Source organism: Streptomyces sp. NPDC050703 (assembly GCF_040654435.1).
In the GTDB taxonomy this organism is placed as follows: Bacteria; Actinomycetota; Actinomycetes; order Streptomycetales; family Streptomycetaceae; genus Streptomyces.
The window spans coordinates 56,627-102,965 of sequence record NZ_JBFAHX010000029.1 but is presented as its reverse complement, the minus strand read 5'-3'; the positions used below and the strand labels follow the sequence as shown (position 1 = coordinate 102,965).

Annotated in this window: 47 protein-coding genes and 2 pseudogenes (1 of these 49 only partly in view); 28 read left to right on the top strand and 21 right to left on the bottom strand. The window is 71.9% G+C overall.

The window, feature by feature from the left end; all coding sequences use genetic code 11:
• Window positions 1–155 precede the first annotated feature (155 nt).
• Both AB0I16_RS24975 and AB0I16_RS24970 read right to left on the bottom strand, forming a co-directional pair.
• Window positions 156–848, bottom strand: coding sequence for an ABC transporter ATP-binding protein (locus AB0I16_RS24975; RefSeq protein ID WP_363251765.1), 693 nt, complete (start codon window positions 846–848; stop codon window positions 156–158).
• Complete coding sequence (locus tag AB0I16_RS24970; RefSeq protein WP_363251764.1) at window positions 845–1,930, bottom strand: FtsX-like permease family protein; 1,086 nt, start codon at window positions 1,928–1,930, stop codon at window positions 845–847. Before AB0I16_RS24970 ends, AB0I16_RS24975 begins: the two co-directional genes overlap by 4 nt.
• A 162-nt stretch (window positions 1,931–2,092) precedes the next feature.
• Between AB0I16_RS24970 and AB0I16_RS24965 the strand changes: the two genes are divergently transcribed.
• Both AB0I16_RS24965 and AB0I16_RS24960 read left to right on the top strand, forming a co-directional pair.
• Window positions 2,093–3,337, top strand: a complete 1,245-nt coding sequence (locus AB0I16_RS24965) for a sensor histidine kinase (RefSeq protein WP_363251762.1) — start codon at window positions 2,093–2,095, stop codon at window positions 3,335–3,337.
• On the top strand, window positions 3,334–4,002 hold the full coding sequence (locus tag AB0I16_RS24960; RefSeq protein WP_363251760.1) for a response regulator transcription factor: 669 nt from the start codon (window positions 3,334–3,336) through the stop codon (window positions 4,000–4,002). Before AB0I16_RS24965 ends, AB0I16_RS24960 begins: the two co-directional genes overlap by 4 nt.
• Before the next feature lie 53 nt (window positions 4,003–4,055).
• Here AB0I16_RS24960 and AB0I16_RS24955 read toward each other — a convergent pair whose 3' ends face one another.
• Window positions 4,056–4,577 carry a universal stress protein gene (locus tag AB0I16_RS24955; RefSeq protein WP_363251758.1) on the bottom strand — a complete coding sequence of 174 codons (522 nt, stop codon included), beginning with the start codon at window positions 4,575–4,577 and terminating at the stop codon, window positions 4,056–4,058.
• A gap of 111 nt (window positions 4,578–4,688) precedes the next feature.
• Here AB0I16_RS24955 and AB0I16_RS24950 point away from each other — a divergent pair, with 111 nt between their 5' ends.
• On the top strand, window positions 4,689–6,158 hold the full coding sequence (locus AB0I16_RS24950; RefSeq protein WP_363251756.1) for a PLP-dependent aminotransferase family protein: 1,470 nt from the start codon (window positions 4,689–4,691) through the stop codon (window positions 6,156–6,158).
• Window positions 6,159–6,359: 201 nt separating this feature from the next.
• On the opposite strand, the gene AB0I16_RS24945 is transcribed toward AB0I16_RS24950, so the two are convergent.
• Entirely contained in the window at window positions 6,360–6,644 is a 285-nt protein-coding gene (locus tag AB0I16_RS24945) for a DUF5955 family protein (RefSeq protein ID WP_363251755.1), read from the bottom strand.
• A 242-nt stretch (window positions 6,645–6,886) separates the two neighbouring features.
• Between AB0I16_RS24945 and AB0I16_RS24940 the strand changes: the two genes are divergently transcribed.
• Together AB0I16_RS24940 and aceB are read left to right on the top strand one after the other, a co-directional pair.
• Entirely contained in the window at window positions 6,887–7,528 is a 642-nt protein-coding gene (locus AB0I16_RS24940; protein ID WP_363251754.1) for a nucleotidyltransferase family protein, read from the top strand.
• 226 nt (window positions 7,529–7,754) lie between these two features.
• Window positions 7,755–9,374, top strand: coding sequence for a malate synthase A (gene aceB / locus AB0I16_RS24935; protein ID WP_363251753.1), 1,620 nt, complete (start codon window positions 7,755–7,757; stop codon window positions 9,372–9,374).
• A gap of 83 nt (window positions 9,375–9,457) precedes the next feature.
• Here aceB and AB0I16_RS24930 read toward each other — a convergent pair whose 3' ends face one another.
• From AB0I16_RS24930 to AB0I16_RS24920, 3 genes are all read right to left on the bottom strand, one after another.
• Window positions 9,458–10,363 carry a HipA family kinase gene (locus tag AB0I16_RS24930; protein ID WP_363251752.1) on the bottom strand — a complete coding sequence of 302 codons (906 nt, stop codon included), beginning with the start codon at window positions 10,361–10,363 and terminating at the stop codon, window positions 9,458–9,460.
• A 163-nt stretch (window positions 10,364–10,526) separates the two neighbouring features.
• Complete coding sequence (locus tag AB0I16_RS24925) at window positions 10,527–11,363, bottom strand: alpha/beta fold hydrolase (protein ID WP_363251751.1); 837 nt, start codon at window positions 11,361–11,363, stop codon at window positions 10,527–10,529.
• A 106-nt stretch (window positions 11,364–11,469) separates the two neighbouring features.
• Window positions 11,470–12,126: a winged helix-turn-helix transcriptional regulator gene (locus AB0I16_RS24920; RefSeq protein ID WP_363251750.1), complete on the bottom strand. Its 657-nt coding sequence runs from the start codon at window positions 12,124–12,126 to the stop codon at window positions 11,470–11,472.
• Between the two features lie 84 nt (window positions 12,127–12,210).
• On the opposite strand from AB0I16_RS24920, the gene AB0I16_RS24915 reads away from it, so the two are divergent.
• From AB0I16_RS24915 to AB0I16_RS24865, 11 genes are all read left to right on the top strand, one after another.
• The gene (locus AB0I16_RS24915) at window positions 12,211–13,422 is read left to right on the top strand and encodes a pyridoxal phosphate-dependent aminotransferase (protein WP_363251749.1); all 1,212 of its coding nucleotides are present in this window, start codon (window positions 12,211–12,213) and stop codon (window positions 13,420–13,422) included.
• 30 nt (window positions 13,423–13,452) lie between these two features.
• Window positions 13,453–13,623: a hypothetical protein gene (locus AB0I16_RS24910; protein WP_363251748.1), complete on the top strand. Its 171-nt coding sequence runs from the start codon at window positions 13,453–13,455 to the stop codon at window positions 13,621–13,623.
• Window positions 13,605–13,988 carry a hypothetical protein gene (locus AB0I16_RS24905; RefSeq protein ID WP_363251747.1) on the top strand — a complete coding sequence of 128 codons (384 nt, stop codon included), beginning with the start codon at window positions 13,605–13,607 and terminating at the stop codon, window positions 13,986–13,988. The genes AB0I16_RS24910 and AB0I16_RS24905 overlap by 19 nt, the downstream gene beginning before the upstream one ends.
• A gap of 32 nt (window positions 13,989–14,020) precedes the next feature.
• The gene (locus AB0I16_RS24900) at window positions 14,021–15,253 is read left to right on the top strand and encodes an FAD-dependent monooxygenase (RefSeq protein WP_363251746.1); all 1,233 of its coding nucleotides are present in this window, start codon (window positions 14,021–14,023) and stop codon (window positions 15,251–15,253) included.
• Window positions 15,254–15,333: 80 nt separating this feature from the next.
• Window positions 15,334–16,635, top strand: coding sequence for a VWA domain-containing protein (locus AB0I16_RS24895; protein ID WP_363251745.1), 1,302 nt, complete (start codon window positions 15,334–15,336; stop codon window positions 16,633–16,635).
• Window positions 16,635–17,417 (top strand): hypothetical protein, encoded by a 783-nt coding sequence (locus AB0I16_RS24890; protein ID WP_363251744.1) that lies wholly within the window; start codon window positions 16,635–16,637, stop codon window positions 17,415–17,417. The genes AB0I16_RS24895 and AB0I16_RS24890 overlap by 1 nt, the downstream gene beginning before the upstream one ends.
• A 111-nt stretch (window positions 17,418–17,528) precedes the next feature.
• Window positions 17,529–18,122 carry a histidine phosphatase family protein gene (locus AB0I16_RS24885; protein WP_363251743.1) on the top strand — a complete coding sequence of 198 codons (594 nt, stop codon included), beginning with the start codon at window positions 17,529–17,531 and terminating at the stop codon, window positions 18,120–18,122.
• Window positions 18,123–18,247: 125 nt separating this feature from the next.
• Window positions 18,248–18,883, top strand: coding sequence for a hypothetical protein (locus AB0I16_RS24880; protein WP_363251742.1), 636 nt, complete (start codon window positions 18,248–18,250; stop codon window positions 18,881–18,883).
• Between the two features lie 10 nt (window positions 18,884–18,893).
• Window positions 18,894–19,316, top strand: coding sequence for a thioesterase family protein (locus tag AB0I16_RS24875; RefSeq protein ID WP_363251741.1), 423 nt, complete (start codon window positions 18,894–18,896; stop codon window positions 19,314–19,316).
• Between the two features lie 227 nt (window positions 19,317–19,543).
• Complete coding sequence (locus AB0I16_RS24870; protein WP_363251740.1) at window positions 19,544–20,374, top strand: endonuclease; 831 nt, start codon at window positions 19,544–19,546, stop codon at window positions 20,372–20,374.
• Window positions 20,375–20,607: 233 nt separating this feature from the next.
• The gene (locus AB0I16_RS24865; protein WP_363251739.1) at window positions 20,608–21,420 is read left to right on the top strand and encodes an SAM-dependent methyltransferase; all 813 of its coding nucleotides are present in this window, start codon (window positions 20,608–20,610) and stop codon (window positions 21,418–21,420) included.
• Between the two features lie 77 nt (window positions 21,421–21,497).
• Here AB0I16_RS24865 and AB0I16_RS24860 read toward each other — a convergent pair whose 3' ends face one another.
• Complete coding sequence (locus tag AB0I16_RS24860) at window positions 21,498–21,938, bottom strand: ATP-binding protein (protein ID WP_363251738.1); 441 nt, start codon at window positions 21,936–21,938, stop codon at window positions 21,498–21,500.
• Window positions 21,939–22,096: 158 nt separating this feature from the next.
• Between AB0I16_RS24860 and AB0I16_RS24855 the strand changes: the two genes are divergently transcribed.
• Genes AB0I16_RS24855 through AB0I16_RS24845 form a run of 3 tightly spaced genes read left to right on the top strand, consistent with a single transcriptional unit; the run spans window position 22,097 to window position 23,432 of the window.
• Entirely contained in the window at window positions 22,097–22,927 is an 831-nt protein-coding gene (locus tag AB0I16_RS24855; RefSeq protein WP_363251737.1) for a helix-turn-helix transcriptional regulator, read from the top strand.
• Window positions 22,927–23,190, top strand: coding sequence for a DUF397 domain-containing protein (locus tag AB0I16_RS24850; protein ID WP_363251736.1), 264 nt, complete (start codon window positions 22,927–22,929; stop codon window positions 23,188–23,190). Before AB0I16_RS24855 ends, AB0I16_RS24850 begins: the two co-directional genes overlap by 1 nt.
• Window positions 23,187–23,432, top strand: coding sequence for a DUF397 domain-containing protein (locus tag AB0I16_RS24845; protein ID WP_363251735.1), 246 nt, complete (start codon window positions 23,187–23,189; stop codon window positions 23,430–23,432). The genes AB0I16_RS24850 and AB0I16_RS24845 overlap by 4 nt, the downstream gene beginning before the upstream one ends.
• Here AB0I16_RS24845 and AB0I16_RS24840 read toward each other — a convergent pair.
• Window positions 23,383–24,741, bottom strand: coding sequence for an MATE family efflux transporter (locus AB0I16_RS24840; protein WP_363251733.1), 1,359 nt, complete (start codon window positions 24,739–24,741; stop codon window positions 23,383–23,385). The genes AB0I16_RS24845 and AB0I16_RS24840 overlap by 50 nt on opposite strands.
• A gap of 156 nt (window positions 24,742–24,897) precedes the next feature.
• Here AB0I16_RS24840 and AB0I16_RS24835 point away from each other — a divergent pair, with 156 nt between their 5' ends.
• A complete protein-coding gene (locus tag AB0I16_RS24835; protein ID WP_363251732.1) occupies window positions 24,898–25,422 on the top strand; it encodes a PadR family transcriptional regulator in 525 nt (174 codons plus the stop codon).
• Between the two features lie 25 nt (window positions 25,423–25,447).
• On the opposite strand, the gene proP is transcribed toward AB0I16_RS24835, so the two are convergent.
• The gene (gene proP / locus AB0I16_RS24830) at window positions 25,448–26,920 is read right to left on the bottom strand and encodes a glycine betaine/L-proline transporter ProP (protein WP_363251731.1); all 1,473 of its coding nucleotides are present in this window, start codon (window positions 26,918–26,920) and stop codon (window positions 25,448–25,450) included.
• Between the two features lie 234 nt (window positions 26,921–27,154).
• On the opposite strand from proP, the gene AB0I16_RS24825 reads away from it, so the two are divergent.
• Together AB0I16_RS24825 and AB0I16_RS24820 are read left to right on the top strand one after the other, a co-directional pair.
• Window positions 27,155–28,006: a chitosanase gene (locus AB0I16_RS24825; protein ID WP_363251730.1), complete on the top strand. Its 852-nt coding sequence runs from the start codon at window positions 27,155–27,157 to the stop codon at window positions 28,004–28,006.
• Between the two features lie 35 nt (window positions 28,007–28,041).
• Window positions 28,042–28,443 carry a DUF4440 domain-containing protein gene (locus tag AB0I16_RS24820; RefSeq protein ID WP_363251729.1) on the top strand — a complete coding sequence of 134 codons (402 nt, stop codon included), beginning with the start codon at window positions 28,042–28,044 and terminating at the stop codon, window positions 28,441–28,443.
• Window positions 28,444–28,548: 105 nt separating this feature from the next.
• Here the strand turns inward: AB0I16_RS24820 and AB0I16_RS24815 are convergent, their stop codons facing one another.
• The 8 genes from AB0I16_RS24815 to AB0I16_RS24780 form a co-directional block, all read right to left on the bottom strand.
• A complete protein-coding gene (locus tag AB0I16_RS24815) occupies window positions 28,549–29,898 on the bottom strand; it encodes a nucleobase:cation symporter-2 family protein (RefSeq protein WP_363251771.1) in 1,350 nt (449 codons plus the stop codon).
• A 366-nt stretch (window positions 29,899–30,264) separates the two neighbouring features.
• A complete protein-coding gene (locus AB0I16_RS24810; RefSeq protein ID WP_363251728.1) occupies window positions 30,265–31,671 on the bottom strand; it encodes an 8-oxoguanine deaminase in 1,407 nt (468 codons plus the stop codon).
• A gap of 49 nt (window positions 31,672–31,720) precedes the next feature.
• Window positions 31,721–33,151 (bottom strand): nucleobase:cation symporter-2 family protein, encoded by a 1,431-nt coding sequence (locus tag AB0I16_RS24805; RefSeq protein ID WP_363251727.1) that lies wholly within the window; start codon window positions 33,149–33,151, stop codon window positions 31,721–31,723.
• A gap of 64 nt (window positions 33,152–33,215) precedes the next feature.
• Window positions 33,216–34,148, bottom strand: coding sequence for a factor-independent urate hydroxylase (pucL, locus tag AB0I16_RS24800; RefSeq protein ID WP_363251726.1), 933 nt, complete (start codon window positions 34,146–34,148; stop codon window positions 33,216–33,218).
• A gap of 5 nt (window positions 34,149–34,153) precedes the next feature.
• Complete coding sequence (gene uraH, locus AB0I16_RS24795; protein ID WP_363251725.1) at window positions 34,154–34,561, bottom strand: hydroxyisourate hydrolase; 408 nt, start codon at window positions 34,559–34,561, stop codon at window positions 34,154–34,156.
• 25 nt (window positions 34,562–34,586) lie between these two features.
• Entirely contained in the window at window positions 34,587–35,093 is a 507-nt protein-coding gene (gene uraD / locus AB0I16_RS24790; RefSeq protein ID WP_363251724.1) for a 2-oxo-4-hydroxy-4-carboxy-5-ureidoimidazoline decarboxylase, read from the bottom strand.
• Window positions 35,094–35,305: 212 nt separating this feature from the next.
• Entirely contained in the window at window positions 35,306–35,683 is a 378-nt protein-coding gene (locus tag AB0I16_RS24785) for a helix-turn-helix domain-containing protein (RefSeq protein ID WP_363251723.1), read from the bottom strand.
• A complete protein-coding gene (locus AB0I16_RS24780; protein WP_076683880.1) occupies window positions 35,680–35,958 on the bottom strand; it encodes a hypothetical protein in 279 nt (92 codons plus the stop codon). Before AB0I16_RS24780 ends, AB0I16_RS24785 begins: the two co-directional genes overlap by 4 nt.
• 125 nt (window positions 35,959–36,083) lie before the next feature.
• Between AB0I16_RS24780 and AB0I16_RS24775 the strand changes: the two genes are divergently transcribed.
• The 3 genes from AB0I16_RS24775 to AB0I16_RS24765 all read left to right on the top strand — a co-directional run bounded on the left by AB0I16_RS24775 (window position 36,084) and on the right by AB0I16_RS24765 (window position 39,549).
• A complete protein-coding gene (locus tag AB0I16_RS24775) occupies window positions 36,084–36,908 on the top strand; it encodes a TIM barrel protein (protein ID WP_363251722.1) in 825 nt (274 codons plus the stop codon).
• Window positions 36,909–36,953: 45 nt separating this feature from the next.
• The gene (locus tag AB0I16_RS24770; RefSeq protein WP_363251721.1) at window positions 36,954–37,844 is read left to right on the top strand and encodes a 2-hydroxy-3-oxopropionate reductase; all 891 of its coding nucleotides are present in this window, start codon (window positions 36,954–36,956) and stop codon (window positions 37,842–37,844) included.
• Between the two features lie 247 nt (window positions 37,845–38,091).
• The gene (locus AB0I16_RS24765; RefSeq protein WP_363251720.1) at window positions 38,092–39,549 is read left to right on the top strand and encodes a catalase; all 1,458 of its coding nucleotides are present in this window, start codon (window positions 38,092–38,094) and stop codon (window positions 39,547–39,549) included.
• A gap of 1,074 nt (window positions 39,550–40,623) precedes the next feature.
• Here AB0I16_RS24765 and gcl read toward each other — a convergent pair.
• Window positions 40,624–42,411, bottom strand: a complete 1,788-nt coding sequence (gene gcl, locus AB0I16_RS24760) for a glyoxylate carboligase (protein WP_363251770.1) — start codon at window positions 42,409–42,411, stop codon at window positions 40,624–40,626.
• A gap of 333 nt (window positions 42,412–42,744) precedes the next feature.
• On the opposite strand from gcl, the pseudogene AB0I16_RS24755 reads away from it, so the two are divergent.
• The 3 genes and pseudogenes from AB0I16_RS24755 to AB0I16_RS24745 all read left to right on the top strand — a co-directional run.
• Window positions 42,745–43,005: pseudogene (locus AB0I16_RS24755) on the top strand (hypothetical protein); the annotation flags it as partial.
• A gap of 528 nt (window positions 43,006–43,533) precedes the next feature.
• A pseudogene (locus AB0I16_RS24750) lies at window positions 43,534–43,929 on the top strand (hypothetical protein); the annotation flags it as partial.
• Between the two features lie 116 nt (window positions 43,930–44,045).
• Entirely contained in the window at window positions 44,046–44,624 is a 579-nt protein-coding gene (locus tag AB0I16_RS24745) for a GNAT family N-acetyltransferase (protein WP_363251719.1), read from the top strand.
• 33 nt (window positions 44,625–44,657) lie between these two features.
• Here the strand turns inward: AB0I16_RS24745 and AB0I16_RS24740 are convergent, their stop codons facing one another.
• Both AB0I16_RS24740 and AB0I16_RS24735 read right to left on the bottom strand, forming a co-directional pair.
• The gene (locus tag AB0I16_RS24740; RefSeq protein ID WP_363251718.1) at window positions 44,658–46,298 is read right to left on the bottom strand and encodes an AMP-binding protein; all 1,641 of its coding nucleotides are present in this window, start codon (window positions 46,296–46,298) and stop codon (window positions 44,658–44,660) included.
• Window positions 46,295–46,339: the 3' portion of an AMP-binding protein gene (locus AB0I16_RS24735; protein WP_363251717.1), read on the bottom strand. Its footprint extends 1,665 nt past the window's final position; 45 of the gene's 1,710 nt are visible here — the last part of the coding sequence; its start codon lies beyond the right edge, outside the window — the gene reads right to left on this strand; it ends in the stop codon at window positions 46,295–46,297. Before AB0I16_RS24735 ends, AB0I16_RS24740 begins: the two co-directional genes overlap by 4 nt.

Sequence of the window (46,339 nt, the reverse complement as noted above, 5' to 3'; positions counted from 1 at the left end):
GTCGGTGACTTCAGCGCCGGATGTCGGGCAGTGACGTAGAGACGCAGTGAGGCGAAGTCCGGGATGCCCCACAGGGTGCCGGGCGGGCGGGCGGGAGACACCCGCCGCGAAGCGGCGGTTCAGGCCCGCCAAACAGGCCCAGGGGCCAGAAAAAATCAGGACAGACAACCATCCACCATCCCCACCACCCGGTCCGCGACGGACAACCGCGCCCGATCATGCGTGACCAGCACCGTCGCCGTACCCCACTCCCTCGTGAGCCCCGAGAGCAGATCGAGCACCGCCCCGCCCCGCTCGTGGTCCAACGCGCTGGTCGGCTCGTCGACCAGCAGCACCGCGGGGGCGTTCATCAGCGCCCGCGCGATCCCCACCCGCTGCCGCTGTCCCCCGGACAGCTGGTGCGGGCGCCGCCCCGCCTCCGCCGCGAGGCCCACCGCGGCCAGCAGTTCCCGCGCCCGCTCGCGCACCTGCCGGGACGGCCGCCGCCCGTCGACGTGCGCCATCAGCTCCAGCTGCTCAAGCGCCGTCAGCGAGGCCAGCAGATTCGGCTGCTGGAAGACGAGGCCGAGGCTGCGGCGCCGCAGCGCGGCCTGTTCCGCCCTGCTCAGGGCCCCCGTGTCCACGCCGTCCAGCAGGACCCGCCCCCGGTCGGGCGTGACCAGCGTCGCCGCGACGGCGAGCAGGCTGGACTTCCCCGAACCCGAGGGGCCGAGGACGGCCGTCATGGTGCCGCCGGGCACGTCGAGGCTCACCCCGTCCAGCGCGGTGAGCCGCCCGCCCCCGTCGGGATAGGTGAGGGTGACGTCCTCGACGATCAGCGGGGCGACAGCGGAAGAGGTGGAATTCATCGAGCACTCCCCAGTGCGATCAGCGGATCGACGGCGGTGATCCGCCGCACGGAAAGACCGGCTCCCAGCACCCCGAGGGCGACCATGACCGCGGCCGGCCACAGCGTGGTCGACGGTTCGAGGACGAACGGGACGTCGTCGCCGCTGATGACGCCGCCCACCGCGGCGGCCAGCCCCGTCCCGAGCGCCGTACCGGCGACGAGCATCGCCACGGCCTGCCCGAGCGCGTCCCGCAGCAGGTACGGCGTCGAGGCGCCCAGCGCCTTCAGGACGGCGATGTCACCGCCCCGCTGAATCGTCCAGACGGTGAAGAAGGCGCCTATGACCAGCGCGGAGATCACGAAGAGGAAGCCCCGCATCAATTGCAGCGACCCGTTCTCGGCCTGGTAGGAGCCGATCGCGGTGAGCGCGCCGTCCAGCGACTTCGTCTCGGTTCCCGCGGCCTCGTCCCCCGCGGCCAGGTCGACGCCGTCGGCGGTACGGAGTGCCACCACGGTCGCCGTCGGTTCCTTCGACGCCCCCGCCCGGGAGAGCCTCTGCCAGTCGTCGAGGCCGAGCCACACCACGGGGGTGTGGCTGTACGAGGCGTCGGACGCGACCCGTACGACCCGCTCCTCGACCGCGCCTCCCCCGAGCCGCACCCGGTCGCCGACCTCCGCGTCGAGTTCCGCGGCGGCCTTCTCCGAGAGCACGGCCCCGCCGGACGCGACCCCGCGCGGCGCGATGCCCGAGTCGGGCTCCACGCCGAACGCGGACACCGCGGCCGACCGGTCGCCCGACGTGGCGTTGAGGGTGCTGATGCCGATGGGCCGCGCGGAGGTGACGCCGGGACGCCCGGACCACTCCTCCCAGGCCTGCCGCCCCAGGGACGAGTTGGTGAAGGAGACGGACTGGCCGTCGGGGGGCGCGGCGAACGCCAGGTGGTCGGCGGGCAGCCCGGTGATGGCCGAGGTGTTCTCCTTCGCGAGCCCGGCGGTCAGTCCTGACAGCAGCCCCACGAGCAGGGTGATCAATACGACGACGGCTCCCATCAGGGCGAACCGCCCTTTGGCGAACCGCAGGTCTCTCCATGCGACGAACATGCCTCCACCCTGCGGGCGGGGCGGGGGCCGGGGCATCGCGCCACAGCACGCTTCACCCGTATCGAAGTGCGGAACCACCGCTCAACCTTTCGGTTGACGAACGCCCGGGCGCAGTACCCGTACCGTAAAAGAAACCCCCCGACCACACGAGACGCACGCCCCATGCCGCGCACCCACACCCGCACCCACGCCCGCACCGCCGCGCACCAGCCGCCCGACCGGCTGGTCCCCGTGCCCCCCGCCATCCGCCGCTGCCTCCACGCCCTCCTCGCGGGGCTTCTCGCGCTCGCCGCGGTCAAGGCGGTGGCGGCGGGCGCCGAGCACCGTTTCGGGGTCGTCGCGGCGGCGGTGGCGATGGCCGCCGTCTACACGGCGGGCACGCTGCACCCGGCGGTGGGCCGCTCGCGGCACGCGGCCGGATGGTGGCTGACGGCGCTCGCCGCCTGCTGGCTCGTGCTGCTCGTGCTCTCACCGGACGGGCTCTGGGCCGCCTTCCCGCTGTACTTCCTCCAGCTCCACCTGCTGCCGAGGCGCCGGGCGCTGCCCGCCGTCCTCGCCACGGCGGCGGCCGCCATCGCGAGCTTCCTGGTGCACAGCGCGCGCGTCACACCCGGCAGCTTCATCGGGCCGCTGCTCGGCGCGGCCGTGGCGGTGGCGGCGGTCCTCGGGTACGAGGCGCTGTACCGGGAGAGCGAGCGCCGCCGCGAGCTGATCGACGAGCTGATGGCGGCCCGCGCCGAACTCGCCGCCGCCGAGCGCACCGCGGGCACGCTGGCCGAGCGCGAGCGCCTGGCCAGGGAGATCCACGACACGCTCGCGCAGGGGCTGTCGTCGATCCAGTTGCTGCTGCGGGCCGCCCAGCGCGCGCTGCCGGACGGCTCTCCGGCGGCCCCGCACATCGAGCGGGCGCGCGAGGCGGCGCAGGACAACCTCGCCGAGGCCCGGCGCTTCGTGCACGCCCTGTCGCCGCCCGACCTGGAGCACGGCTCGCTGGCCGGCGCCCTGGAGCGGCTGTGCGCGTCGAGCGCGGGGCCGCGCGTCCGGTTCTCCCTCAGCGGTACGCCCGCGGAGCTTCCGACGCCGTACGAGGTGGCGCTGCTGCGGGTCGCGCAGTCCGCCCTGGCGAACACGGTCCGGCACGCGGAGGCCGCCCGCGCCGAGATCACCCTGACGTTCATGGACGCGTCGGTCACGCTGGACGTGGTCGACGACGGCCGCGGCTTCGACCCGGCCGCCGACGGCCGGGCTGCCGCCGGGGAGCACGACGGCGGCTTCGGGCTGCCCGCGATGCGGGCGCGCGCGGAGTCGCTCGGCGGCACGTTCACGGTCGAGTCGGCGCCCGGTCAGGGCACCGCGGTGGCGATCTCACTGCCGGTACCGGTACCGGCGAAGGAGGAGGCGGCGTGACGCGCACACCCGGCGCGGGGGCGCCGACGGTCCGGCTGCTGCTCGCCGACGACCACCCGGTGGTCCGCGCGGGGCTGCGGGCGGTCCTCGACGCCGAGCCCGACTTCGAGATCGTCGCGGAGGCGGCGACGGCCGAGGCGGCGGTGGAGAGGGCCGCCGCGCAGGGCCCGGACGCCGTCGACGTGGTCCTGATGGACCTCCAGTTCGGCCCCGGGATGCACGGGGCCGCGGCGACGGCGGCGATCACCGCGCGCGAGGGCGCGCCCCGGGTCCTGGTCCTCACCACGTACGACACGGACGCCGACATCCTCGCGGCGGTGGAGGCGGGCGCCGCCGGTTACCTGTTGAAGGACGCGCCGCCCGAGGAGCTTGCCGCGGCGGTGCGCACGGCGGCCTCGGGCCGCTCGGCGCTCGCCCCCGCCGTCGCCGACCGTCTGATGGACCGGATGCGGGCGCCCGGGGAGGCGCTGAGCCGCCGTGAGCTGGAGGTGCTGCGCCTGGTGAAGGACGGCCTCTCCAACCAGCGGATCAGCAAGGAGCTGTTCCTGAGCCAGGCCACGGTCAAGTCCCACCTGGTGCACATCTACGCCAAGCTGGGCGTGGACTCCCGTACGGCCGCGGTGGCCGCGGCGACCTCCCGCGGCCTGATCCGCGACCGCCCCTGACCCCGCCGCCGTCCACCGCCCCCGCCCTGTCCCATCGGTCCCCCGCCGGTCGTTCACCGCCCGACCAGCGCGAAGTCCTCCGCGGTCATCCGCCGCAGCGCCCTGCGCAGGCCCCTCGGCACGGCCGGCGCGGGGACGGTGAGGACCGGGCAGACCGCGCGGGCGCCGATCCCGCGGTGGAGCCGGCTCGGGCGGCGTCTGCCGGGGCGGGTCCCGACGACCAGCAGGTCGTGCGGGTGGGCGGCGAGGCCGGGCAGCGCGCGTTCCGGACGGCCCCTGACCACCCGGCGCTCGCTCCCGACGCCCGGCGGCGCGCCGCCGAAGACCGCGTCGAAGGCGCCGTCGACGCGGGCCCGCGCCTCGGCCCGCCAGTGCCTCACCCACGCCGGGTCGGGGTGGCGCAGATACAGCATCTCTCCCTCCGGCGGCTCCCAGGCGGTCACCGCCACGAGCGTGCGACCGCTCCGCCCGGCCTCATCGGCGGCGGTCCGCAGCGCCGCGAGACTCGCGAGCGAGCCGCTCACCCCCACCACGACGCGCCCGTCCACGCTCTCCGTCCCCGCTGCCGATGCCACCGATGTCCTCCCTGGCCCCATGAGCCGGCCACATGAGCCGCTTCTTTCCCGCTGGTGCCGACTCTGTACGCTGATTGGCCTGGAGAGCAGGGCCAATCGGCAGAGGTTGGCATGGCAGAGGGGCGAGTGGTCCGCGTGGTGGACAGAAGGCTGGGCAGCCGGCAGCTCGCCGCGCTGCTGACCGGTGCCGTGGGGGAGCACCCCGGCTACCGCGCGCTCGCCCACGGCGTGCGCACCCTCGTCCTGGACGGCCGCGTCCCGCTGCACACCCGCCTGCCCGCCGAGCGCGAGCTGGCGTCGGCGCTCCTGGTGAGCCGGGCCACGGTCACGGCGGCGTACGACGTGCTGCGCGAGGGCGGCTTCGCGCGCAGCCGCCGGGGCGCGGGGACCTGGACCGAGCTGCCGGAGGGGCAGCGGCCCGCCGCCGTGGCGGCGTTCCCGGTGGGCGACGGCGTGCTCGACCTGGCGGTGGCGGCGCCCGGCGCTCCGGAGGCCGAGCTGGCGGCGGCGCTCGGCGCGGCGGCGGCGATGCTGCCCGAGCACGCGCCGACGGCGGGCTACCACCCGTACGGCATACCGGAGTTGAGGGCGGCCGTGGCCGACCGCTTCACCCGGCGGGGGCTCCCCACGCTCCCCGACCAGATTCTGATCACGACGGGCGCCCAGCACGCCCTGTCCCTGACGCTCGCGCTCCTCGGCAGGGCGGGCGACCGCGTCCTGGTCGAGAACCCCTCGTATCCGAACGCCCTGGACGCGATCCGCAACGCCGGTCTGCGTTCGGTGCCCGTGCCGGTCACGGAGGACGGCTGGGACAGCGGGCTCGTCGAGTCCTCGCTGCGGCAGGCGGCCCCCCGCCTCGCGTACCTCGTACCGGACTTCCAGAACCCGACCGGCGGCCTGATGCCGCCGGAGCAGCGCGTACGGGTCCTGGAGACGGCCCGCGCGACGGGCACCTGGCTGCTGATCGACGAGACCGTCGCGGACATCGCCCTCGACGGGCCGCCGCCCGCCCCCTTCGCCTCGTTCGCGGCGCACGGCGCCGGCGAACAGACCGTCACCATCGGGTCGTTGAGCAAGTCGCACTGGGGCGGGCTGCGGATCGGCTGGGTGCGGGCGGGTACGCGGCTGATCACGGAGCTGGCGATGGCGCGGGTGCCGAGCGACATGGCGACGCCGGTCATCGAGCAGCTCGTGGCGCTGCACCTGCTGCGCGGGATGGACCGGGTCCTCGGCGAGCGGCTGCCGATGCTGCGGGAGCGGCGGGACGCCCTGGCGGCGTCGCTGGCCAGGCACCTGCCGGAGTGGCGCTGGCGGACGCCGCCGGGCGGCCTTTCGCTCTGGGTGGACCTGGGCCGCCCGATCGCGTCGGCCCTGGCCCGTGCGGCGCGGACCCAGGGCGTACGGATCGAGGGCGGCTCCCGCTTCGGCGCCGACCCGGGCACCCACGAGCACCGCCTCCGCATCCCCTACGCGCTGCCGCCCGCCGCCCTTGAGGAGGCCGCGCGACGCCTGGCGGTGACGCTGGCGGGCGACCTGCGCGCCCCCGCCGACGACGCGCGGGGCCGCCGCTGGGTCGCGTGACCCGGCCGGGCCCCGCGGCGTCCCCCTGGGGCGTGTGGCGAAAGTGGCGTCGTCCGCCCGGCGGGCGGGTCCGGCGGCGTCCGGTGCGTGCGATCGCACGGCGGAGGGTCGCCCCGGTACTGGTGGTACCGGGGTGATCCCGACAACGCGGCGCGTGTGCGTGCCAGGCGTCGCCGGACAGCGGGACTTTCGCCACACGCCTCAGGGCGTGCCGAACATCTCCACCGCGCCCCGTACCTCCGCGAGCCCCGGCGCGAGGGCGCTGACGGAGCCGATCGCGCTCGCCACCAGGAGCAGGGAGCGGCGCAGCCGCGGGACCTCGGGGGCGCCGCCTTCGGCCATGTCCGCGAGGGCGGCCAGTTCGCCCTCGGCTATGCCGCGGTCGGTGAACTCCACGCGGTAGGACGCCAGTTCGCGGCGCAGACGCGCCACCGACGTACGCAACCCGGCCACGCGAGGGTCTTCGCCGCCCTCGTCGCCCTCCACGCCCCGGGCACCCCTGGCGCTTCCGGTCGCCGGCCTCTGCCCCGCGTTCCGCAACACAGTCGGCTCTCCCCCTCGCACTCCGTCGTGCGTCAGCTCTCGTGCGTCTTTCTCTGCCCCGTCAGGGCGTTGGTCAGGCACCCGGGAGCCGCGGATCAGTAAACCTTTACGCGGGCGCCGTACGCCACCGCCCGGCCGCCGCCCGGCCGGAACCCGCCCTGCCGCCCGGGGTGTATGCAGGAGGCATGACGACAGAACGGATGAACGAGCGGGCCGACGACGCCGGCGAGGTGGCCGGGCTGCTCCTGGCGGCGGGCGGCGGGCGGCGGCTCGGCGGGCGGCCGAAGGCACTCCTCGAACACCGGGGGCGCCCGCTGGTCGAGCACGCCGTGGGGGTGCTGCGCGCGGCCGGATGCGCACGGGTGCACGTGGTCATCGGCGCCGCTTCGGCGACGGTACGCGCGCGTGCCGCGCTCCCCGGCTGCGTACTGGTCGACAACCCGGACTGGGAGGAGGGCATGGGTTCCTCCCTGCGGGCCGGTCTCGCCTCGCTGCGGGACACCGGCGCGCGGGCGGCCCTGGTGTCGCTCGTCGACCAGCCGGGGATCGGTCCCGCGGCGACCGCGCGGGTGCGCGCCGCGTACCGCTCGCCGGCGACGCTCGCCGCGGCGGCCTACGACGGCGTGCGCGGCCACCCGGTGCTCTTCGGCGCCGCGCACTGGGCCGGGATCGGGGCGAGTGCGGTCGGCGACCGCGGGGCACGCGCCTATCTGAGGCGGAACGCCGACGCGGTGGCCCTGGTCGAGTGCGGGGACGTGGCGGAGGCGTACGACATCGACACGGCGGAGGACCTGGCCCGTCTGGAGCCCGCGACCCACGGCGAGTGACCGGTATGGCACTCAGCGACACGTTCTGTCGACGAAGAGAATCTCGACATCAACAAACCATTGAACTTCCACCATGAGGAAACTAGTATCCACTGACCAGAAGGCCCGTTACCCCGAACGGGGCCCGGAAGCCGTACCTCGGCTCTGGTGGCACCCAGTGCCGCCGTGTCTGCCCGGCGGCTCGCCCGGCACCGTCCGCGCAGCTCTCTGAAGGAAGTGACAGCTCATGTCCGCACCAGCGCCGTCGCCGCTGGCCATCGTCGACGCAGAGCCCCTGCCCCGGCAGGAAGAGGTGCTCACCGACGCGGCCCTCGCCTTTGTGGCCGAGCTGCACCGGCTGTTCACGCCCCGGCGTGACGAACTCCTCGCGCGCCGTGCCGAGCGCCGCGCCGAGATCGCCGGCACCTCCACCCTGGACTTCCTGCCGGAGACGGCCGCCATCCGCGCCGACGACTCCTGGCGGGTCGCCGAGGCCCCCGCGGCGCTCAACGACCGCCGCGTGGAGATCACGGGCCCCACCGACCGCAAGATGACCATCAACGCCCTGAACTCGGGCGCCAAGGTCTGGCTCGCCGACTTCGAGGACGCCTCCGCTCCCACCTGGGAGAACGTGGTCCTCGGCCAGCTCAACCTCACCGACGCCTACGAGCGCCGCATCGACTTCACCGACGAGCGCACCGGCAAGTCGTACGCCCTCAAGGACGCCGGCGAACTGGCCACGGTCGTCATGCGCCCGCGCGGCTGGCACCTGGACGAGCGCCACCTCCAGGTCGACGGCAAGCCGGTCCCCGGCGCGCTCGTCGACTTCGGCCTCTACTTCTTCCACAACGCCAAGCGGCTCATCGAGCTCGGCAAGGGCCCGTACTTCTACCTGCCGAAGACGGAGTCGTACCTGGAGGCCCGCCTCTGGAACGACATCTTCGTCTTCGCCCAGGACCACGTCGGCATCCCGCGGGGCACGGTCCGCGCGACCGTCCTGATCGAGACGATCACCGCCGCGTACCAGATGGAGGAGATCCTCTACGAGCTGCGCGACCACGCGTCCGGGCTCAACGCGGGCCGCTGGGACTACCTCTTCTCCATCGTCAAGAACTTCCGGGACGGCGGCGAGAAGTTCGTCCTGCCGGACCGCAACCTGGTGACGATGACCGCCCCCTTCATGCGGGCGTACACCGAACTCCTCGTCCGCACCTGCCACAAGCGCGGCGCGCACGCGATCGGCGGCATGGCGGCCTTCATCCCGTCGCGCAGGGACCCGGAGGTCAACAAGGTCGCGTTCGAGAAGGTCAAGAACGACAAGGACCGCGAGGCGAACGACGGCTTCGACGGCTCCTGGGTGGCGCACCCCGACCTCGTCCCGATCGCCATGGAGTCCTTCGACGCGGTCCTCGGCGACAGGCCGAACCAGAAGGACCGCCTGCGCGAGGACGTCTCGGTCGCGCCCGGGGACCTGATCGCCATCGACTCCCTCGACGCGAAGCCCACCTACGACGGCCTGGTCAACGCCGTCCAGGTCGGCATCCGCTACATCGAGGCATGGCTGCGCGGCCTGGGCGCCGTCGCCATCTTCAACCTCATGGAGGACGCGGCCACCGCCGAGATCTCCCGCTCCCAGATCTGGCAGTGGATCAACGCGGGCGTCGTCTTCGAGACCGGCGAGACGGCCACGGCCGACCTCGCCCGCGAGGTCGCGGCCCGGGAACTGGACGCGATCCGCCGGGAGATCGGCGACGAGGCCTTCGCGGCCGGCAAGTGGCAGCAGGCCCACGACCTCCTCCTCCAGGTCTCCCTGGACGAGGACTACGCGGACTTCCTGACCCTCCCGGCCTACGAGCAGCTCCGCTAGCCGGGAATCCGACTCGGCCCCCGGCACCGCACAGCGCCGGGGGCTTCGTCATGGCCGCGGTGACGGGCCCCCGGCCAGAACCCTCAGCCGAGGTGAACGGACCAGTCCTGCTCGGCCCCCGGCTTGCCGTGGAGATCCGGCACCCGCTTGAGCCAGGCGGGGCGCCCCTTCTCCGTCTCCGCCGCCCGCCGGGCGTCCGCCGCGGCCAGCTCGTCCCGCGAGGGGAACCCCGTCGGCAGCCACACCGCGGAGGCCCTGCCCCGCGCCAGCAGGAACTCCACGTAGGCGTCCCGCACCGCCCCCGGCGAGGCGAAGCCGGGCTCGTCGGCCAGCCAGGAGTCCGGCACGAGCCCGGTGACCTCCCGCAGCAGGGCTTCCGTGACCAGCGGCGCGAGTTCCGCGTCGGCGGCGGCCGTGTCGGGCCCGTAGCCGCCCAGCGCGTGGTGCCGGAAGTCGTACACCTTGTCCGGCGCCGAAGCCCCCCACCGGTGGTGGAAGACGAGCGCCGCCCCGTGGTCGATGAGCCACAGCTTCGGCGGCAGCACGCCGAACGTGGGCCAGACCATCAGGTTCGAGCTGTGCACGGTCCGGTCCACGTTGGCCGTGAGCGCGTCGAGCCAGACGACCTTGCCGGCCTCCAGCGGACCGACGTCGACCGCGTCGGGCGTGAAGTCGTGCGCGCCGGGGAGCAGGTCCATGCCGAGGTTCAGCCCCGCGCTGGCGTGCAGCAGGTCCTGCACCTCCTGGTGCGGCTCGTCGGCCCCGACCGCCGGGTCGAAGCGGACGAGGACCAGCTCGGGAAAGCGCAGCCCGAGCCGCCGCGCGAGCTCACCGACGATGATCTCGGCGACCAGGGCCTTGCGCCCCTGCGCGGACCCGGTGAACTTCACGACGTACGTGCCCAGGTCGTCGGCCTCGACGACGCCGGGGACGGAGCCGCCGGTCCGCAGGGCTTCGACGTAGCGGGTCGCGGTGACCGTTCTCAGCACTTTCCCAGCCCGCCCATCTCTTCAGCCACGCAATCCACGACCACCGTCGGACGAGTGCCACAACAGGTATCCGGTTCGCCCCTTGCTTCCGGCCTCCGGCCTCCGGCATGAAGTGAGCATAGTAACCGAGGGTGATCGCGGGCGAGCAGTGCCCGAGCCGAGCTCATCCCTTGATGAACTCGATGATCTGCGGGGCGATCTTCCTCGGGGCCATGACGACGGCGCCATGGTTGAGTCCGGGCAGAGTGCGGTGGTCGGCCTGCGGCAGGATCTCGGTGACGGCGAGGGCGGCGCGCTGGAACGCGGCCGGGCTCTTGCCGCCGGTCAGCACGCGGGTGGGTATGGCCACCCCTTTCCACTCCTCGGCATCGAGCGGCTTGCCTTGCTGGGTATCGCCCATGACCGCGATGTCATAGGGCAGAGTGCCGGCCAGCTTGGTGAGGTTTGCCCACATCTTCGGCATGAGCCTCATGAAGAACACGGCGATGCCGGGCATGCCCTGCACCCTGGTCATGAAGTACTTGACCGCGTCACTGTGCCGGCCTTCCGCAAGCAGCGCGGTGATCTGCTGCGCGAGGTCCTTGGGCGGCCCGTCGTCGCCTTCGGCGACCACGAACGGCGGCTCATACAGAGCCAGGCGGTCGACGTTGACTCCGGCCGCGGCCGCGCGCAGGGCGAGGACCGCTCCGGAGGACGAGCCGAACAGCGACGCCGAACCGCCGACGTGTTCGACCAACGCGGCGATGTCTTCGACCTCACGGTCGGGGGCGTAAGTACTGGCGTCACCGCTGGCACCCCGTCCGCGCCGGTCGTAGTTGATCACTGTGAAGTGCTGGGCCAGGAGAGCGGCGAGTCTGGCCGTGTCCGAGCGGTCGGCCAGTGCCGAGGCAACCAGGACGACGGCCGGCCCGCGGCCCGACTGCTCGAATGCGATCTCGGTGCCGTCCGCGGAGACGACACGGGCCTCGGCTCCGGCCGACTGCTCTCGCGCTGTTGCCATGCTTATCTCTCCGGTTCACATAGGGGTCGCACCGCTGTGGTGTGCGTTACTGCCGATGAGACCCCCGCGGCGCTGAAAACTCATCGGTGCGCGGCAGCGCGCCCCCTCACGTCTCCCGCAGCGCCTTCGCCAGGACTCCGTCCCCGGAGAGTTCGACGCGGCCGCCGCGTACGGCCTCTCCCAGCGTCAGCGTGCCCCCGCTGATTTCGACGCACGTCTCCGCGTCCAGGGCGAGGCGTACGTCGGGTGCCTCCGGTGCGGGGCCGTCGCCGAAGCCCTCACGTTCGCCTCCGACGCGTACGTGGAACTCGCCCTCCGGCAGGCGGACCTGCACCACCCCCTCGGCGCCGGCGCCCGCCAGGGCCCGCAGCAGTGGCAGGGCGAACCAGTGGGCGCGCACCGCGTCGGTGGGGCGGCGTTCCGCCAGAGCGGGGGTGCCCCAGGCGGCGAGGGTGCGCAGGACGTCCTGCAACTCCCTGCCGCGTGGGGTGAGTTCGTAGACGTACGCCGACGAGGGCGGCGGCATCCTGCGGCGCGTCACGAGGCCCTGCTGCTCCATGTCCTTCAGGCGTGAGGCGAGGACGTCCGTGCTGACGCCGGGCAGGTCGGCGTGGAGGTCGGTGTAGCGGCGGGGCCCGGCGAGCAGCTCCCTGACGATCAGGAGGGTCCAGCGGTCGCCGACGGCGTCGAGGCCGCGGGCGACCGCGCAGTACTGGTCGTAGCTTCGGCGGGGGCGGGCGGACGGCCGCGGCTGAGGTGGCATGCGGCATAGTCTAGGCAACTTGTTGGACTTTCCAAGCGGGGGCTTGGTAAAACCAAGTAACACACGTCATGGGAGGCGCACCGCATGGAGTTCCGGCAGTCGAGCAAGCTCAGCGAGGTCTGTTACGAGATCCGGGGCCCCGTCATCGAGCACGCCAACGCCCTGGAGGAGGCGGGCCACAGCGTCCTGCGCCTCAACACCGGCAACCCCGCGCTCTTCGGCTTCGAGGCGCCCGAGGAGATCGTCCAGGACATGATCCGGATGCTGCCGAGCGCCCACGGCTACACGGACTCGCGCGGCGTCCTCTCCGCCCGCCGCGCGGTCGCCCAGCGCTACCAGGCGCTCGGTCTCGACGAGGTCTCCGTCGACGACGTCTTCCTCGGCAACGGCGTCTCGGAACTGGTCACCATGGCCGTGCAGGCGCTCCTCGAAGACGGCGACGAAGTCCTCGTCCCCGCGCCCGACTTCCCGCTGTGGACGGCCGTGACGACCCTCTCCGGCGGCAAGGCCGTGCACTACGTGTGCGACGAGTCGGCGGAGTGGTACCCCGACCTCGACGACATGGCCTCGAAGATCACCGACCGCACCAGGGCCGTCGTGATCATCAACCCGAACAACCCCACCGGCGCGGTCTATCCGAAGGAGGTCCTGGAGGGCATCCTCGATCTCGCGCGGCGGCACGGCCTGATGGTCTTCGCCGACGAGATCTACGACCAGATCCTCTACGACGACGCCGTGCACCACAGCGTCGCCGCCCTCGCCCCCGACCTCGTCGTCCTCACCTTCTGCGGGCTGTCCAAGACCTACCGGGTGGCGGGGTTCCGGTCGGGCTGGCTGGTCGTCACCGGGCCCCGGCAGCACGCCAGGAACTATCTGGAGGGGCTGACGATGCTCGCCTCCATGCGGCTGTGCCCGAACGCGCCCGCGCAGTACGCCATCCAGGCCGCGCTCGGCGGCCGGCAGTCGATCCACGAACTCACCGCGCCCGGCGGCCGGCTGCGCGAGCAGCGCGACCGGGCCTGGGAGAGGCTGAACGAGATCCCGGGCGTGTCGTGCGTGAAGCCCAAGGGCGCGCTGTACGCCTTCCCGCGCCTCGATCCGAAGGTCCACAAGATCCACGACGACGAGAAGTTCGTCCTCGACCTGCTGCTCCAGGAGAAGATCCAGGTGGTCCAGGGCACCGGCTTCAACTGGGCGCGGCCCGACCACTTCCGTATCCTCACCCTGCCCTACGCCGACGACCTGGACGCGGCGATCAGCCGCATCGGTCGCTTCCTCAGCGGCTACCGCCAGTAGCCGGTTCCGCCACGGTCCACCGGGAGCGACGTGACCCCCTGCCCCACCTGCGGTACGACCTCGCGCACGCAGTTCGCCTCGCCCGGCCTCGTCGGCCCCGTCGTCCACGGGGGCCATGACCGCGCCGACGACCCGGCCTGGCGGGATTCGGGCGCCGCCACCGTCGAGGACTACGCGCGCTGGTGCGTGACGGCGCCCTGAAGCACGGCGCGTACACCGAGGAGGGCGGCGAGATCCGCGGGCTGGTCTACGCGCCCTTCGCCGAGTACGCCCGCGAGGCGCACGGAGTCGACGCCGCGGTCCACCGGCACCTCTCCGTCGCCGGGATCGGGACGCTGCTCGACGAGGGGCGCCAGGTGATCGCCTCCGTCCACTTCGAGATCCGCCGCCCGCACCGCCCCGCGCCCGGCAGGGGCGGCCACCTGGTCCTGGTCACCGGCCGCACGGCCGGGGGACTGCACTTCCACAATCCCTCGGGCATCGACGCGGCGACCAGGACCGCCACGCTCACCGCCGAGGAGTTCGAGCCGTTCTTCGCCGGACGCGGTGTCTCGTTGGGGCGCTGACAGAAGGTCATTCCGGCTGCCAGGATGGCCCGATGATGCGTGGGGGCAGGGTCGCGGTCGTCGGGGGCAGCGTCGCGGGATGCGCGGCGGCGCTGGCCGCGCACCGGGGCGGCGCCGACGAGATCACCGTGTACGAGCGGGCCGCCGGTGACCTCGCGGAGCGCGGGGTCGGCCTCGCGGTGCACGACGCGCGGTACGCGGAGCTGGAGTCGGCCGGGTTTCTGGACGCGGGCATGGCGTGGGTGCGGATGACGCGGCGGCGGTGGTACGTGCGCGACGGCGCCACGGCCGCCCCGCTGGGCCGGGAGATCGCCGAGATGCCCTTCCCCTTCCGTACGTACAACTGGGGCCCGCTCTGGCAGGAGTTGCGCGGCCGGGTCCCCGGGAGCGTCGTCTTCCGGGCGGGCACGCCCGTGGAGGCGCTGCGTTTGGGGGCCGACGGCGTCCGGGTGGAGACCGCCGCGGGCGCCGAGCGCTTCGACCTGGTCATCGGCGCGGACGGCTACCGTTCGACGGTCCGCGCGGCGGCCTTCGGCGACGTGCGGCCCGCGTATGCCGGATACCTCGCGTGGCGCGGCGCCTTCCCCGAGGACCGGCTCGCCGATCCCGCGCCGTGGCCCCGCGAGGTCTGCGCGTACGTCGTCTTCCCCGGCGGCCACCTCATCGTCTACCGTATCCCGGACGGGTCGGGCGGACGCCGTGTCAACTGGGTCCTGTACACCACGCCGCCCCCGGACCTCGACCTCGGGCTCGGCCTCGACCTCAGGCTCACCGGGCCGACGAGCCTGCCGCCCGGCGGCCTGACCGAGGCGCTCACCGCGCACCTGCGGCACGTGGCCGACGACCTGCTGCCGCCGTACTGGGGCGCGCTGCTGCACGCGACGGCGCCCGCCGAGCGGTTCCTCCAGCCGATGTACGACTTCGCGGCACCGCACTGCACGGCGGGCCGCGTCCTGCTGGTGGGCGACGCGGCGGCCGTGGCCAGGCCGCACACCGGCGCGGGCGCGGTGAAGGCGCTCCAGGACGCGACGGCTCTGGAGTCCTGCCTCGCGGCGGCGGACACCTGGGAGAAGGCCCTGGCCGCGTACGACGGCGACCGCGCCCCCTCCGGCCGCGCGATGGTGGACCTCGGGCGCGCGCTCGGCGACGCGCTCGTGCTCGCCACGCCCGACTGGCGGGCCATGGACCAGGCGGCGCTGGAGACCTGGTGGCGGCGGGCGGACGGGGCCGGGGCCTTCGGCGGCCGGCGGCTGAGGACTCCGTAGGCGCGGGGTCCCGCGGGGGCGTCGTGTACCGTTCTGACGCCGTTTTGGGGATGTGCCGCCATGATCAATAAGATCCGGCGATGATCACAAGACAACGGCCGGCGGCCCGGGCTCTCGCCCTGCTCGCCGCCCTGACCGCCGGGCTCGTGACGGCGGGCCCCGCCGTCGCCGACGACGGCGACGAACCCGCACAGCCCTCCCCCAAGGTCGAGCTGGTCCTCGACGTCAGCGGCTCCATGCGGGCCCGCGACATCGACGGCAAGTCCCGCATGGCCGCCGCGAAGCAGGCCTTCAACGAGGTGCTCGACGCCACCCCCGACGAGGTCGCGCTCGGCATCCGCACCCTCGGCGCCAACTACCGCGGCGACGACCGCAGGACGGGCTGCAAGGACACCGAGCTGCTCTACCCCGTGGAGCGGCTCGACGAGTCCGGCCGCACCGACGCGAAGACCGCGGTGGCGACGCTGGCGCCGACCGGCTGGACGCCCATCGGGCCGACGCTGCTCAAGGCCGCCGAGGACCTGACGGACGACACCGCGGAGCGCAGCCGCCGCATCGTGCTGATATCCGACGGCGAGGACACCTGCCAGCCGCTCGACCCGTGCGTCGTGGCCCGTGAGATCTCCGCCAAGGGCATCCACCTCACCATCGACACGCTCGGCCTCGTCCCCGACGCCAAGACCCGTGAGCAGCTCAGCTGCATCGCGGAGGCGACCGGCGGCACGTACACCTCGGTCCGGCACACCGACGAACTCGCCGGCCGCGTCAAGCAGCTGGTCGACCGCGCCGCCGACCCGGTGGTCACCCCGGTGGAGGCGAAGGGCACGGCCCGGTGCGCCGACGCGCCGGAGCTGAAGTCGGGCCTGTACACCGACCGCGAGAAGTTCGGCGAGCACCGCTGGTACCGCGTGGCGGTTCCCGCGGGCAAGGAGCTGCGCGCCTCCGTGAGCGTGTCGGCCGACCGCGCCGTCGACCCCGACTACGGCGTGCTGCTGCGGGCCGAGACCCCCGGCGGACGTGAGATCGTGCGCGGCCAGGAGTCGGGCGACGGCCGCACGGACGTCATCTCCACGGGCCTGCGCCATCCCACGCCGGAGGCGGAGGACGAGGACGAGGACGACAAGTACGGCGCCCCCGAGACCGTCTGCCTGCGCGTCAGCAACTCCTTCTCCGCGCCCGCCTCGGTGAAGAAGGCGCCCGGCCTCCCCGTCGAGCTGGCCGTCGACCTGGTCGACTCCTCCGACGAGGCGTCCGACGTGGCGTCCTTCGGGCTCGGCCACGGCTGGTGGCTGCTGGGCCTGCTGGTGCTCGTCGGCTTCCTCGCCGGGCTGGTCTGGGGCTGGCTCTCGCGCTGGCGTCTCGCGGTCTGGAGGACCAACTGATGCGTACGACTCGTGTACCGCGCCGGGCGACGGCGCTGGCCGGTGCGGTTCTCCTGGCCTGCGCCGGGACCGCTGCCGCCGCCGGTGACGGTGACAAGCCCGCCATCCCCTCCGAGGCGGGCACCTCCTTCCGCACCGCCACCGCGATCCGCCAGGACCAGGAAGCCACCGCGGAGGCGTCCACGGGCGACTACCTGTACTGGGCGTTCCCCGTGGACACCGGGCAGCGGGCCACCGTGCACGCCACGGTGAAGCTGCCCGAGTCCGCCGCCCGGCACGCCGCTTCCACCTGGCAGGTCGACGTGTACGACGGGCTGCGGCGCCGCCAGGCCTGCCGTCTCGGCACGCCGAAGAGGACGGCGGCGCGGGACGCCGCGTCGGTGTCCCTGTCCTGTTCGCTGCGGACGGTCAGGGCCTGGTCGGAGGAGTGGGCGAACGATCCGCTGCCGGGCACGTACTACCTGCGGCTCACGGTCACCGACCTCAAGGCCGACGACCTCGGCCTCCCGGTACGGGCCGAGGTCGAGGTCACGGCGACCGACGCGGGCGGCGCGCGGGCCGTGGACGGGTCGCTCGCGGAGCCGCTGGTGCCGGGCGCGGGCTCGGACGGGCAGCGCCCCGCAGAGGTCACTGAGCCGGAGGACGGCTGGTCGTCCGGCTGGTGGTCGTCGCGCTGGCTCTGGACCGGGGCCGGTGGCGTCCTCGCGGCCCTCGCGGGCGTCGGCGGTTACGCCCTGACCCGCGGCTCGGGCCGCCCCGCACGGGTGCCGCAGGGGCTGTGAGCCGCCGCTGAGGCGCGTCCCGGGGAGCGTCTGACCTGCGGGACGTGGCAGTCTCGGGGGTGGCGGTACCGCACGGCACCGCCACCCCCGGAAGAACAGGATTGGCGCGACATGGGCGATCTGCTCCTCGTCCGGCACGGCGAGACGGAGTGGTCCCTGTCCGGACAGCACACGAGCTGGACGGACATCCCCCTGACCGACCACGGCAGGGAGCAGGCCCGCTCGCTCGCCCCACTGATCGGCGGGTTCCGGATCGGGGCGGCGTTCACCAGCCCGCGGCAGCGCTCGCGGGAGACGGCGGAGCTCGCCGGGTTCCCCGACGCCCGCGTCGACCCCGACCTCAGCGAGTGGGAGTACGGGGCGTACGAGGGCGTCACGACCGTCGAGATCCACCGCACCCGGCCGCACTGGTACCTCTTCGACGACGGCGTCGCCCTGGGCCCGCCCGACCACCCCGGCGAGAACCCGGGCCAGGTGGGTGAGCGCGCCGACCGCATGCTGGCCAAGGTGGACGCGGCCCTCGCCAACTACGAGGGCAGTGTCGTCCTCTTCGCCCACAGCCACTTCCTGCGCGTCCTCGCGGCCCGCCGCCTCGGCCTGCCGCCGTCGGGCGGCTCGATGTTCGTCCTGGCCACGGGGACGGTGTGCCGCCTGAGCACGGAGCACGGCCGCCCCGTGGTGGCGAGCTGGAACCAGCGGCCGTAGCCGGTTCGCCGCCGTCCAGGGGCCCGTTGTCAGTGCCGCGAGGCATCATCGAAGCCAGTGGCCGGGATCAGCGGACGGGATCAGCGGACGGCAGCGACGGACTGACGGGGGAAGGGGTGCACGCGGTGAAGCCACCCACGGCCGCCCAGCGGCGGATCATCGAGGCCGCGGACCCGGGGACGGGCCGCCTTTCGGGGACAGAGGCGCAGCTCACGGCGCTGGTCAGGGCCCGCCTGGCCTTCCGTCACCCCCGGCCGCCGCGCGCGTTCTTCCTGACCCCCGCGGGCCATCGCGTACGGGACGAGGGCACCGCCCCCGCCGCGTCCCCGGAACCGCCGGAGGACGCGCCGGACTCCGGGGTCTTCGCCGCCCGCACGGGCACGGAGACGTCGGCGCCCGGCGGCGGGGGCCCGCCGCGCGCGCGGGAGGTGCGCGGCGCCTGGGAGGGCCTTGTCGAGCTGCGCCGCATGACCAACCCCGACGGCTCCCGGGACCGGCCCTGCGCCTGGGAGCGCGCGCACCTGGTCCGGGCGGCGGCCCTGGCCCTCGAAGCCGCGGGCCGCTCCCCCGCCGCCCCCGGCCGCGAGGGCTACCGGGTGACGGACACCCCGCAGCCCGAGGCCGTCGCCGTGCGCGAGCCGTCGGCGGAGGGGCTGCGGGCCTGCGCGGCGGTCCTGGAGCGGGCGGGCTGGCAGGTCAGCGAGCACGCGGGCACGCGGGTCGGAGAGCGTTATCTCCTGGCCTCACCGAGAAGAGCATGAAGGGGACACCGTGACAGAGCCGTTTTCCGTGCGTGTCGACGTCCGTGGGTACGAGACGGACACGCAGGGACACCTGAACCAGGCCGTGTATGTGCAGTACGCCGAGCACGCCCGCTGGTCGCTGCTCCGCGCGGCGGGCATCGCCCAGACGGACCTCCTCGACAAGGGCGTGGGCCCGGTCGCCCTGGAGAACACCGTCCGGTACCGCAGTGAGCTGCGCGCGGGCGACGAGACGACGGTGAGCTGTGCGTTCGTCTGGGGCGAAGGCAAGACGTTCCGGATCGAGCAGACGGTCACGAAGGCGGACGGCACCGTGGCCGCGACGTTCGCCTCGGTCGGCGGTCTGATGGACCTGAAGGAGCGGCGGCTCGTGGCGGACCCGAGGGAGTACTTCAGGGCGCTGGCGAGCGATCCCGCGCTGCTGGGGCTGTGACGCTGCTGGGGCTGTGAACGCGCGGCGGCGGTACCGGCGTTGCGTGCCCCGGCGCCCGGATGACCGTGTGCATGACATCGTCACGCAACCGCCTCACACCGTTCACACGATCGTACGCACATCCGTGCCACTCTCCCGGTGACTGACCAGTCAACTCGCGTAGACCGCGCGCCGCTCGGGCGGACGCGCGGCCCGCGAGACCGGTTCCGGGAAAGGACACCCCCCACATGCCCGTCCCGCGCGTTCGCCGCTGGAAGCCCCTGGCCCTGACCGCCGCCGCGGTGCTCGCCGGCATCACCGTGCCGACGGCCGCGACGGCCACCGCCTCCCCCGCCCCGGCCCCGGCCGCCGCACCCTCGGCCGCCGGCGCCTATGACGACACGTACTACCAGGACGCCCTCGGCAAGACGGGCCCCGAGCTGAAGTCCGCGCTGCACACGATCGTCAGCGACCAGACGAAGCTGTCGTACTCCCAGGTCTGGGACGCCCTGAAGGCCACCGACGAGGACCCGGCCAACAGCGCGAACGTCATCCTGCTCTACAGCGGCACCTCGCGGAGCAAGAGCGCGAACGGCGGCGACCAGGGCGACTGGAACCGCGAGCACGTCTGGGCCAAGTCGCACGGCGACTTCGGCACGGCGACCGGACCCGGCACCGACATCCACCACCTGCGCCCCGCGGACGTGAAGGTCAACAGCATCCGCGGCAACAAGGACTTCGACAACGGCGGCGGCGCGGTGGCCGGCGCCCCCGGCAACCTCACCGACGGCGACTCCTTCGAGCCCCGCGACGAGGCCAAGGGCGACGTGGCCCGCATGATCCTCTACATGGCCGTGCGCTACGACGGCGAGAGCGGCTTCCCCGACCTGGAGCCCAACGACAGGGTCGGCAACGGCAGCGCGCCCGCCATCGGCCGCCTCTCGGTGCTGAAGCAGTGGAACGACGAGGACCCGCCGGACGCCTTCGAGAAGAAGCGCAACCAGGTCATATTCGACAAGTACCAGCACAACAGGAACCCGTTCGTCGACCACCCGGAGTGGGTGCGGGCCATCTGGTGACCCGGGCGGCCACTTCCCGCCGCCAAGCACGCGGAGCCCGGACCGAGTTGTTCTTCCGCCCCGATGCCCGGGGCGGGAACGCGCGCTGCCCGCCGACCGTCTAGATTGATGCTTGATCGTCGAACTACCGGTACGTCGGCACCCCGGCAACCCCGGCCCTCGGCGATGCCCTCGCCCACGCATCGCGGCTGACGGCTGCCCCGCAGCGCACCGCAGGTCTCCAGGAGGCTCCCGTGTCCGACCACGACTCGCAGCTCGACTCCACCGCCGATCTCCGCGCGCGCATCGACACCAGCAAGCCGCATTCGGCGCGGTTCTGGAACTACTTCGTGGGCGGCAAGGACAACTACGAGAAGGACCGCGAACTCGGCGACCAGATCAAGGAGATCTTCCCCGGCCTGGTCGACGTGGCGCGCACCAGCCGTCAGTTCCTGGGCCGCGCGGTCCGCCACCTGGCGGGCGAGCAGGGCGTCCGGCAGTTCCTCGACATCGGCACCGGCCTGCCCACGGCGGACAACACCCACCAGGTCGCGCAGAGCGTCGCCCCCGACGCCCGCATCGTGTACGTGGACAACGACCCACTGGTCCTCGCCCACGCCCGCGCCCTGCTGACCAGCACTCCCGAGGGCGAGACGGCGTACATCGACGCCGACCTGTACGACCCGGACGCGATCCTGCGGGAGGCGGCGAAGACCCTGGACCTGTCGCAGCCCGTCGCCCTGATCATCCTCAACACGCTCGGCCACGTCGCCGACCACGGCACGGCGCGCGACCTGGTCACCCGCCTGATGGCCGCGCTGCCGTCCGGCAGCTTCCTCGTCATCAGCGACTCCACGGCCACCAGCGAGGGCATGATCGCGGCGTCGAACGAGTACAACAGGAGCGGCGCGATCCCCTACCACGTGCGCAGCGTGGAGGAGATCGCCTCCTTCTTCGACGGCCTGGAGCTCCTTGAGCCGGGCGTCGAGCAGGTCACGCGCTGGCGTGCGGAGACGGCCGAGCCGGCCCAGGTCGACGCCTACGGCGCGGTGGCCCGCAAGCCGTGACGTTCCGGCCCGCGGGCCGGAGAGACCATGTGACGGTGCCCCGCTCGGTGGACGTCACCCGGGCGTCACCCTGGAAGTCAGCGGTGCCGAGGCGGCAGCGCGAAGTCGGCCCACACCGTCTTGCCGACCTGCCGCCCTGCCACGCCCCACTCCACCGCGAGCGCCGCCACGACCAGAAGCCCCCGGCCCGACTCCTCGCCGGGCGCCGGGGACGCGGGCGCGACCCGGGGCACGCTCTCGCCCCGGGCGTCGGCGACCTCGACACGGAGCGTGTCAACACGCAGCGTCAACCCGAGCTCGAAGTCGCGGCCCGGTACGAGGCCGTGGGTCACGGCGTTCGCCGCGAGCTCGGCGACGACGGCCTCGGCGTCGACGGAGAGCGCGGAGTCGTACGCGATGCCCCAGAGGTCCAGGTGATACCTGGTCAGCCTGCGTGCGAGGCGGGCTCCACGGGGGGTGGCGCTGAGGCGTTGGGCGAAGGTCTGGAGGGGGGCGGCCGGGCGGGGTCGGATCAGCATGGCCGCAAGGTTCGCCGTCCGCCGGGTCCGCCACCAGGCACCAAACTCGTACAGTCTGTGATTGTACGAGTACGAACGGTGGACAGTACGGGTCACCGACCGTGACGATGGGCGACGTTGATCGGGCACCGAGAACCGAGCGTCAGGGGATACCCGCGATGTCGTCAAGTACGCCGGGCTGCGGGCAGCCCGAACCGGCCGACGGGCTCAGGGCCTTCGGCGCGGTCCTGAAGAACTTCCGCAAACGCGCCGCCTACACGCAGGACTCCCTCTCCCGGGAGATCGGCTACTCGGCCCACTTCATCGCCTCGGTCGAGCAGGGCAGACGCTTTCCGCCCGCGCGGTTCGTCGACGTCTGCGAGGTGGCACTGGACGCCTTCGGCACGCTGCGGCTCGCCGTGAACCAGCTCTCCCGGCAGCGGGGGCTCGCGTCCTGGTTCCAGCAGTGGGCCCAGCTGGAACAGGAGGCCGTGGCGCTCTCCACGTACGAATGCCGCCTGATCCCCGGCCTGTTGCAGACGGAGGCGTACGCGCGCACCCTCTTCGTCAACCAGCTCCCGCCGCTGGGCGACGAACAGATCGAGGCGCAACTGGAGGCCCGGGTCGAACGCCAGCAACTCCTGACGGAGCGGCCGAACACGGCGTACAGCTTCATCCTTGAGGAACATTTGTTCCTGCGCGGCATGGGCGGGCATGACGTCACCATGGAACTCATCGACCACGTCCTCGGGCTCGCGGAGCGCCGGAACATCGAGGTGCAGGTCATGCCGGTGGTGCGGAGGAGTCATGCGGGGCTGGGCGGTCCCATGCGTTTGCTGGAGACACCGGAGAACCGGTGGTTCGCCTATGCCGAGGGGCAGGAGAGCGGCCAATTTCTGTCCAACATGAAAGTAGTCAGCATGCTCCAGATGCGGTATGCCAGGATGCGCGCACAGGCTCTCACGTTCGAGGATTCGGTGAGCCTGCTGGAGCGGATGCGAGGAGCGTAATGAGCACCCCAGAACTGTCCTGGTTCAAGAGCAGCTACAGCAGCGGCTCCGGCGACGACTGCGTGGAAGTCGCCCTCAACTGGCGCAAGTCCAGCCACAGCAGCGGCGGTAGCGGCGACTGCGTAGAGATCGCCGCCTGCCCCACCACCCTCCACGTACGCGACTCCAAACACCCCGAAGGCCCGCAACTCGCCCTGGCACCCCGCGCCTGGGCCGAGTTCCTGACGTACGCCGCGCAGGAGCACCTGCGAGAAGCAACATGAGCACCCCCGCGTTGGCCTGGTTCAAGAGCAGCCACAGCGGCGGTGACGGCGACGACTGCGTGGAAGTCGCCCTCAACTGGCGCAAGTCCAGCCACAGCAGCAGCGGCGACGGCGACTGCGTGGAGATCGCCGCCTGCCCCACCACCCTCCACGTACGCGACTCCAAGCGCCCCGAAGGCCCGCGGCTCGCCCTCACCCCCGGCGCTTGGACCGAGTTCGTGGTGTACGCCGCTCGCCGCTGAGGAGCGGGGACGGGCGGGCCCGCACGCGGCTCCATACGCGGGCCAGCGCCACGCACTGCGCGGCCGTCGCCGCCGCCATGGCCGCGCAGATGCCGGGGAGCCCGTACGGCGACAACGCGTATGCCAGGGCGAGTTGCCCCGCGACGCCGCACGCCGTGATCCTGGCCAGTGCCGGGCTCGCGCCGCTGCCCTCGCAGACCCCGGCCACGCCGATGAAGCAGGCGAGCAGCAGCAGGTACGGGGCCAGGCAGCGCAGGTACAGCGTCCCGGCGTCGGCGACGGCCCCGGTGCCGGTTCCGAAGGCCCGCATGATCCACGGCGCGCTCGCCGGCAGCGCGAGGGCCGCGGTCAGGCCCAGCGCCCCGGCGACCAGCAGTGCCTGGCGGCCGACCACGCGCCGCTCCTCGCGTCCGGCGCCCAGCAGGTGGGCGGTGTGGATGGCGGCGGCCTGGCGCACGGAGTAGAACGCCATGGTCGCCACGTACATGCCCTTCGTCGCGATGCCGTACGCGGCGACCTCGTCGACGCCGATCCGGGCGACGACGCCCACGAGCGCGAGCGAACCGGCCATGCGCACGACGAAGTCGACCGACATCGGCAGCCCGACCGCCACGGTCCGCCGCGCGTCCCCGACGATCCCCCGCCACCGCGCCGGACCGTCATGCCGTCCGCCCGCCACGCCCCGCAGCACCAGGAGACCCCACGCCAACGCCACCGACCGCCCGGCCACCGTCGCGGTCGCCGCGCCCTGGACCCCCATCCCGCAGCCCACGACCAGCAACGGGTCGAGGACGAGGATCAACCCGTTGGCCAGCAGCGCGAGCCGCATCGGCGTACGCGTGTCGCCCATACCCTTCAAGATGCCGTCGACGACGTTCGTCGCGAAGAAGACCGTCATGCCGGGCAGCGCGACCGCGAAGTACGCCGTCGCGAGCGGCAGGGCATCGCCGCCACCCCCGAGCACGAGGCGGGCCAGCGGCTCGCGCGCCAGGTAGCCGCCGACCGCGACCAGCGGGGTGACCAGCGCCCACACCGCCCAGCCGCCGCGCACCGCCGCTCGCACCGCCGCCGCGTCCCCCGCCCCACGGGCCCCGGCCACGAGGACGGTCGTACCGGAACCGGCCATGAGGATGACGCCGAGCAGCACATTCTCGACGTTCGTGGCGACGGCCACCGCGGCTACGGCGGGCCCGCCGAGACCCGCCACCCAGACCATGCCGACGATCCCGGCCGCGACACCGGCCAGCAGTTCGCAGTAGACCGGCGCCGCGAGCGACACCAGCCGCCGTCGGTGCCTCCTCCCGTCCATGACTTCTCCCCCACCCGGCACGCCCCTGCCCCCACTTCCCCGCACCTCGTCCGGCGGTACCGCTGTACGCTGTACCTCGAATCGAGGTACAGCGACAAGAGATAGCATCGCCCCCGTCGGAGGCACAAGGGACGGAGACCGAAGGAGCGATCATTCGTGCTGGAGCTGTCAATCCTGGGGTTTCTCCGAGAACAACCCCTGCACGGCTATGAGTTGAAGGCCCGGCTGCACGGACTCAACGGCCACATCCGGCCGGTCAGCGATGGCGCCCTCTACCCGGCGATCACCCGACTGGTCAGGGCCGGCCTCGTCGAGCAGCGCACCGAACCCGGCAGCAGTGCCGCGCCGCGCCGGGTCCTCTCCCTCACCGAGGCCGGCCGTACGCGGCTGCTCGCGCTGCTGCGGGAGCCCAAGGACGCGGAGATCACCGATGGGCAGCGGTTCTTCACGCTGCTCGCTTTCCTGCACCACCTGCCCGAACGCGCGGAACAGGCCGCGGTCCTCCGTCGCCGTCAGGTCTTTCTCGACACCCCGGCGAGCTTCTTCTACCGGGACGGGAAGCCCGTACGGGCGGAGGAGGAACCGGACCTGTTCCGTCAGGGGATGCTGCGGATCGCCCGCGCCACCGGGCGCGAGGAGAAGGCGTGGCTGGCCGAGGCCATCGCCGCGCTCAGCGACTAGCCGGGGCTCCGGCGGCAGGGAAGCGTCACCGCTGCGACTCCACCAGCTCCCGGGCCTCCTCCGGGGTCGCCACCGACGGCGGTGAGCCCTGGAGGGGCTTGCGGGCCGTCTCCTTCATCGCGGCTACCGCGATGATGCCGACGAGGCCCGCCAGCATCGTGTAGAACGCCGGCATCAGGTCGTTGCCGGTGGCTCCGATCAGCGCCGCGACCACCAGCGGGGTCGTACCGCCGAAGAGCGAGACCGAGATGTTGAAGCCGATGGAGAGCGAGCCGTAGCGCACGTCCGTGGGGAACAGCGCGGGCAGGGACGAGGACATCGCGCCCAGGTAGCAGACCAGCGCGAGGCCGAGGATGAGCAGGCCCGCGAAGACGGCGGCCGTGCCGCCCTGCTTGATCAGGAGGAAGGCCGGCAGGGCGAGGACGAAGAAGCCGACCGAGCCCGCCATCAGGACGGGCCTGCGGCCGACGCGGTCGGAGAGGCGGCCGACGGAGTTGATGAGCGCCATCAGGATCAGCATGACGATCACGATGGACATGAGGCCACCGGTCTCGCCGAAGCCCAGCTCGGTGAGGTAGGTCGGCATGTACGAGAGCAGCATGTAGTCGGTGATGTTGAACGCCGCGACCAGGGCGATGCAGAGCAGCATCGCGCGCCACTGGCCGACGAAGGACTCCTTGAACGACTTCTTCTGGCGCTCGGCGGCCGGGCCGTCGCCCGCCTCCTCCATCTTCTGGAACGCGGGCGACTCGTCCAGCTTCAGGCGCAGGTAGAGGCCGATGAGCCCGAGCGGGGCGGCCACCAGGAACGGGACGCGCCAGCCCCACGACTGCATGGCGTCGTCGCTGAGCAGCATGGTCAGGACGGTGACGAGGACCGCGGCGACGGTGTAGCCGACCAGGGTGCCGAACTCCAGGAAGGAGCCCCAGAATCCGCGCCGCTTGTCGGGCGCGTACTCCGCGATGAACGTCGCCGCGCCGCCGTACTCACCGCCCGTCGAGAAGCCCTGCACCATGCGGCAGAGGACGAGCAGGACCGGCGCCCAGAAGCCGATCGAGGCGTAGCTGGGGATGAGGCCGATCGCGAGGGTCGCCGTCGACATCATGATCATGGTGAGCGCGAGGATCTTCTTGCGTCCCACGCGGTCGCCGAGCGGGCCGAAGAACATGCCGCCGATGGGGCGCACCAGGAACGCCGCCGCGAACGTGGCCAGGGACGAGAGGGTCTGCGCGGTGTCGTTCCCCGAGGGGAAGAACTCCTTGCCGATGATGACGGCGAGGTAGGCGTAGACGCCGAAGTCGTACCACTCCATGGCGTTGCCCAGCGCGGTCGCCTTCACCGCGCGCTGGACCTGCGCCTCCTCGGTCACCGTGATGTCCGACTGGCGCAGGCGCGGGTTCTTGCGGCGCTGGACGGCCCGGAACAGCGCCCGGTGCCGTGCCACGGCTTCCGGGGCCGGCGGTGCCGGTGTCTCTTCGGGGGCTTCTGGCGCGCTCACGTTCGGGTCACTCTCTCGTCGGCGGTTCTCGATCCGTGGCACCGCCGCTCCGGCGACGACCACTGATCAACGCCTGCCCGGCCGGCGGCTCTCAACACGGCCGAAGTGGGAACCCGGCGGGGTTGGGCCCGCGGAACCGATCCCTGCCCGACGGGTGTACGTCAGGCCGTATCTCTGGTAGGAAACCTTCCTAACAGTCCGCGGATCGACGAACTCCCTTTCCTGGAGGCCCTCGTGCAGACCCCCCACTCCCCGCACACATCCCCGCGTACGTTCACCTCGCGCCGCACCCTGCTCGCCTTCCTCGGCGCCGCCGCCGTGGCGGGCCCGCTCGTCGCCACGGGGACGGCGTCCGCCGGACAGCCGTCGGCGACGGCCGCCGGGCTCGACGACCCGGCGAAGAAGGAGATCGCCATGAAGCTCGTGTGCAGCGCGGAGAACTCCAGCCTCGACTGGAAGAAGTACTACCGCTACATCGAGGACATCGACGACGGCCGCGGCTACACCGCGGGCATCATCGGCTTCTGTTCCGGCACCGGCGACATGCTCGACCTCGTCGAGCTGTACACCCGGCGCAAGCCCGGCAACGTCCTCGCGAAGTACCTGCCCGCGCTGCGCAGGGTCGACGGCACCGACTCGCACGACGGGCTCGACCCGAACTACCCGCGCGACTGGGAGCGGGCCGCCGCGGACCCGGCCTTCCAGCAGGCGCAGAACGACGAGCGCGACCGCGTCTACTTCAACCCGGCCGTCAAGCAGGGGAAGGCGGACGGCATCGGCGTGCTCGGCCAGTTCTGCTACTACGACGCCATCGTGATGCACGGCGACGGCGGCGACTCCACCAGCTTCCGCAACATCCGCAAGCGCGCGCTGCGTTCGGCCACGCCTCCCGCCCAGGGCGGCGACGAGGTGGCGTACCTGCACGCCTTCCTCGACGCGCGCGTCTGGGCGATGAAGCAGGAGGAGGCGCACGAGGACACCACACGGGTCGACACCGCCCAGCGGGTGTTCCTGAACAAGCGCAACCTCGGCCTCAAGACGCCCCTTGAGTGGAAGGTGTACGGGGACTCGTACCGCATCGGCTGACCGGGCGGCCGTCGGCGGTGCTACCGTCTCCCGCCATGTCCCAGGCTGAGATCGACACGCTGACGGCCGAGTTCTTCGGCTCCTTCGACAACCGTGACGGCGGGACCGCCGACGTCGCCCGGCTCCGCAGGCTGATGCTGCCGGGCGGCGTCATCGCGGTGACCGCCCCGGCGTACCGCGTGTTCACCGTGGAGGAGTTCATCGGACCGCGCGAAGAGCTGCTCGCCGAGGGCGGCCGGGTGAGGGAGTTCCACGAGTGGGAGGTCTCCGCGCGGACCGACATCCACGGGGACATCGCGTCCCGCTTCGGCGAGTACGCCAAGGCGGGGATCATGGACGGCAAGCCCTTCGAGGGCGGCGGCATGAAGACCATCCAGTTCGTGCGCACCCCCGAGGGCTGGCGCATCTCGGCGTTCGCTTGGCACGACCGGCCCTGACCCCTAAAGGGCCTCGCCGGCTGCCGTGCCGCGTCGGCGTGATGCGTCCGACGCGTGGCGGCCCCTCGTTCGCCGCCGACCGCACGAGGGGCCGCCCGGTCCGGCTCAGTGCGCCCCCACCTGCCCCGGCACCCGCGTCTCCGCGATCTCCTGGCCCGGTTCCATCGGCGAGGTGACGTCGTCCGCGTCGCGGCTCTTGCCGATGTGGTTGAAGACCAGGTTCAGCAGGACGGCCGCCACGCAGCCCGTCGAGATGCCCGAGTCGAGGATGATCTTCGCGGTCTCCGGGAACGCGTGGTAGAACTCCGGCGCCGCGATCGGGATCAGGCCGACGGCCAGCGAGACGGCCACGATCAGGACGTTGTTGTCCTTCTCCAGATTGGCCTTGACCAGCGTCTGGATGCCGCTCGCCGCGACCGAGCCGAAGAGCACCACGCCCGCGCCGCCGAGCACCGGGCGCGGCACGACCGCGATCAGGGAGGCGGCCATCGGGCAGAGGCCCATGAGGACGAGGAAGCCGCCGCCGGCGGCCACGACGTACCGGCTGCGGATCTTCGTCATCGCGACCAGGCCGATGTTCTGGGCGAACGCGCTGCACATGAAGCCGTTGAAGAGCGGGCTGACGGCCGAGCCGAGGCAGTCGGCGCGCAGTCCCGCCGCGATGGTCTTCTCGTCGGCGGGCCGGTCGACGATCTCGCCGAGGGCGAGCATGTCGGCGGTGGACTCCGTCATCGAGACGACCATGACTACGCAGAGGGAGACGATCGCGGCGGCCGCGAACTGCGGGGCGCCGAAGTGGAAGGGCGTCGGGAAGCCGACGATGTCCGCCTCACCGATCGGGCTGAAGTCCGTGGCGTCGAACGGGATCGCGATGAGCGTGCCGATGACCAGGCCGAGCAGGACCGCGATCTGCTTGACGAAGCCGGTGGTGAAGCGGCGGAGCAGCAGCACGACGACGAGCGTGATGCCCGCGAGGGCGAGGTTCTTGGTCGAGCCGTAGTCGTCGGCGCCGGGGACCGGGCCCTGCGCCCACCCGAAGGCGACCGGCATCAGCGAGATGCCGATGAGGGTGATGACCGTACCCGTCACGACCGGCGGGAAGAAGCGGACCATCTTGGAGAAGAACGGGGCCGCGACGAAGCCGAGGACACCGGCGACGATCACCGCGCCGAAGATGATCGGCAGCGCGTCGTCCTTGTCCTTGGTGGAGTCGACGACGGCGAGCATGGGAGCGACGCCGGCGAACGTGACGCCGTTGACGAAGGGCAGCCGGGCGCCGATCTTCCAGATTCCGAGGGTCTGGAGGAAGGTCGCGAGTCCGGCGGTGAAGAGGCAGGCGCCGGTCAGGAAGGTGAGTTCCTTCGCGGAGAGGCCGACGGCCGCGCCGACGATCAGCGGCGGCGCGACGACGCCCGCGTACATGGCGGCCACGTGCTGGAGGCCGGTGGTGGCCATCTTCAGGGGCGGAAGCTTCTCGTCGACCGGATGCACGGCCGGGGCTATGGAGCCTTCGCCGTCGCTCTCGGACGACTTCGGGGTGGTGCCTTGCTTGGTGAACCTGGGCTGAGTGGCCACTGTGGCTCCTCCGGTTGTTTTCCAGTACCGGCTGGGCGCCGGCACTTTTCGCTTCTGGGAGGTGGGGGAGGGTGGTGCGTGGTGCAAGGACTTGCTCGGTATGCGGTGGTGGAAATGCGCCCAGGTAGTGCTGACCGCCCCGGGAACGTGAAGCGTTGGGCCACGTTCCCGGGGCGGCACTTGAGCAGCCCGCTCGGCTGCTCAAGTCCGGCCGGGGGCCGTCCCCCCCGACCGGAGTTCCAGGTGTCAGCTCCCGGCGGCGATCCGCGCCAGGCGCTGGGCCTCGTCCCGCGTGGAGCGGGCGATGGCGTCCTCGTCGGCGTGGAGCAGGCGGCCGTTCTCGACGACCGGCCTGCCGTTGACGAGGGAGAGGGTGACCGGGGCCGCCGCGCCGAAGACGACCGCGGTCACCGGGTCGGCGATCGAGGCGTGCCCGATGCCGTCGATCTTCCAGAGCACGAGGTCGGCGAGCTTGCCGGCCTCCAGGGAGCCGATCTGCCCGGCCCGGCCGAGGACCCGCGCGCCGCCGTGGGTGCCGAGGCGCAGGGCCTGGCGGGCGTCGAGCGCGGCCTCCCTGTGCGCGCCGAGGCGGTTGATCAGCAGGGCGTTGCGCAGTTCGGTGTGAAGTTCGCCGGACTCGTTGGAGGCGGTGCCGTCGACGCCGAGGCCAACCGGGACGCCCGCCCTCAGCATGTCGGGGACGCGGGCTATGCCGGCGGCCAGGCGCGCGTTGGAGGAGGGGCAGTGGGCCACTCCCGTACCGGTGCGGGCGAAGGCGGCTATGTCGGAGTCGTTCATGTGGACGCAGTGCGCCATCCACACGTCGTCGCCGAGCCAGCCGGTCGACTCGAAGTAGTCGGTCGGGCCCATGCCGAACAGCTCGTGGCAGAACCTCTCCTCCTCGACCGTCTCACTGCCGTGGGTGTGCAGCCGGACGCCGAGGCGGCGCGCCAGTTCGGCGCCCTCGCGCATGAGGGCGGTGGAGACGGAGAACGGCGAGCAGGGGGCCACCGCCACCTGCGTCATCGCGTCGAAGGAGGAGTCGTGGTGCTTCTTCACCGTCTCCTCGGTCGCGGCGAGCGCGTCCTCCAGGCTCTCCACCGCGAAGTCCGGCGGCAGTCCGCCGTCCTTCTCGCCGCGGTCCATGGAGCCGCGGGCCAGGGTGAACCGGACGCCCATCTCGGAGGCGGCACGGATGATCGACCCGGAGATGTCGCCGGAGCCCCGCGGGAAGACGTAGTGGTGGTCCGCGGCGGTGGTGACACCGCCGCGGGCCATCATGGCCAGGGAGCCCTGCGCGGCGGTGTAGGTCATCTGCTCGTCGATGCGGGCCCACGTCGGGTACAGCGCGGTCAGCCAGTCGAACAGGTTGTGGTCGGTGGCCAGGCCCCGGGTTATCCACTGGTAGAAGTGGTGGTGGGTGTTGACCAGGCCGGGGGTGACCAGGTGGCCGGTGGCGTCCACGCGGCGTACGACGTTCTCCAGGCCCTCGGGGGCCCTGCCCGCGCCGACCGACTCGATCCGCTGGTCCGCGACGACCACGTACCCCGAGGCGTACTCGGTGTCGTCGGCGTCGACGGTCGCGATGGCGGCGTTCTCGATGACGGTGCGCCGGGCGGCGCCTGCGGTTCCGTTGGGTGCCGATGCTGCCATGGTGCTTCCTTCTCTACTGATGGCGATGCGAGGTGGGCACGGCATGACCCTAGGAAGATTTGAGTGCCGCGGCCGATGAGCCGCGGGTGCCGAGATGGTGGAAGAACAGGTTGAGCGAGACGGCGACCAGGGCGCCGGCGCTGATGCCGGAGCCGAGGACGGTCTGCGCCCAGGCGGGGAACTCCGCGTAGAAGGTGGGCGCGGCGAGCGGGATGATGCCCGCTCCGAGCGACACGGCCACCAGGATGATGTTGGAGCTGTCGTCGAGACCCGCCTCGGAGAGCGTACGGATGCCGCTGACCGCGATGGAGCCGAAGAGGACGATGCCCGCGCCGCCGAGGACCGGCATGGGGACCACGTTGACGACGGCGCCGAGCACCGGGAAGGCGCCGAGGACGATGAGCGCGCCGCCGGCGACCGCGACGACGTAGCGGCTGCGGACGCGGGTCAGCGAGACGACGCCGACGTTCTGCGCGAAGGCCGAGGTCGGGAAGCCGCCGAAGACGGGTCCCACCAGGGTGGCGATGCCGTCGGTGCGCAGGCCCCGGGTGATGGTCCTGCCGTCCGTCTTGCGCTCGCAGATCTCACCGAGGGCGAGCATCCCCGCGGCGGACTCGGTCATGAGGACCAGCATCACGATGCAGAGCGAGAGGATCGCGGCGGGCTGGAAGGTGGGCGCGCCGGAGGCGAACGGCGTGGGCAGCGCGGCGAGCGGCGCGGACTGCACGGAGGTGAAGTCGGCCATGCCGAAGGGGATGGCGGCCAGTGTGCCGATGAACATGCCCGCCAGCAGGGCGACTTGCTTGAGGAAGCCGCGGCCGAAGCGCTGGAACAGCAGGATCACGACGAGCGTGAAGGCGGCGAGCGCGAGGTACCTCATGTCGCCGAAGGACGGGTCGGTGTCGTCGCCGCCCTGCGCCCACTTCACGGGCACGGGCATCAGCGTGACGCCGATGAGGGTGATCACGACCCCGGTGACCAGCGGCGGGAAGAAGCGGAGCAGCTTGCCGAAGAAGGGGCCGACGGCCAGACAGAAGAGGCCGGCGACCATCACCGCGCCGTAGATGGCGGGGAGTTGCTCGCCCTTGGCGTTGGTCTCGGCGATGGCGAGGATGGGGGCGATGCCCGCCGACGACGCGGCGTTCACGAACGGCAGGCGGTTGCCGACGAATCTTTTGACGCCGAGGGTCTGCAGGATGGTGGCGAGACCGGCGATCAGCAGTCCGGCGGCTATCAGCCGGGTCTGGGCGACGGTGTCCAGGCCACAGGCCTGGCCGATGATCAGCGGAGGGGTGACCACTCCCGCGTACATGGCGGCGATGTGCTGGAGTGCGGCGGGGACGAGCCGCGAGGGGTGGAGCTTCTCGTCCACCGGGTGACAGTCGACGGCTGACGCGTCCTTCGTCAGCTCCGTTCCCGCTGTCGTCTCCGATGGGGTGGAACACGGGCCTTCTGCCGGCCCCGTTGCAGGCTGTGCCATTGCTGTTCCCTCCGGTGTGGCGCGCCCCCGCCCGCTGTGCCGGGGCGGGGGCGCGCGTCCCGCGTCAGAGGTTGGTCATGTCGACCGGGATCTTCGGCTCGACGCCGTCCCGCAGGATGGTGGCCTCGATGAGGCCGTAGGGGCGGTCGGCGGCGTAGTAGACGGCTCCGTCCTTGGCCTCGTTGTCGAGGCCGAAGGGCGAGAGGTCCTGACGGAAGTGGTGCTTGTTGGGCGCGGAGAAGCGGATCTCGTCGATCTCGCTGCGGTTGTTGATCACCCGCGAGCCCATCTGGTACAGCGTCTGCTGGAGGGAGAGCGAGTAGGTCTCCACGAAGGCGTGCAGGATGTGCTTCTTGGCCTGCTCGTAACTCCGCTCCCAGCTCGGCATGCGCTGCTCGTCGCTGGTCCAGTTGTGCCGCCACCAGGTGGAGAGGGAGGTGGCGAGGATGCGGTCGTAGTCCTCCTTCAGGGTCGTGTACTTGTCCTTGATGAAGCCCCAGAACTCGGAGTTCGTGGAGTTCATCACGGTCAGGTCCTTCAGACCCGAGAGGACCTCGAAGTTCTGGCCGTCATAGGTGATCTGGGCGAGGCGCGTCTCCTGGCCCTTGCGGACGAAGGAGTGGTTGACCTCGTCGGCGCCTATGAACTTGGCGTTGCTGTCGGAGCCGCCGATGCGCTCCCAGGCGTACTCCTCGATCCGGATGCGCGCGCGGTGGATGGAGGGCTGGCTGTCCACGAAGTGCCGGGCGAGGTGGATGCCGTACTGCTCGGCGGAGTCGATGCCGTACTCCTTGGCGAACGCGAAGCAGGTGTTCTTCGTCGTGTCCGTCGGCAGGCAGTTGGCGTTCGAGCCGTTGTAGTGGACGTCGTCCAGGTCGCCGGAGAGGGCGACGGAGACGTTCAGGTCCTTGATGTGGTGGGTGTCGCCGTCCCGCGTGATCTTTACGACCCGGTTCTCAGCCTTGCCGTACTGGTTCTGTCCCAGAATGGTGGGCATGTCTGCTAGCTCCCTCGGTAAACGGAGTAGCCGAACGGGTTGAGCAGCAGCGGTACGTGGTAGTGCTCGCCCGGGGTCACGGCGAACGTGATCGCCACCTCCGGGAAGAACGCTCCGGTCGTGCCGCTGTCCCGATTCGCGGGGGCGTCCTGCTGCGCCTCGGCTTGCTTGTTCTGCTTGGTCAGGAAGTACGCCTCGGTCTCGAAGTCGAGGCGTACGTGCGAGGTGCCTTCCGGCAGGGCCGGCAGGTCCTTGCAGCGCCCGTCCGCGTCGGTCGCGCTGCCGCCGAGCGCCTGCCACTCCGCGCCCGCGCCGCTGCGGGCGGACAGGGAGATGGCGACGCCCTCGGCGGGGCGTCCGACGCTGGTGTCCAGGATGTGCGTGGACACCGAGGCGGTCGTTTCCGTGCTCATGCGTCGTTTCCTTCTTCTACGAGTGCTACGAGGCTTCCACGAGGCGGGCCAGGCGGATGCGGTTGATCTTGCCCAGTTCACCGCGGACGATCTCGCGCTCCGCCCCCGCCTCGTTCTCGATCCGGGTCCTGAGCCGGCCGAGCATGAACTCGGCGGTCGCCCCGGTCGCGCAGATGAGGAAGACGTGCCCGAACTTCTCCTGGTAGGCCAGGTTGAGTTCGAGCAGTTCGGCCTTGAGCTCCTCGGAGGCCCCGGCCATGCCGCGCTGTTCGCGGGCGGAGGTCGGGTCTCCCGGCTTCGGGCGGCCGATCGGCGGATGCCCCGCCATCGCCTCGGCGAGGTCGTCCGCGGTGAGCTCCGCCAGGGCGGCGTCGCTCGCGGCGAAGAGGGCTTCGGCGGTGGCGTAGGGGCGCTGGGCGAGCAGTCTGCTCCCCCAGGCCGAAGAGGCACAGACCTCGTGGAGGGCGGCGGTGGCCGCGGCCTCCGGCAAGGCATTGAACCGGGCGAGACCCGGTGTCGAACTCGAAGTCACGGGAGCCTCCGTGGCCTTGTGCTGGACGGGCTGCGGAACAGCTAAGACCGTCAAGAACACGGCGTCAACAGTTTGTTGAAATAACTTGAACAAAGAAGCCGCCACTCCGGGGAACGGGTGACGGCTCGGCCGCGTAGCGTGACCGCGCGGCGGGGACGGACGGGGTCCGGGCCCGGGGCGGAGGCGGGTCCGGCCCCCGGACAGGTGGGGATTTATTCGCCCTTCGCGGCGTTCTCCCTGTTCAGGTAGTTGTAGACGGTGAAGCGGGAGACACCGAGCGCGCCCGCGACCGTCTCGACACCGTGCCGCACGGCGAACGCGCCGCGCGCCTCCAGGATGCGGACGACCTCCTGCTTGGCCTTGCGGTCGAGGTCGGCCAGCGGCTTGCCCTGCTTGCGTTCGAGGGCGAGCAGGATGTGGTCGAGGGAGTCGGCGAGCTGCGGCAGCCGCACGGCCACCACGTCCTCGCCCTCCCAGGCCAGGACCACGTCGTCGGTCCCGGCCTCGTCCGGGGGCAGCATCGTGCCGCCCATGGCGTCCACCAGCGGCTTCACCGCGGTGACGAAGGGGTCGTCCCCGAAAACGGTCACTTATCCGCCTCCCCCGGCTCGCGCGGCTCCCCCGGCTCACCGATCACGTTGACCTGGAGCGAGACGCGGGTGGCACCCGCGCCCAGGGACTGGCGCAGCATCGCGTCGACGGCGGTCAGGACCGCGTCGACGTCGCCCTCGGCGGTGTTGCCGAACGGGCCCACGTCGACCGCGTCCAGCGGGGCCCCCTGGATCACGTCGCGGGCCACCAGCGCATGCGGCGGGGCCTCGTCGAGATCGAAGGGCTCGGTCGTGAACTCCACTCTCAATCGCACGTCGCCAACCTACTGCCGTCGGCCGAATTTTCGGCAGGGCCCTCTTGACAGCTTCGGCGGACGACAGGCACTCTTCCATCAAGCAGAAATGAACTTCCGCAATACGGAAGGAGCGCGGAAGCCCCATGGGATACTCCGACCAGCGCTTCAATGTGAACCTGTCGATCCTCTTCACCGAGCTCCCGCTCCTGGAGCGCCCCGCGGCCGCCGCGAAGGCCGGCTTCGGCGCGGTCGAGCTGTGGTGGCCCTGGGTCGACGCCCCCACCCCCGAGCAGTCCGAACTCGACGCCCTGAAGCAGGCGATCGAGGACGCGGGCGTCCAGCTGGTGGGCCTGAACTTCTACGCGGGGCAGCTGCCGGGACCCGACCGCGGCGCCCTCTCCGTCCCCGGCGAGGAGAGCGAGAAGTTCCGCGCCAACCTGCCGGTGGCCGCCGACTTCGCGAAGTCCCTCGGCTGCACCGCGCTCAACGCGCTGTACGGCAACCGCGTCGACGGCGTGGACCCGGCCGTCCAGGACGAACTCGCCCTGGAGAACCTGGTGCTCGCCGCCCGCGAGGCCGACCGCGTCGGCGCGATCCTGCTGATCGAGGCGCTGAACGCGCCGGAGTCGCCCAAGTGCCCGATCGTGAGCGCCCCCAAGGCGATCGAGATCGTGGACAAGGTGAACGCGGCGAGCGGGCTCGGCAACGCGAAGTTCCTCATGGACCTGTACCACCTGTCCATGAACGGCGAGGACCTGCCCTCGGTGATCGAGCGGTACGCCGCCAAGACCGGGCACGTGCAGATCGCGGACAACCCCGGCCGCGGCGCCCCCGGCACCGGTTCGCTCCCCCTGGAGGGCCTCCTCGACCAGCTCGGGGCGGCGGGCTACGAGGGATGGGTCGGCCTGGAGTACAAGGCCGGCGACCGCCCGAGCGCCGAGGCGTTCGACTGGCTGCCGAAGGTCTGAACCGCCCCCCAGTTCATCGCAGTTGCAGTGAGAAAGGCACCCTCAATGAGCAACCTTCCCAAGATCGCGTGGATCGGCCTCGGCATCATGGGCTCCCCCATGTCCGAGAACCTGATCAAGGCGGGTTACTCCGTCACCGGCTTCACCCTGGAGCAGGAGAAGCTGGACCGCCTGGCCGCGGCCGGCGGCACCGCCGCGAAGTCCATCGCCGACGCCGTCGGGGACGCCGACGTGATCGTCACGATGGTGCCCGCGTCGCCACAGGTCGAGGCCATCGCGTACGGCCCGGACGGCATCCTGGAGAACGCCAGGCCGGGCGCGCTGATCGTCGACATGTCGTCGATCACCCCGCAGACCTCCGTGGACCTCGCCAAGGCCGCCAAGGAGAAGGGCCTGCGCGTCCTGGACGCCCCGGTCTCCGGCGGCGAGGCGGGCGCCATCGAGGCCGTGCTCTCCATCATGGTCGGCGGCGAGCAGGCCGACTTCGACGAGGCCAAGCCGCTCCTCGAAGCCCTCGGCAAGACCATCGTGCTGTGCGGTCCGCACGGCTCGGGCCAGACCGTCAAGGCCGCCAACCAGCTCATCGTCGCCGTCAACATCCAGGCGTGCGCCGAGGCCGTGGTCTTCCTGGAGAAGTCCGGCGTGGACCTGAAGGCCGCGCTCGACGTGCTGAACGGCGGCCTCGCGGGCTCGACCGTCCTGACCCGCAAGAAGGACAACTTCCTGAACCGGGACTTCAAGCCCGGCTTCCGGATCGACCTGCACCACAAGGACATGGGCATCGTCACCGACGCCGCCCGCAACGTGGGCGCCGCGCTGCCGGTCGGCGGCGTCGTCGCCCAGCTCGTCGCCTCGCTGCGCGCCCAGGGCGACGGCGGCCTCGACCACTCCGCCCTGCTGCGCTCCGTCGAGCGCCTCTCGGGCGCCGAGCTCTAGTCACGGAGCCACCCCAGACTTCCGGGCCGTGGCGGCGCTGACACCTGTCCTGTCGCGCCCAGGCGTCGCCGCGGCCCGGAACCCTCTCCGCCCTCGCGGTGCGGCTCTCGCACCACCACTCGCACCACCACTCGCACCACCACCAAAAACTTCAACAAACTGTTGACGTAGCTGCTCAGGGCTCCATACGCTCCCGAACACCGTCACCAGTCGAAGCAGTTCCGTACGGAAGGTCAACCTCGCCACCATGTCGAAGCGTGTGCTCACGACCGAGTCCGGCGCCCCCGTCGCCGACAACCAGAACTCCGCCACCGCCGGCATTGGTGGCCCGATCCTCGTCCAGGACCAGCACCTCCTGGAGAAGCTCGCACGCTTCAACCGCGAGCGCATCCCGGAGCGCGTCGTGCACGCCCGCGGCTCCGGCGCGTACGGCTACTTCGAGGTGACCGACGACGTCACCGGCTTCACCCACGCCGACTTCCTGAGCGAGGTCGGCAAGCGCACCGAGGTCTTCACCCGCTTCTCCACCGTGGCGGACAGCCTCGGCGGCGCGGACGCGGTCCGTGACCCGCGCGGCTTCGCGGTGAAGTTCTACACCGAGGAGGGCAACTACGACCTCGTCGGCAACAACACCCCGGTGTTCTTCATCAAGGACCCGATCAAGTTCCCCGACTTCATCCACTCCCAGAAGCGCGACCCCTTCACGGGCCGTCAGGAGCCGGACAACGTCTGGGACTTCTGGGCGCACTCCCCCGAGGCCACGCACCAGGTGACCTGGCTGATGGGCGACCGCGGCATCCCCGCCTCGTACCGTCACATGAACGGCTACGGTTCGCACACCTACCAGTGGACGAACGCGCAGGGCGAGGCCTTCTTCGTCAAGTACCACTTCAAGACGAACCAGGGCATCCGCAGCCTCTCCGCCGAGCAGGGCGCCGAGCTCGCGGGCAAGGACGCCAACTCCCACCAGACGGACCTGCTCCAGGCCATCGAGCGGGGTGTGAACCCGTCCTGGACGCTGCACGTGCAGATCATGCCGGCGGCGGAGGCGGCCGAGTACCGCTTCAACCCGTTCGACGTCACCAAGGTGTGGCCGCACAAGGACTACCCGCTGCAGCGCGTGGGCCGGCTGGTCCTCGACCGCAACCCCGACAACGTGTTCGCGGAGGTGGAGCAGGCCGCCTTCTCCCCGAACAACTTCGTGCCCGGCATCGGTCCGTCCCCCGACAAGATGCTCCAGGGCCGCCTGTTCGCCTACGCGGACGCGCACCGCTACCGCCTGGGCGTCAACCACACCCAGCTCGCGGTGAACGCCCCCAGGGCGACGAAGGCCGACAACTACGGCCGTGACGGCCTGATGGCGTCCAACGCCTACGGCCGCGAGCGCAAGAACTACGAGCCCAACTCGTACGACGGCCCCGTCGAGACCGGCCAGGCCCTGTCCGCGCCGCTCGCCGTCAACGGCCACACCGGCACGCACGAGGCCCCCGCCCACACCAAGGACGACGACTTCTTCCAGGCCGGCGAGCTGTACCGCCTGATGTCCGAGGACGAGAAGTCGCGCCTGGTGGCGAACATCGCCGGCGGTCTGTCGCAGGTCTCCCGCGACGACGTCATCGAGAAGAACCTCGCCCACTTCCACGCCGCCGACGCCGACTACGGCAAGCGCGTCGAGGAGGCCGTCCGCGCCCTGCGCGAGGACTGAGGCACCACAGCTTCACCGGTGGGCCGACGGGAGGTCGGTCCGCCGGTGATGGGCCCGGCCCGCGCCACGACCCGGATGAGGGGTGGTCAGGTGGCGCGGACGGGCAGGCCGGTCCGCGGCGGCTCTGCGAGCCAGTGCGGTGGTGAAGGCCCGGTGGTCCCCCTCTCGACCTGAGGGAGGAGGACGCCGCGCCGTCGCATCCGCCGCGGTCCCTCGCCCCTGGGCGTCCAGCGGTTCCCCCGCTGCTCGTCCCCCGGGGCCCCGCATTCTCCGCCCGGCCGCGCGCATGCATGTTCCGCCAGTCGCGCGCTGTCGGGCGGGTACCAGCTCCACACTTCTCACGGCCTGAGCGCCGGGTACGGAACCTCGTACCCGGCGCTCTCCCACGTCCCACCCCCTACGCTCCCCCCCAGAGCTTGGGGTTGGGCTTGAGCTTGGGCTTGGGGCGCGGGTGGGGGGCCGGGGGCGCAGGTCAGGGGCGGGGGCGCAGGTCAGGGGTTGGGGCGCGGGTCAGGGGTTGGGGCGCAGGTCCAGGGGTTGGGGCGCGGGGTGAGGGGTCGGGGCGCAGGTCGGGGTTGGGGGCGCGGGGTCAGGGGTTGGGGGCGCGGGTGGAGTCTGGGGGCGCGGGGAACTGCGCACTGAGCCAAGAGGGGCGGCACGAACCAGGGCCACGCCTGCCGCAAAGGGGGCGCGAGGAACCGCGCACCGAGCCCAGAGGGGCAGTGCAAATCAGGGCCACGGCGGCTGAAGGGGGCGCGGGGAACCGCGCACCGAGCCAAGACGGGCAGCACAAACCAGGGCCACGGCGACTGAAGGGGGCGCGAGGAACCGCGCACCGAGCCAAGACGGGCAGCACAAACCAGGGCCACGGCGACTGAAGGGGGCGCGGGGAACCGCGCACCGAGCCAAGACGGGCAGCACGAGCCAGGGCCACGGCGGCTGAAGGGGGCGCCGGGGACTGCGCACTGAGCCGAGAGAGGCCCGCACAGACCAAGGCACCGCGGGGCAGCCGCAGGCATGAGGAAGGGGCGGTCCACCCCCCTCGGGTGGACCGCCCCGGCTTCGGCGGGTACGTCAGACCTTCAACGGCCGAATCGCGGTCGGCGCATGCGCCGGCTCCGTGGCGATCTCCTCGAACTCCTTCACCGCACTGATGTCCGCCGTAGGACTCATCGCGATGTTCGTGATCCGCTCAAGGATCGCCTCGACGACCACCGGCACCCGGTGCTCCATCGCCAGCTTCCGCGCCTGCTCGAACGCCGCGCCCAGCTCACCCGGCTCCGTCACGCGGATCGCCTTGCAGCCCAGGCCCTCGGCCACCTTGACGTGGTCGACGCCGTAGACACCGAGTTCCGGGCTGTTCTGGTTCTCAAACTCCAGGTTCACCTGGAAGTTGATGTCCAGGCCGATCTGGGCCTGGCGGATCAGCCCCAGGTAGGCGTTGTTGACCAGGACGTGCACGTACGGGATGCGGTGCTGCGCACCGACCGCCAGCTCCTCGATCATGAACTGGAAGTCGTAGTCACCGGAGAGCGCGACGACCGGCGTCTCGGGGTCCGCCTTCGCGACGCCGAGCGCGGCCGGGATGGTCCAGCCGAGCGGGCCCGCCTGGCCGCAGTTGATCCAGTGCCGCGGCTTGTAGACGTGCAGCATCTGGGCGCCGGCGATCTGCGAGAGGCCGATCGTGGTGACGTACCGCGTCTCGGGGCCGAAGGCCTTGTTCATCTCCTCGTACACGCGCTGCGGCTTCATCGGCACGTCGTCGAAGTGCGTACGCCGCTGGAGGGTCTCCTTGCGCCGCAGGTGGGAGGCGACCCACGCCGAGCGGTCGGGCAGCCTGCCGTCGGCCTTGAGCTCCTTCGCCACCTCGACGAACAGTTCGAGGGCCGCCTTCGCGTCGGACGCGATCCCGTAGTCGGGGGCGAAGATCTTGCCGATCTGCGTCGGCTCGATGTCGACGTGCACGAACTTACGGCCCTGCGTGTACACGTCCAGCTTGTAACCGGTGTGCCGGTTGGCCCAGCGGTTGCCGATGCCGAGGACGAAGTCCGACTCCAGGAACGTGGCGTTGCCGTAGCGGTGGCCGGTCTGCTGGCCGACCATGCCCGCGTTCAGGTCGTGGTCGTCGGGGATGGTGCCCCAGCCCATCAGGGTCGGCACGACCGGGGTGTTGGTCAGCTCGGCGAACTCGACCAGCAGGTCGGAGGCGTCGGCGTTGATGATGCCGCCGCCCGCGACGATCAGCGGCCGCTCCGACGCGAGGAGGAAGCCGATGGCCTTCTCGATCTGCGCGCGGGTCGCGGCCGGCTTGTAGACCGGCAGCGGCTCGTACGTCTCGGGGTCGAACTCGATCTCCGTCTGCTGGACGTCGATCGGCAGGTCGATGAGGACGGGGCCCGGACGGCCCGAGCGCATCAGGTGGAAGGCCTGCTGGAAGATGCCGGGGACCTGCGCGGCCTCCAGGACGGTGACGGCCATCTTGGTCACCGGCTTGGCGATCGTCGCGATGTCGACGGCCTGGAAGTCCTCCTTGTGGAGGAGGTGCGTGGGCGCCTGGCCGGTGATGCAGAGGATCGGGATGGAGTCGCCGATCGCGGAGTACAGGCCGGTGATCATGTCGGTGCCGGCCGGGCCCGACGTACCGATGCAGACGCCGATGTTGCCGGGGTTGGCGCGGGTGTACCCCTCGGCCATGTGCGAGGCGCCCTCGACGTGGCGGGCGAGGGTGTGGTCGATGCCACCGCCCTCCTTGAGCGCCTTGTAGAAGGGGTTGATCGCGGCGCCGGGGACACCGAACGCGTTGACGACGCCCTCGCGCTTGAGGATCTCAACTGCCGCGCGGACAGCGGTCATACGAGCCATGGGGTTCTCCTGCTTCGACAGCTTCGACAGCTTTTCTGCTGCCGGATACGGCTGGCGGATCCGGCTCCCGTCGCGCCCCGCGGTGAGCTTCTGTTTCCGCATTATGGAAAGAATGTTCTGCTATATGGAAGCAATGTAAGGGGGTGCGGTGAAGACCGTCAAGAGCGGCGCTCTCCGCCGGGAGGCGGCGGGAGGCATTGCCGCGACTTGCCCTCGCGTGGCGCCCTCCGGGTGGAGGATGGTGGGACGGCGTACGTAGGGCGTACGCGTACGGCGCACGGCGCGGCGCGGTGCGATGCGTGACGCACGGTGGAAGCGCGGACGGTGGAGACGATGACGGCGAGCGGCGTCCCGGTGCGGTGTCCGAACTGCCGGCGCGAGCACCTGTACGAGCCTCCGGCCCTGCCCTGCGCCTGCGGGGCGCCCGTCGCGCCACCGGTCGCGCGCGGGGCGCCGCTGATCCGGGTCACCGCCCGTACCTGGGCGGACGAGTGGATCACCGTCCGATGCTGGTCCTGCGACCGCCAGGGCCAGTGGCCGCAGCCGGAACTGGACTGCGACTGCGGGTGCGTGCTGCGCGTACCGGTGGTACCCGCGCTGCGGACCCCGGGGCGCCCCGGGGCTTCCGGGACGGCCAGGGCTTCCGGGACGGCCGGGGCTTCGGGAGGGCAGGGGGCTTGCGGGGCTGCCGGGGCCGACGGGGCGTCCGGGGCTTCGGGCCGGAATCGGGACCCCGGAGTTGACGGGGCGACCGAGGCTTCGAGAGGACATGAGGACCCCGAAGGCGGTGGGGCGTCCGAGGCTTCGGGCCGGCATGATGACCCCGTGGCAGGCAGGGCATCCGAGGCTTCGGAAGGGCACGAGGACCCCGTGGCCGACAGGGCGACCAAGGCTTCGGAAGGGCACGAGGACCCCGTGGCCGACAGGGCGACCAAGGCTTCGGGAGGGCACGAGGACCCCGGGGCCGACGGGGCGACCGAGGCTTCGGAAGGGCACCAGGGACCTGGAGTTGGCGGGGCGACCGAGGCTCCCGAGGGGAGGCTGCCGCGAGAGGGTGGCGGTGAGGCCGCGGGGCCCTCCCTCACACCCGCCCACATCCCCCTCCCCCGCACCGCCCCGCGCCCCCGCCCCGTCTTCCGGCCCGTGCCCATCAGGGACGCCCGCGACGCGGTGGCCGTGACCGCGCTGTATCTCCGCTGGCTCGGTTACCTCGACACCCGCAGCGCACCCCGCGCCCTGCCGTCGGCGGTGCGCATCACCGCGCGCGGCATGCTGGCCCAGGTGGACCCGGCCCTGCGGCGCACCACCCCGCGCGACATCGAGTGCCTGTGGCTGACGGCGATGACGGGAGCCGCCGAGACCCCGCCCGCCTGCGCCTTCTTCTCCCTCGCCGGGTACACGGCCACCGCCCGCGCCCTGGCGGACACCCTCGCGGTGCCGCTGTTCACGCTGGACCTCACCGGGACCCCGCAGCCGGTCAACAGCGCGGCGGACGAGCTGGTGGCCACGGGCGCCTGAGACCGCCCCGCCCGCCCCGGCCACAGCGCCCGCCACAGCGCCCGCCCCAGCCAAACAGCCCGGCCCCGCGCGGAAAATGCCGGGCCCCGCACACCGGGCCCGTACATACTCGGCCCATGCTGATCCGCCCCGCCACCCCCACCGACCTCCCCGCGCTCCAGGACATCGAGCGCGCCGCCGGGGAAGCGTTCCGCGCCCTCGGCATGGCGGCCGTCGCGGACGACGAGCCGCCGACGCTCGCGGAGCTGGAGGACTTCCGCGCGGCGGGGCGGGCGTGGGTGGCCACCGCAGCGGAAGCCCCGGCGGAATCCGGGCGGCCACCGGAGACGGAAGGCCGAACGGCCGGCACCCCCGTCGCGTACCTCATCAGCCTCCCCCTGGAGGCGGACCTGGCCGAACACGTCGAGCAGGTCTCCGTGCATCCGCGCGCCGCCCGCCGGGGCGTCGGCCGGGCGCTGATCGAGCACGTGGCGGCGTTCGCCCGTACGCGGGGCAGCACCGCGCTCACCCTCACCACGTTCACCGAGGTCCCCTGGAACGCCCCGTACTACGCCCGCATCGGCTTCCGCCCGCTCCCGGAAGCGGAACTCACCCCGGCCCTCCGCGCCATCCGCGCGCACGAGGCGGAGCTGGGCCTCGCCCGATGGCCCCGCCTCTGCATGCGCCGCGACCTCACGGCGGACCTCACGACGTGACGGACCACGGGACGTACGAAGGGACCGGACGGGTCACTCGCTGAACCGCTCCCGCAGCTCGATCTTGCGCACCTTCCCCGACACCGTCATGGGGAAGGACTCCAGGATGCGCAGCGCCGCGGGAATCTTGTAGTGGGCCAACCGCCCCTTGCAGAAGGCCTGGAGCTCCTCCAGGGTCAGCGTCCCGCCGGGCTCGCGGAGGATCACGCAGGCGAGGGGCACCTCTCCGTACCGCTCGTCGGGAACGCCCACCACCTGCACGTCCGCGATGCTCGGGTGGCCGTACAGGAACTCCTCGATCTCGCGGGGGTACACGTTCTCGCCGCCCTTGATGATCATGTCCTTGATGCGGCCGACGATCTGCACGTACCCGTCCTCGCGCATGACCGCGAGGTCCCCGGTGTGCATCCAGCGGCCCGCGTCGATGACCTCGGCGGTGCGTTCCGGCTCGTCCCAGTAGCCGAGCATGACGCTGTAGCCGCGGGTGCAGAGTTCGCCGGAGGCGCCGCGCGGCAGGGTGGTGCCGGTCGCCGGGTCGACGATCTTCACCTCGATGTGCGGCAGCACCCGGCCGACCGTGCCCGTGCGGCGCTCCAGGTCGTCGTCGCGGCGGGTCTGGGTGGAGACGGGTGAGGTCTCGGTCATGCCGTAGCAGATGGAGACCTCCTCCATGTGCATCTCGGCCACCACCCGCTTCATCACCTCGACGGGACAGGGCGAGCCCGCCATGATGCCGGTGCGCAGCGAACTCAGGTCGTACGTAGCGAAGTCGGCGAGGTTCAGCTCCGCGATGAACATGGTCGGGACGCCGTACAGCGAGGTGCACCGTTCCCGCTCGACGGCGTGCAGCGTGGCCACGGGGTCGAACGACGGCGCGGGGATGACGATGCACGCGCCGTGGGAGGTGACGGCGAGGTTGCCCATCACCATGCCGAAGCAGTGGTAGAAGGGCACGGGCAGGCAGACCCGGTCCTGCTCGGTGTAGCCGACGGTGCGGCCCACCCAGTAGCCGTTGTTCAGGATGTTGTGGTGGGAGAGCGTGGCCCCCTTGGGGAAGCCGGTGGTGCCCGAGGTGTACTGGATGTTGACGGGGTCGTCGCAGCTCAACTCCGCCTCGCGGGCCGCGAGTTCCCCCTCGCCGACCGTCGCGGCGGCAGCCAGCAGGTCGTCCCAGGACCCGTCCCCGATGTAGTGGACGCCCCGCAGCCGCGGGCACCGGGGCCGCACCTCGTCGACGAGCGCGCGGTAGTCGCTGCTCTTGTGCGACTGCGAGGCGACCAGGAGGGAGACCCCCGACTGGTTGAGCACGAACTCCAGCTCGTGGGCCCGGTACGCCGGGTTGATGTTCACCATGATGGCGCCGATGCGGGCGGTCGCGTACTGCACGAGCACCCACTCGGCGCAGTTCACCGCCCAGATCCCGACCCGGTCGCCCTTCTCGACCCCGGACCCGAGGAACCCGCGCGCGAGCCGCGCGACGGCGTCGCCGAACTCGGCGTACGTCCACCGGGTTCCCGCCGCCACGTCCACGAGCGCGTCCCGCTCGGGGAAGGAGGCGACGGCCCGGTCGAGGTTCCGCCCGATGGTGTCACCGAGAAGAGGCGTACCGCTCGTGCCATGGGCGTACGAGAACGCCCCCTGCCCACTGCCTTCGACATCCGTAAGCGCACTCATCGAAAGTCCTCCTCGCGGTACTCGGCGTCCGAGCCCGCGGC

Excerpts from the sequence above, each read along its gene's own strand:
- AB0I16_RS24915 (WP_363251749.1), top strand. The coding sequence starts at position 12,211 with ATGGAGTTCCGGCAGTCGAGCAAGCTCAGCGAGGTCTGTTACGAGATC.
- AB0I16_RS24770 (WP_363251721.1), top strand. The coding sequence starts at position 36,954 with ATGAGCAACCTTCCCAAGATCGCGTGGATCGGCCTCGGCATCATGGGC.
- AB0I16_RS24965 (WP_363251762.1), top strand. The coding sequence starts at position 2,093 with ATGCCGCGCACCCACACCCGCACCCACGCCCGCACCGCCGCGCACCAG.
- uraH (WP_363251725.1), bottom strand. The coding sequence starts at position 34,561 with ATGAGCACGGAAACGACCGCCTCGGTGTCCACGCACATCCTGGACACC.
- AB0I16_RS24765 (WP_363251720.1), top strand. The coding sequence starts at position 38,092 with ATGTCGAAGCGTGTGCTCACGACCGAGTCCGGCGCCCCCGTCGCCGAC.
- gcl (WP_363251770.1), bottom strand. The coding sequence starts at position 42,411 with ATGGCTCGTATGACCGCTGTCCGCGCGGCAGTTGAGATCCTCAAGCGC.
- AB0I16_RS24860 (WP_363251738.1), bottom strand. The coding sequence starts at position 21,938 with ATGCTGATCCGACCCCGCCCGGCCGCCCCCCTCCAGACCTTCGCCCAA.
- AB0I16_RS24920 (WP_363251750.1), bottom strand. The coding sequence starts at position 12,126 with ATGCCACCTCAGCCGCGGCCGTCCGCCCGCCCCCGCCGAAGCTACGAC.
- AB0I16_RS24840 (WP_363251733.1), bottom strand. The coding sequence starts at position 24,741 with ATGGACGGGAGGAGGCACCGACGGCGGCTGGTGTCGCTCGCGGCGCCG.
- pucL (WP_363251726.1), bottom strand. The coding sequence starts at position 34,148 with ATGCCCACCATTCTGGGACAGAACCAGTACGGCAAGGCTGAGAACCGG.
- AB0I16_RS24975 (WP_363251765.1), bottom strand. The coding sequence starts at position 848 with ATGAATTCCACCTCTTCCGCTGTCGCCCCGCTGATCGTCGAGGACGTC.
- AB0I16_RS24925 (WP_363251751.1), bottom strand. The coding sequence starts at position 11,363 with ATGGCAACAGCGCGAGAGCAGTCGGCCGGAGCCGAGGCCCGTGTCGTC.
- AB0I16_RS24820 (WP_363251729.1), top strand. The coding sequence starts at position 28,042 with ATGTCCCAGGCTGAGATCGACACGCTGACGGCCGAGTTCTTCGGCTCC.
- AB0I16_RS24805 (WP_363251727.1), bottom strand. The coding sequence starts at position 33,151 with ATGGCACAGCCTGCAACGGGGCCGGCAGAAGGCCCGTGTTCCACCCCA.
- AB0I16_RS24885 (WP_363251743.1), top strand. The coding sequence starts at position 17,529 with ATGGGCGATCTGCTCCTCGTCCGGCACGGCGAGACGGAGTGGTCCCTG.
- AB0I16_RS24970 (WP_363251764.1), bottom strand. The coding sequence starts at position 1,930 with ATGTTCGTCGCATGGAGAGACCTGCGGTTCGCCAAAGGGCGGTTCGCC.
- AB0I16_RS24855 (WP_363251737.1), top strand. The coding sequence starts at position 22,097 with ATGTCGTCAAGTACGCCGGGCTGCGGGCAGCCCGAACCGGCCGACGGG.
- AB0I16_RS24870 (WP_363251740.1), top strand. The coding sequence starts at position 19,544 with ATGCCCGTCCCGCGCGTTCGCCGCTGGAAGCCCCTGGCCCTGACCGCC.
- AB0I16_RS24815 (WP_363251771.1), bottom strand. The coding sequence starts at position 29,898 with ATGGCCACCACCGGCCTCCAGCACGTGGCCGCCATGTACGCGGGCGTC.
- AB0I16_RS24950 (WP_363251756.1), top strand. The coding sequence starts at position 4,689 with ATGGCAGAGGGGCGAGTGGTCCGCGTGGTGGACAGAAGGCTGGGCAGC.
- AB0I16_RS24940 (WP_363251754.1), top strand. The coding sequence starts at position 6,887 with ATGACGACAGAACGGATGAACGAGCGGGCCGACGACGCCGGCGAGGTG.
- AB0I16_RS24845 (WP_363251735.1), top strand. The coding sequence starts at position 23,187 with ATGAGCACCCCCGCGTTGGCCTGGTTCAAGAGCAGCCACAGCGGCGGT.
- AB0I16_RS24775 (WP_363251722.1), top strand. The coding sequence starts at position 36,084 with ATGGGATACTCCGACCAGCGCTTCAATGTGAACCTGTCGATCCTCTTC.
- AB0I16_RS24895 (WP_363251745.1), top strand. The coding sequence starts at position 15,334 with ATGATCACAAGACAACGGCCGGCGGCCCGGGCTCTCGCCCTGCTCGCC.
- AB0I16_RS24850 (WP_363251736.1), top strand. The coding sequence starts at position 22,927 with ATGAGCACCCCAGAACTGTCCTGGTTCAAGAGCAGCTACAGCAGCGGC.
- AB0I16_RS24890 (WP_363251744.1), top strand. The coding sequence starts at position 16,635 with ATGCGTACGACTCGTGTACCGCGCCGGGCGACGGCGCTGGCCGGTGCG.
- AB0I16_RS24740 (WP_363251718.1), bottom strand. The coding sequence starts at position 46,298 with ATGAGTGCGCTTACGGATGTCGAAGGCAGTGGGCAGGGGGCGTTCTCG.
- aceB (WP_363251753.1), top strand. The coding sequence starts at position 7,755 with ATGTCCGCACCAGCGCCGTCGCCGCTGGCCATCGTCGACGCAGAGCCC.
- AB0I16_RS24745 (WP_363251719.1), top strand. The coding sequence starts at position 44,046 with ATGCTGATCCGCCCCGCCACCCCCACCGACCTCCCCGCGCTCCAGGAC.
- AB0I16_RS24900 (WP_363251746.1), top strand. The coding sequence starts at position 14,021 with ATGATGCGTGGGGGCAGGGTCGCGGTCGTCGGGGGCAGCGTCGCGGGA.
- AB0I16_RS24810 (WP_363251728.1), bottom strand. The coding sequence starts at position 31,671 with ATGGCAGCATCGGCACCCAACGGAACCGCAGGCGCCGCCCGGCGCACC.